At 42.7% G+C, this 48,106-nt stretch carries 53 protein-coding genes; 20 read left to right on the forward strand and 33 right to left on the reverse strand.

The window, feature by feature from the left end:
* Window positions 1–121 precede the first annotated feature (121 nt).
* From hisD to A3774_RS14095, 9 genes are all read right to left on the reverse strand, one after another.
* Complete coding sequence (gene hisD, locus A3774_RS14055) at window positions 122–1,429, reverse strand: histidinol dehydrogenase (protein WP_067868882.1); 1,308 nt, start codon at window positions 1,427–1,429, stop codon at window positions 122–124.
* Window positions 1,426–2,079, reverse strand: coding sequence for an ATP phosphoribosyltransferase (gene hisG / locus A3774_RS14060; RefSeq protein WP_067868884.1), 654 nt, complete (start codon window positions 2,077–2,079; stop codon window positions 1,426–1,428). Before hisG ends, hisD begins: the two co-directional genes overlap by 4 nt.
* A gap of 20 nt (window positions 2,080–2,099) precedes the next feature.
* Window positions 2,100–3,362, reverse strand: a complete 1,263-nt coding sequence (murA, locus tag A3774_RS14065; RefSeq protein ID WP_067868886.1) for a UDP-N-acetylglucosamine 1-carboxyvinyltransferase — start codon at window positions 3,360–3,362, stop codon at window positions 2,100–2,102.
* Window positions 3,363–3,381: 19 nt separating this feature from the next.
* On the reverse strand, window positions 3,382–3,624 hold the full coding sequence (locus A3774_RS14070; protein WP_067868889.1) for a BolA family protein: 243 nt from the start codon (window positions 3,622–3,624) through the stop codon (window positions 3,382–3,384).
* Between the two features lie 114 nt (window positions 3,625–3,738).
* The gene (locus A3774_RS14075) at window positions 3,739–4,029 is read right to left on the reverse strand and encodes an STAS domain-containing protein (RefSeq protein WP_067868891.1); all 291 of its coding nucleotides are present in this window, start codon (window positions 4,027–4,029) and stop codon (window positions 3,739–3,741) included.
* On the reverse strand, window positions 4,029–4,658 hold the full coding sequence (locus A3774_RS14080; protein ID WP_231867996.1) for an MlaC/ttg2D family ABC transporter substrate-binding protein: 630 nt from the start codon (window positions 4,656–4,658) through the stop codon (window positions 4,029–4,031). The genes A3774_RS14075 and A3774_RS14080 overlap by 1 nt, the downstream gene beginning before the upstream one ends.
* Before the next feature lie 28 nt (window positions 4,659–4,686).
* On the reverse strand, window positions 4,687–5,145 hold the full coding sequence (gene mlaD / locus A3774_RS14085; protein ID WP_067868894.1) for an outer membrane lipid asymmetry maintenance protein MlaD: 459 nt from the start codon (window positions 5,143–5,145) through the stop codon (window positions 4,687–4,689).
* 1 nt (window position 5,146) lies between these two features.
* Window positions 5,147–5,926 (reverse strand): lipid asymmetry maintenance ABC transporter permease subunit MlaE, encoded by a 780-nt coding sequence (gene mlaE, locus A3774_RS14090; protein WP_197468072.1) that lies wholly within the window; start codon window positions 5,924–5,926, stop codon window positions 5,147–5,149.
* A complete protein-coding gene (locus tag A3774_RS14095; RefSeq protein ID WP_067868900.1) occupies window positions 5,926–6,738 on the reverse strand; it encodes an ATP-binding cassette domain-containing protein in 813 nt (270 codons plus the stop codon). The genes mlaE and A3774_RS14095 overlap by 1 nt, the downstream gene beginning before the upstream one ends.
* 216 nt (window positions 6,739–6,954) lie before the next feature.
* Between A3774_RS14095 and A3774_RS14100 the strand changes: the two genes are divergently transcribed.
* The 13 genes from A3774_RS14100 to yjgA all read left to right on the forward strand — a co-directional run bounded on the left by A3774_RS14100 (window position 6,955) and on the right by yjgA (window position 16,772).
* Window positions 6,955–7,911 carry a calcium/sodium antiporter gene (locus tag A3774_RS14100; RefSeq protein ID WP_067868903.1) on the forward strand — a complete coding sequence of 319 codons (957 nt, stop codon included), beginning with the start codon at window positions 6,955–6,957 and terminating at the stop codon, window positions 7,909–7,911.
* A 19-nt stretch (window positions 7,912–7,930) separates the two neighbouring features.
* Window positions 7,931–8,902, forward strand: coding sequence for a KpsF/GutQ family sugar-phosphate isomerase (locus tag A3774_RS14105; protein ID WP_067868906.1), 972 nt, complete (start codon window positions 7,931–7,933; stop codon window positions 8,900–8,902).
* On the forward strand, window positions 8,902–9,426 hold the full coding sequence (locus A3774_RS14110; protein ID WP_067868908.1) for a KdsC family phosphatase: 525 nt from the start codon (window positions 8,902–8,904) through the stop codon (window positions 9,424–9,426). The genes A3774_RS14105 and A3774_RS14110 overlap by 1 nt, the downstream gene beginning before the upstream one ends.
* Window positions 9,427–9,999, forward strand: coding sequence for an LPS export ABC transporter periplasmic protein LptC (lptC, locus tag A3774_RS14115; protein WP_067868910.1), 573 nt, complete (start codon window positions 9,427–9,429; stop codon window positions 9,997–9,999).
* Entirely contained in the window at window positions 9,983–10,513 is a 531-nt protein-coding gene (gene lptA, locus A3774_RS14120; protein WP_075107984.1) for a lipopolysaccharide transport periplasmic protein LptA, read from the forward strand. The genes lptC and lptA overlap by 17 nt, the downstream gene beginning before the upstream one ends.
* A 4-nt stretch (window positions 10,514–10,517) precedes the next feature.
* The gene (gene lptB / locus A3774_RS14125) at window positions 10,518–11,243 is read left to right on the forward strand and encodes an LPS export ABC transporter ATP-binding protein (RefSeq protein ID WP_067868921.1); all 726 of its coding nucleotides are present in this window, start codon (window positions 10,518–10,520) and stop codon (window positions 11,241–11,243) included.
* Between the two features lie 56 nt (window positions 11,244–11,299).
* A complete protein-coding gene (locus A3774_RS14130; RefSeq protein WP_067868923.1) occupies window positions 11,300–12,808 on the forward strand; it encodes an RNA polymerase factor sigma-54 in 1,509 nt (502 codons plus the stop codon).
* Between the two features lie 49 nt (window positions 12,809–12,857).
* Entirely contained in the window at window positions 12,858–13,148 is a 291-nt protein-coding gene (gene hpf / locus A3774_RS14135; RefSeq protein ID WP_067868926.1) for a ribosome hibernation-promoting factor, HPF/YfiA family, read from the forward strand.
* A gap of 21 nt (window positions 13,149–13,169) precedes the next feature.
* Window positions 13,170–13,628, forward strand: coding sequence for a PTS IIA-like nitrogen regulatory protein PtsN (gene ptsN / locus A3774_RS14140; RefSeq protein ID WP_067868929.1), 459 nt, complete (start codon window positions 13,170–13,172; stop codon window positions 13,626–13,628).
* Between the two features lie 8 nt (window positions 13,629–13,636).
* Complete coding sequence (gene rapZ / locus A3774_RS14145) at window positions 13,637–14,494, forward strand: RNase adapter RapZ (protein ID WP_067868932.1); 858 nt, start codon at window positions 13,637–13,639, stop codon at window positions 14,492–14,494.
* Window positions 14,495–14,499: 5 nt separating this feature from the next.
* The gene (locus A3774_RS14150; RefSeq protein ID WP_067868936.1) at window positions 14,500–14,769 is read left to right on the forward strand and encodes an HPr family phosphocarrier protein; all 270 of its coding nucleotides are present in this window, start codon (window positions 14,500–14,502) and stop codon (window positions 14,767–14,769) included.
* Window positions 14,770–14,889: 120 nt separating this feature from the next.
* Complete coding sequence (mgtE, locus tag A3774_RS14155) at window positions 14,890–16,239, forward strand: magnesium transporter (protein WP_067868938.1); 1,350 nt, start codon at window positions 14,890–14,892, stop codon at window positions 16,237–16,239.
* Window positions 16,240–16,247: 8 nt separating this feature from the next.
* The gene (gene yjgA / locus A3774_RS14160; protein ID WP_067868950.1) at window positions 16,248–16,772 is read left to right on the forward strand and encodes a ribosome biogenesis factor YjgA; all 525 of its coding nucleotides are present in this window, start codon (window positions 16,248–16,250) and stop codon (window positions 16,770–16,772) included.
* Here yjgA and A3774_RS14165 read toward each other — a convergent pair.
* The 7 genes from A3774_RS14165 to A3774_RS14195 are packed head-to-tail and all read right to left on the reverse strand — an operon-like array spanning window position 16,769 to window position 26,063.
* Complete coding sequence (locus A3774_RS14165; protein WP_067868953.1) at window positions 16,769–17,587, reverse strand: carbon-nitrogen hydrolase family protein; 819 nt, start codon at window positions 17,585–17,587, stop codon at window positions 16,769–16,771. The two genes, yjgA and A3774_RS14165, sit on opposite strands and share 4 nt — an antisense overlap.
* Window positions 17,580–21,479: a YhdP family protein gene (locus A3774_RS14170; RefSeq protein WP_067868956.1), complete on the reverse strand. Its 3,900-nt coding sequence runs from the start codon at window positions 21,477–21,479 to the stop codon at window positions 17,580–17,582. Before A3774_RS14170 ends, A3774_RS14165 begins: the two co-directional genes overlap by 8 nt.
* Before the next feature lie 12 nt (window positions 21,480–21,491).
* Complete coding sequence (gene rng, locus A3774_RS14175; RefSeq protein ID WP_067868959.1) at window positions 21,492–22,961, reverse strand: ribonuclease G; 1,470 nt, start codon at window positions 22,959–22,961, stop codon at window positions 21,492–21,494.
* A gap of 19 nt (window positions 22,962–22,980) precedes the next feature.
* A complete protein-coding gene (locus tag A3774_RS14180; protein ID WP_067868962.1) occupies window positions 22,981–23,556 on the reverse strand; it encodes a Maf family protein in 576 nt (191 codons plus the stop codon).
* Window positions 23,557–23,573: 17 nt separating this feature from the next.
* Window positions 23,574–24,074: a rod shape-determining protein MreD gene (mreD, locus tag A3774_RS14185; protein WP_067868965.1), complete on the reverse strand. Its 501-nt coding sequence runs from the start codon at window positions 24,072–24,074 to the stop codon at window positions 23,574–23,576.
* The gene (gene mreC, locus A3774_RS14190) at window positions 24,071–24,979 is read right to left on the reverse strand and encodes a rod shape-determining protein MreC (RefSeq protein ID WP_269454623.1); all 909 of its coding nucleotides are present in this window, start codon (window positions 24,977–24,979) and stop codon (window positions 24,071–24,073) included. Before mreC ends, mreD begins: the two co-directional genes overlap by 4 nt.
* A 46-nt stretch (window positions 24,980–25,025) precedes the next feature.
* Window positions 25,026–26,063, reverse strand: a complete 1,038-nt coding sequence (locus tag A3774_RS14195; protein WP_067868972.1) for a rod shape-determining protein — start codon at window positions 26,061–26,063, stop codon at window positions 25,026–25,028.
* Window positions 26,064–26,284: 221 nt separating this feature from the next.
* Here A3774_RS14195 and gatC point away from each other — a divergent pair, with 221 nt between their 5' ends.
* From gatC to gatB, 3 genes are read left to right on the forward strand one after another with little or no spacing between them, the layout of a single operon-like run.
* Entirely contained in the window at window positions 26,285–26,572 is a 288-nt protein-coding gene (gatC, locus tag A3774_RS14200; RefSeq protein ID WP_067868975.1) for an Asp-tRNA(Asn)/Glu-tRNA(Gln) amidotransferase subunit GatC, read from the forward strand.
* Between the two features lie 57 nt (window positions 26,573–26,629).
* A complete protein-coding gene (gene gatA / locus A3774_RS14205) occupies window positions 26,630–28,081 on the forward strand; it encodes an Asp-tRNA(Asn)/Glu-tRNA(Gln) amidotransferase subunit GatA (protein ID WP_067868978.1) in 1,452 nt (483 codons plus the stop codon).
* 13 nt (window positions 28,082–28,094) lie between these two features.
* Complete coding sequence (gatB, locus tag A3774_RS14210; RefSeq protein ID WP_067868981.1) at window positions 28,095–29,549, forward strand: Asp-tRNA(Asn)/Glu-tRNA(Gln) amidotransferase subunit GatB; 1,455 nt, start codon at window positions 28,095–28,097, stop codon at window positions 29,547–29,549.
* Window positions 29,550–29,672: 123 nt separating this feature from the next.
* Here gatB and A3774_RS14215 read toward each other — a convergent pair whose 3' ends face one another.
* The gene (locus A3774_RS14215; RefSeq protein ID WP_067868984.1) at window positions 29,673–30,302 is read right to left on the reverse strand and encodes a TorF family putative porin; all 630 of its coding nucleotides are present in this window, start codon (window positions 30,300–30,302) and stop codon (window positions 29,673–29,675) included.
* Window positions 30,303–30,570: 268 nt separating this feature from the next.
* Here A3774_RS14215 and msrA point away from each other — a divergent pair, with 268 nt between their 5' ends.
* From msrA to A3774_RS14230, 3 genes are all read left to right on the forward strand, one after another.
* Window positions 30,571–31,041 (forward strand): peptide-methionine (S)-S-oxide reductase MsrA, encoded by a 471-nt coding sequence (gene msrA, locus A3774_RS14220; protein ID WP_067868988.1) that lies wholly within the window; start codon window positions 30,571–30,573, stop codon window positions 31,039–31,041.
* A 487-nt stretch (window positions 31,042–31,528) separates the two neighbouring features.
* On the forward strand, window positions 31,529–32,296 hold the full coding sequence (locus tag A3774_RS14225; RefSeq protein ID WP_067868991.1) for a class II aldolase/adducin family protein: 768 nt from the start codon (window positions 31,529–31,531) through the stop codon (window positions 32,294–32,296).
* A gap of 56 nt (window positions 32,297–32,352) precedes the next feature.
* A complete protein-coding gene (locus A3774_RS14230) occupies window positions 32,353–33,528 on the forward strand; it encodes a mandelate racemase/muconate lactonizing enzyme family protein (RefSeq protein WP_067868994.1) in 1,176 nt (391 codons plus the stop codon).
* Window positions 33,529–33,597: 69 nt separating this feature from the next.
* On the opposite strand, the gene A3774_RS14235 is transcribed toward A3774_RS14230, so the two are convergent.
* From A3774_RS14235 to rpoE, 14 genes are all read right to left on the reverse strand, one after another.
* The gene (locus A3774_RS14235; protein ID WP_067868997.1) at window positions 33,598–34,443 is read right to left on the reverse strand and encodes an amidohydrolase family protein; all 846 of its coding nucleotides are present in this window, start codon (window positions 34,441–34,443) and stop codon (window positions 33,598–33,600) included.
* Window positions 34,444–34,469: 26 nt separating this feature from the next.
* A complete protein-coding gene (locus tag A3774_RS14240) occupies window positions 34,470–35,210 on the reverse strand; it encodes an SDR family NAD(P)-dependent oxidoreductase (RefSeq protein WP_067869000.1) in 741 nt (246 codons plus the stop codon).
* A gap of 25 nt (window positions 35,211–35,235) precedes the next feature.
* Window positions 35,236–35,613, reverse strand: coding sequence for a holo-ACP synthase (gene acpS, locus A3774_RS14245; protein WP_067869003.1), 378 nt, complete (start codon window positions 35,611–35,613; stop codon window positions 35,236–35,238).
* The gene (pdxJ, locus tag A3774_RS14250) at window positions 35,610–36,383 is read right to left on the reverse strand and encodes a pyridoxine 5'-phosphate synthase (RefSeq protein ID WP_067869006.1); all 774 of its coding nucleotides are present in this window, start codon (window positions 36,381–36,383) and stop codon (window positions 35,610–35,612) included. Before pdxJ ends, acpS begins: the two co-directional genes overlap by 4 nt.
* 10 nt (window positions 36,384–36,393) lie before the next feature.
* On the reverse strand, window positions 36,394–37,089 hold the full coding sequence (gene recO / locus A3774_RS14255) for a DNA repair protein RecO (protein ID WP_067869010.1): 696 nt from the start codon (window positions 37,087–37,089) through the stop codon (window positions 36,394–36,396).
* Between the two features lie 12 nt (window positions 37,090–37,101).
* The gene (gene era, locus A3774_RS14260) at window positions 37,102–38,043 is read right to left on the reverse strand and encodes a GTPase Era (RefSeq protein WP_082792451.1); all 942 of its coding nucleotides are present in this window, start codon (window positions 38,041–38,043) and stop codon (window positions 37,102–37,104) included.
* Window position 38,044: 1 nt separating this feature from the next.
* Entirely contained in the window at window positions 38,045–38,725 is a 681-nt protein-coding gene (rnc, locus tag A3774_RS14265) for a ribonuclease III (protein WP_067869012.1), read from the reverse strand.
* On the reverse strand, window positions 38,722–39,099 hold the full coding sequence (locus A3774_RS14270; RefSeq protein WP_067869015.1) for a DUF4845 domain-containing protein: 378 nt from the start codon (window positions 39,097–39,099) through the stop codon (window positions 38,722–38,724). The genes rnc and A3774_RS14270 overlap by 4 nt, the downstream gene beginning before the upstream one ends.
* A 16-nt stretch (window positions 39,100–39,115) precedes the next feature.
* A complete protein-coding gene (gene lepB, locus A3774_RS14275; RefSeq protein ID WP_067869018.1) occupies window positions 39,116–39,928 on the reverse strand; it encodes a signal peptidase I in 813 nt (270 codons plus the stop codon).
* Window positions 39,929–39,946: 18 nt separating this feature from the next.
* The gene (lepA, locus tag A3774_RS14280) at window positions 39,947–41,746 is read right to left on the reverse strand and encodes a translation elongation factor 4 (protein ID WP_067869021.1); all 1,800 of its coding nucleotides are present in this window, start codon (window positions 41,744–41,746) and stop codon (window positions 39,947–39,949) included.
* A gap of 168 nt (window positions 41,747–41,914) precedes the next feature.
* Window positions 41,915–43,315: a DegQ family serine endoprotease gene (locus A3774_RS14285; RefSeq protein ID WP_067869024.1), complete on the reverse strand. Its 1,401-nt coding sequence runs from the start codon at window positions 43,313–43,315 to the stop codon at window positions 41,915–41,917.
* Between the two features lie 32 nt (window positions 43,316–43,347).
* A complete protein-coding gene (locus A3774_RS14290; RefSeq protein ID WP_067869027.1) occupies window positions 43,348–43,782 on the reverse strand; it encodes a SoxR reducing system RseC family protein in 435 nt (144 codons plus the stop codon).
* On the reverse strand, window positions 43,779–44,609 hold the full coding sequence (locus tag A3774_RS14295) for a MucB/RseB C-terminal domain-containing protein (RefSeq protein WP_067869031.1): 831 nt from the start codon (window positions 44,607–44,609) through the stop codon (window positions 43,779–43,781). The genes A3774_RS14290 and A3774_RS14295 overlap by 4 nt, the downstream gene beginning before the upstream one ends.
* A 33-nt stretch (window positions 44,610–44,642) precedes the next feature.
* Window positions 44,643–45,224, reverse strand: coding sequence for an RNA polymerase sigma factor RpoE (gene rpoE, locus A3774_RS14300; protein ID WP_067869033.1), 582 nt, complete (start codon window positions 45,222–45,224; stop codon window positions 44,643–44,645).
* Window positions 45,225–45,505: 281 nt separating this feature from the next.
* Here rpoE and nadB point away from each other — a divergent pair, with 281 nt between their 5' ends.
* Window positions 45,506–47,101, forward strand: a complete 1,596-nt coding sequence (nadB, locus tag A3774_RS14305) for an L-aspartate oxidase (RefSeq protein WP_067869036.1) — start codon at window positions 45,506–45,508, stop codon at window positions 47,099–47,101.
* A gap of 29 nt (window positions 47,102–47,130) precedes the next feature.
* On the opposite strand, the gene A3774_RS16680 is transcribed toward nadB, so the two are convergent.
* Both A3774_RS16680 and A3774_RS14315 read right to left on the reverse strand, forming a co-directional pair.
* On the reverse strand, window positions 47,131–47,328 hold the full coding sequence (locus tag A3774_RS16680; RefSeq protein WP_156473721.1) for a hypothetical protein: 198 nt from the start codon (window positions 47,326–47,328) through the stop codon (window positions 47,131–47,133).
* A 238-nt stretch (window positions 47,329–47,566) separates the two neighbouring features.
* Window positions 47,567–47,821 (reverse strand): FAD assembly factor SdhE, encoded by a 255-nt coding sequence (locus A3774_RS14315; protein WP_067869042.1) that lies wholly within the window; start codon window positions 47,819–47,821, stop codon window positions 47,567–47,569.
* Between the last annotated feature and the right edge of the window lie 285 nt (window positions 47,822–48,106).

Below are 48,106 nucleotides of genomic sequence, written 5' to 3' on the forward strand. Positions count from 1 at the left end.
TAACTGGTGTGTGGTAACAACAGTTTACCAGTGGATCTCAGGCTTTTTCATTTACCATCCAAAACTATGGGACAGCAGTGGGCATTCGCCTGTTTTTTTTATTTATATAAGAGACAAGCGTTTAATCTTTAATTCGGTACTCAGCAGAACGAGCATGAGCGGTTAAACTTTCACCCCGAGCTAATACCGAAGCAACTTTCCCCATCTCAGACGCCCCATCTTCTGAAAACATAATCAAAGATGAGCGTTTTTGAAAATCGTACACGCCTAAGGGAGAGGAGAAACGCGCAGTGCCTGAAGTTGGTAGTACATGGTTAGGACCTGCACAGTAATCCCCAAGCGCTTCAGCGGTATAACGACCCATAAAAATCGCACCAGCGTGACGCACTTTAGGTAAAAGGCTTTCAGGATCTTCTACCGATAGTTCCAAATGCTCTGGCGCTATCCGGTTGGCAACGTCCATAGCTTCATCTAAATCTTTCACTTTTATAAGCGCTGCACGTAGACGTAACGAGATTTCAATAATCTCTTTACGTTCCATCGTCGGCAACAGCTTATTAATGCTTTGTTCTACAGCATCAATAAAGTCAGCATCAGGCGTCACTAAAATAGGTTGCGCATCCTCATCATGTTCAGCCTGAGAGAATAGATCCATAGCAACCCAGTCGGGATCCGTTTGACCATCACAAACCACAAGGATTTCAGAAGGCCCAGCAATCATATCGATGCCAACAGCACCAAAGACCGCACGTTTAGCTGTAGCAACAAAAATATTTCCTGGACCTACGATTTTATCCACTTGAGGAATCGTATCAGTACCGTAAGCAAGTGCCGCCACAGCCTGCGCCCCACCTATACAGAACACACGATCAACGCCCGCTAAACAAGCCGCAGCCAAAACTAGCTCATTCACCACACCACCAGGTGTCGGCACAACCATGATGATCTCTTCTACACCGGCAACTTTTGCTGGCATCGCATTCATCAGTACAGATGAAGGATAAGCTGCTTTACCACCTGGAACATAAAGCCCCACGCGATCAACAGGTGTAACTTTTTGACCCAGCATAGTGCCATCAGCTTCAGTATACTGCCAAGACTCACCTTTTTGACGTTCATGATAAGTCTGAACTCTTTGCGCTGCCGTTTCTAAAGCTTTACGTTGATCTGCTGGCAATCCATCCAATGCTTTCTGTAAACGCTCAGCGCTCATTTCAAGCTCAGCAATACTGCTAACCGAGGTACCATCAAAGCGGTTGGTATACTCTACAACAGCGCTATCACCTTCAGTACGAACACGATGTAAAATTTCATTTACTATTTGATTAACTTTATCATCAGACACCGCTTCCCAAGCCAACAGCTTGTCCATCTGTTCGTTGAAGTCCGATTGGTTTGAATCTAAACGCTTAATATTTACCTCACTCATTTAGTAACCTCCGCATCACGACGGTTAATAGCATCAGCTAGCTTATCTAAAATGGGTTGAATCTGACGATACTTCATTTTCATAGACGGCTGACCAACGACTAAGCGAGAACTGATATCTGCAATCTCCTCCATTGGCTCTAAACCATTAGCACGAAGCGTATTGCCCGTATCAACAATATCAACAATACGGTCAGCTAACCCCATTAATGGTGCGAGCTCCATAGCGCCGTAAAGCTTGATAATATCTACTTGTGCACCCTGTTTCGCAAAATAATCGCGGGTAACATTAACGAACTTACTAGCTACCTTCATACGACCTTCGACCGGCTGAGCATCTGTCGGACCAGCAACCATCAGTTTACATTTCGATATTTTAAGATCTAAAGGTTCATAGAGACCTGCTGCACCATGTTCAAGCAGTACATCTTTACCTGCAATCCCCATATCTGCACCGCCATACTCAACATAAGTTGGGACATCCGTTGCGCGAATAACAACCAATTTTATGTTCTCATGGTTAGTATCAAAAATGAGTTTACGGCTGCTATGAATATCCTCAGCTGGAACAATGTCAGCTTCTGCCAATAAGGGCAGTGTTTCTTTAAGGATACGTCCTTTAGACAGGGCAATCGTAAGTTGCTGCTTCATAGCTCTATTTATACCTGTATTTAACCTGGTACACGCTTAATACGTGCGCCTAATAACTGTAATTTCTCTTCTATACACTCATAACCACGGTCGATATGGTAGATACGATCAATAATCGTATCGCCATCAGCAACCAGCCCAGCAATCACTAAGCTTGCCGAAGCCCTAAGATCAGTTGCCATCACGGGAGCAGCTTGCAATCTTTCTACCCCTTCAACAATCGCGGTATTGCCATCAATATTGATTTTAGCGCCCATGCGAATCATCTCTTGCATGTGCATAAAACGATTTTCAAAGATAGTTTCTTTTAGAATACTGACGCCTTCAGATACCGCATTCATAGCAGAAAACTGTGCTTGCATATCTGTTGGAAAAGCAGGATACGGCGCTGTTGTAATGTTAATCGCCTTAGGTCTTTGACCTTTCATATCCAGCTCAATCCAATCCTCACCCGTTGTAATATGTGCGCCCGCTTCTTCAAGCTTCTGCAATACCGCATCAAGAATTCGAGGATTCGTGTTTTTAACTTTAACCTTACCGCGCGTAGCTGCCACAGCAGTTAAATACGTTCCGGTCTCTATTCGGTCAGCGACAACAGGAAATTTACAACCATGTAAAGTCGCCACACCATTAACGGTAATGGTGTCGGTCCCATGACCACTGATATCAGCCCCCATCGCGATCAAGCACTCAGCCAGATCAACCACTTCTGGCTCACGAGCTGCATTTTCTATAATACTCTGCCCCTCAGCTAGCGTAGCGGCCATCAGAATATTTTCAGTACCCGTTACTGTGACTGTATCAAAAAAGATACGCGCACCTTTTAAGCGACCATTACTTTTAGCGCGAATATAACCCGCTTCAACAACCACATCCGCGCCCATAGCACGCAAACCTTGGATATGAAGATCCACAGGACGAGAACCTATAGCACAACCACCAGGTAAAGACACTTCAGCCTCACCAAAATGGGCGAGCATTGGGCCTAATACAAGAATAGAGGCCCTCATTGTTTTTACTAGTTCATAAGGCGCAACTAACTGTGTAATCGTATTCGCATCAATCTCAACATTAAGCTTTTCGTCAATAACAAGCTCAACACCCATACGGCGAAGCAACTCAAGCATGGTTGTAATATCATGCAAATGAGGCAGGTTGCAGACAGTTACCGGCTCAGATGCTAGTAGTGTCGCAGCCAAAATTGGCAGTGCCGAGTTTTTTGCTCCAGAGATTTTCACTTCGCCCCTGAGCGGCTCGCCACCGGTGATCATTAATTTATCCATAGTATGTCCAATCGAGGATTTAATTCTGTGTCGCTTTCCACTGCTCTGGTGTGTAAGTCTTAATGCTCAGCGCGTGAATTGTTCCATTCGCAATATATTCGTTCAAGCAAGCATAGACTAACTGCTGACACTTAACAGGCCGTAAACCTTGAAAAAGCTCACCTACCACTGTTACCTGAAAATCGCAGCCTTCACCTGCGGTCGTTACGGTACAATCTTCAAGTTGAGATTCTATAATCTGCTTAACCTGTTCAGCCTGCATTAAAAGCTCCTGATCGAATGCTACAGATAGAAAAAAATAAGGCGGAAATGATACCGGATCATGATAAAAAAGGCGATGCTAAGCATCGCCTTAATTCAATACCTACAAGCTGTCTTAAATAAACTGCTTTTCCAACCCAACAAGCTCAGCAATACCCTTCATTTCTAAAGGAAGATTAATCGCTTTCAATTGGATCTCTCGATCTTGCACATAACGCAAACAGCAAAACCAAAAAGAGAGTGCCGAGCTATCAACAGCGGTTACTTCAGAAAAGTCGATCTCAACAATACCTTTACAACCACTTAAGATATTCTCGGCTTTTTTACGGGCCTGCATAATGACTGGAAATCTAAACTCCCCTTCCAGACTAATCAATTGTTCATTGATCTGCCTAACGTCTGTCATTACGCGCTGTCCTTTCCTGGATCAACCTTGTCTTTCCAGGTAGAGATAACCAATCCTACATCACCCTTATTGCGCTCCATTAAGTCCGCAAATTGGTTTTTAAAGCTCAGGCGAATATTAATAGATCCATCAAGAATAGCATTGACCAGCCTCCAAGCACCCTCTTCTTTCTTCATGTAGTAAACCAAAGAGTACTTTGTACCATCTGCAGAAAACACATCTACAGTGACAATTTGTTTATTGTTATCTGGGCTCTTTTTACGCGGAGGCACCATCTCGTACTTATCTATTTTGAAACCGACTAAAGCTTTTGCGTAAGTTTTCAACAAAGTCGTTTTAAAAACACTAGAAAATTCAATACGCTGTTCTTTTGAAGCACGGCGATAATATTTCCCCATCACCTGCTTCGAAATATAATCAAAATCAACAATCGGAGATAAAACTGTATCAATTTCAGCGACTAGCTGATCCTCTTGCCCCTCTTCGACAAGTTCTTCACGCTCTAATAACTTAAGAACATTCTGAGTCGCGGTCTGAATAACCCCACCCGCTTCATTATACGTATCGACCTCAGCTCGAACGGACATACTCAACAACGCAATAAAAGCAATTGCTAAAAACGTTCTCACTTGGCTCACCATTTGATAGAACATAGCCTTATTCACTCACCTCATTAAATAGGAATTTTCCTATTAGTTCCTCAAGTACCAACGCCGATTGAGTATCCTCAATATAGGCGCCATCTTTAAGATTTTCATCTTCAGCCCCTACTGAAATGCCTATATATTGCTCACCTAATAGGCCCGCAGTCAGAATTGAAGCCGAACTATCTACTGAAAGGAAATCTACATTGCCATGAATATTCATGGCGACACGCGCCATCAACATATCACGATCTAATGTAATATCTGCCACTTCGCCTATTGCCACACCTGACATAGTCACTTTTGCACGCGGCGTTAAACCACCAATATTTTCAAAACGAGCATAGACAGTGTAAGTGTTGTCAGAATTAGACAGGTTTAAACCACTTACGTTCAATGCAAGCCCAACTAAAGCAACGACGCCGGCCAAAACAAAGGCACCTACGCTGATCTCCAAGATCCGCATACGCATATTAAAGCTCTCCAAACATTACAGCAGTAAGAATAAAATCTAGCCCAAGCACCGCCAACGATGCATAGACCACAGTTTTTGTTGTTGCCTGACTAATCCCTTCCGAAGTCGGCATACAATCATAGCCTTGGAACACAGCGATCCAAGTAACAACGAAGCCAAAGACAACGGCCTTTATAAGACCATTCAAGACATCATCATAAAAATCAACTGAGTTCTGCATGTTAGCCCAAAATGAGCCATCATATATACCCAGCCATTCAACACCAACTATCGCACCGCCATAAACACCGACAAGGGCAAATATAGCGGATAAAATAGGTAAGCATACAAACCCTGCCCAAAACCTTGGTGCCACAATCCGTCTTAAGGGATCAACACCAATCATTTCTAAACTTGATAACTGCTCAGTCGCTTTCATTAGGCCAATTTCAGCCGTCAAAGCAGATCCTGCTCGCCCAGCAAACAATAACGCAGTTACAACTGGCGCAAGCTCTCTAACCAAACTCAGCGCAACCATCTGTCCAACCGCTTGCTCAGAGCCATAGTCAACTAAAATTGTATAGCCTTGTAAACCAAGCACCATACCAATAAACAAACCTGATACCACAATAATAATTAGTGATAACACACCCACAAAATAAACTTGTTTCACAAACAGTGGAAACATAATTACCGGCTGGGGCTTAGCGACAAGAGATTGAAACAACATCATCCCTGCTCGGCCAAAAGCGGCTAATTTACTTAGTGCAGCGTGACCTAATAACGCTAATTGATTCATTATCCCTGACCTCTTAACAGATCGGTTTCATAATCACCCGCAGGATAATGAAACGGTACAGGCCCGTCAGGTAATCCATGCATAAACTGTTTAACCTGCGGCGAATCATCTTGACGCAATTCTTCCGGTGTACCTGAAGCGATCACCTTAGAGTCCGCAATAATATGGATGTAATCAGCAATACCTAAAGTTTCCTGAATATCATGGGAAACTATAATACTCGTATGCCCTAAGGAGTTATTTAAACGGCGAATAAGATTAACCAAGACACCCATTGCGATAGGATCCTGACCAGTAAAAGGCTCATCATACATAACAATATCAGGATCGAGTGCGATAGCTCTAGCCAACGCAACTCGACGGGCCATACCACCAGATAGTTCACTAGGCATAAGGTTATGCGCACCCCTTAAGCCAACAGCCTGAAGTTTCATTAATACGATATCGCGAATCATATCATCGCTTAAATCTGTATGGACGCGTATAGGGAATGCAACATTTTCAAATACACTTATATCAGTAAATAAAGCACCACTTTGAAAGAGCATACCCATACGCTCACGTACCGAAAAAAGATCGCTACGGTTGAGTTCTGGAATATTTTCATCATCAACCAATATAGAACCTGTATCAGGTTTCAACTGACCGCCAATTAATCTAAGCAGTGTTGTTTTACCTGTTCCTGACGGCCCCATTATTCCGGTAATTTTGCCACGCGGAATTTTAATATCGACCTCATTATAAATGGATCGATCACCACGAGAAAAACTCAGCTTTTGGATATCGATGACGACATCATCAAATTCGTTCATAAGATTCCGTTATAACTTTGAAAGGAACATTTCTATAGCTCCATTCAGACTTTGTTAACGTCCCTTTATCTAGTGCGTACCCTAAAGGGCTGGCAACTATACCATTTCGTTCTAAAAACGGGAATATTTTCAAACATGATGCTCTGTATTGATTTAAACAAAGATAGCATTCTGTTTTAATACCCCTCTTCAATTCTACTGGAACAACTTCTATCTATGTTATATCCAATTTTGGCACTCATCTCTGGACTTATTCTATTGGTATGGAGTGCAGATAGATTCGTTATAGGGGCCGCCGCCACAGCAAAAAATTTCGGCATGTCCACAATGCTGATTGGCTTAACTATCGTATCTTTTGGCACATCTGCACCCGAAATACTCGTATCTTTTATGGCCTCCACATCTGGGGCAGGCGACCTAGCTATTGGTAATGCACTGGGATCCAACATTGCTAATATTGCATTGGTACTAGGCATCACCGCACTCATCGCACCCTTACCAGTAAAATCGGGCGTACTAAAAAAAGAACTTCCTTTACTTTTAGGGGTGACCATTTTAGCAGGAGTCCTATTATTCGATCTCCATCTAGGACAATTAGATGGCATTATTCTATTAATTGCTTTAGCTGTATGCCTTTATCTTTTCAGTCGTTTCCAGAAAAGCATGCCTAAAGATGCTTTAGTCGAAGAAGAGGAAGAACTTCCATCCTTAGAAAACCGAAAAGCTATTTTTTGGTTAATCGTTGGCTTAGTGATCCTTGCCTGCAGTTCAAAACTATTAGTTTGGGGAGCCAGTGAAATCGCTTACTCTTTGGGTGTAAGCAAATTAGTTGTCGGCCTAACCATTGTAGCTATAGGAACAAGCCTGCCTGAATTAGCAGCCTCGGTGGCGAGCGCGTTAAAGAACCACCACGATATAGCTATAGGCAATATTGTAGGTTCAAATATATTTAACTTAGTAGCCGTTATGGCTATACCTGGGCTTATCGCCCCTATAGGGATGGCCGAGATTGTTTTTCAGCGAGACTATGTTGCAATGCTAGGCTTAACTTTCTTACTTCTAGCCTTCGCATTATGGCAAAAGCCTCCATCCATTAATCGCTTCGAAGGGGCGATTCTGGCCTCTGTCTATGCAGGCTATCTTATCCTGCTATACACTATGACCGTTTCTTAAGATAAAGTTGATCACAAAAATGAGCACACCTGACTTTTTACATTCAGCTAAACGAACTATTACGCTAGAAGCCGCCGCTGTGGCCGATTTACTAAAATATCTCGACCACAATTTTGTTCATGCCTGCCAATTGATGCTTAATTGTACAGGCCGGATCATTGTTACCGGTATGGGAAAGTCAGGTCATATTGGCAAAAAAATCGCAGCGACTTTGGCCAGTACAGGTACTCCCGCATTTTTCGTTCACCCAGGGGAAGCGAGCCACGGCGATTTAGGCATGATCACCGCCGATGACGTGGTAATTGCCCTATCAAACTCGGGTGAAACAGCAGAAGTCATTACAATCATTCCTCTACTCAAAAGAATGAATACACCTTTTATCAGCATAACGGCCAACAAAGAATCCACTTTATCTCAAACCTCTGCTGCTAACCTCCACATCGGCGTAGAGGAGGAAGCCTGCCCCCTTGGCCTTGCACCGACCTCAAGCACAACCGCACAATTAGTACTAGGTGATGCCCTCGCTATAGCACTACTTGAAGCAAAAGGTTTTAGCGCCGAAGATTTTGCATTTTCACACCCAGGCGGGACTCTAGGCAGGCGATTACTCCTTAAAGTTAGCGATATTATGCATTCAGGCGAAGCCACCCCTTGCGTAACCAGCGGAACATTATTAAAAGAAGCGCTTTTAGAAGTAACCCATAAGCGTTTAGGTATGACTGCCGTAGTTGATGACAACAAGCAGCTTATTGGCATATTTACCGATGGTGACTTACGACGCTCGCTTGATGACGATGTAGATCTCCACAAAACCGTCATTGATGATGTAATGACACCAAACGGTACAACAGTAACTGCTGAAATGCTTGCAGCAGAATGCTTACAAATTATGGAAACAAAAAAAATCAATGCACTGATCGTTACCAATGAAACGAATCAGCCTATAGGCGCTCTCAATATGCACGACCTATTAAAAGCGGGAGTTATTTAGTGTCAGAGTCTTCATTGCAGCAATTAAAAAACATCACCCTTGCGGTATTTGATGTCGATGGAATACTTACCAGCGGCCAGCTGCTATTTTTAGCGGACGGCCAAGAAGTCAAACAGTTCAACACCTTAGACGGGTTGGGTATTAAGCTACTAATGCAAGCGGGTATCGAGACCGCCATTATTACCGGCCGGCGCTCGCCCCAAGTTGAATTACGCAGCCAATCCTTAGGTATCAACTACCTTAAACAGGGCCGCGAAGACAAACTGGTTGCTCTCAACGAGATATGGGATAAAACAGCCCACAACGCATCAACCACCGCTTACATAGGTGATGACTTCCCTGATCTTTCAGCCATTATCCAATGCGCCTTTGGTGCGACTGTTCCTAATGGCCACACTTTCGTTAAAAAACACGCAGACTGGTGTACATCCCGTCAGGGTGGCGAAGGCGCTGGACGTGAATTTTGCGAGTATATACTTGAAGCACAAGGGAAATTGGATCAACTCAAACAGATGTATTTATAAATGCTAGATCTCAGCAATAAGATAAGAGTGGCACTCGCCGCTATTATTTTAATACCTGTACTACTTTATTGGGGCTTTGCATCCTCCCCCAATGAAGGCGCACGTACAAACAGTTCGCTGCTAAACGGAATAGATTACTTTGTCGAAGAAGCAACCATCAAAGAGTGGAATAACGAAGGCAAAATTTCAAGAGTGTTAAATACAGCCAAGCTAGAGCATTACCCTAATCTGAGCCTAAGTACACTAGATCATCCTGAGAGTCTTAGTGTTAGAAATGATGGTTCCAAAGTTAAACTTACATCAGACACAGGCACGGTTTTAGATGATAATAATCAAACAAACCTTGCAGGAAATGTCATAGTTAATGATAATCCTGATTCTATATCAGCAACCATACTTAACACTGAGCAACTTACAATCTATCCTGATAAAGATTATGCAGAAACTGATGAGCCCGTTAAGATCACATCACAACAAAGCATACTTGAAGGCGTAGGTATGGATATTGACTTCAATAATCGAGTTCTTAACTTACACTCCAGGGTAGAAGGGACCCATGACAATGCTAAATAAGCTCTATAATCTAGCCTTCATTTTTTTGGCTTTTGCAGTGTCGAATGCTTATGCCCTTCCTGACGACCAAGAACAGCCGATTTACATTACGGCAGATACTGCGCAAATTGATGACAAAACAGGCATCACCACTTACAAAGGCAACGTCATTATTAAACAAGGATCACTCCTCATTGAAGGAGAGCACGTTGATATGTATCGTGGTGAAGATGGAGTTGAAAAACTCATTACCAAAGGAAGTCCTGCACATTTCAGACAACTTCCTAGGAAAGGCGACCCATACAGCGACGCTTGGGGCAAGCACTTACTTTATCAGGTAGATGATCAAAAACTCACTATTACCGAAGAGGCCAAGGTTGTCCAAGCAGAAGACACTTTTACTGGAAACAAGATCGTTTATGATCTAGACAAGTCGATTGTGAACGCATTCGGTGGTGCAAGCAAAGACGAAACTGGTGAACCGGGACGTGTAAATATGGTTATTCAACCTAAAAAGAAAAATAAGGCCAACTAACCCTATGAGCTTATTAGAGGCCAAAAATCTTGCCAAGCGTTACAAAGGCAGGGAAGTTGTCAAGGACGTTTCACTAGAGATCAAAAATGGTGAGATCGTTGGCCTTCTAGGCCCCAACGGTGCAGGAAAAACGACCTGTTTTTACATGATTGTTGGTCTTGTGCAGGCCGATAATGGCGCCGTTAAAATCAAAGGACAAGACATTAGCGCACTACCTATGCACGGCCGTGCTCAACAAGGTATTGGCTACCTTCCCCAAGAAGCATCTATATTTAGAAAACTGTCTGTGAAGGACAATCTACTTGCGATTTTAGAAACAAGAAAAGACTTAGATAAACACGCTGCCCAGTTAAAAATGGAAGAGTTGCTTGAAGAATTCCATATCACACACATAAAAGACAGTATGGGCATGAGTCTTTCTGGTGGAGAACGTAGACGTGTAGAAATTGCACGGGCATTAGCAACCGAACCCGAATTTATTCTATTAGATGAACCTTTTGCAGGTGTTGATCCTATCTCAGTGAATGATATAAAGCAGACCATTCGCCATCTTCAATCAAGGGGCATTGGTATATTAATTACTGATCATAATGTGAGAGAAACCTTAGATATATGCGAAACAGCTTATATTGTTAGTGAAGGTACAATCCTTGCTAACGGCTCACCAGCCGATATTATGGCAAACGAAGCAGTAAGAAATGCTTATCTGGGCGACCAGTTCACACTTTAAGCATATACTTAGCTATAAATGAATTATGTAGTTTCAGGAGTTTGTCCCTTAGTATTATGAAACAAGCGCTTCATCTAAAAATTGGGCAACAGCTCACAATGACCCCACAGCTACAGCAAGCAATTCGCTTACTGCAGTTGTCTACGCTTGATCTTCAGCAAGAGATTCAAGAAGCATTAGAGAGCAATCCTATGCTTGATGTCTCTGAAGACGAGCACGCCTCGGCTTCCGAGACTCAAGAGAGCAATTCACAGGCACCAGAGACAGAACCTGAAGCTACAGCCACCGCGACAGCTGAAGCCGATCTTGACGATAACATTACAACTGAAGATAACTGGAATGAGAAAATACCAGAAGAACTATCAACCGATAGTAACTGGGAAGACACATTCCAATCATCTGGCCCTAATCTAAGCCAAAGCAAGGAAGATTTTGATTCCTTTGAATCTAATGATACTGCAGAAGAAACACTGCAAGACCACCTTCATTGGCAATTAAATCTTACGCCAATGAGTGATATTGATCGTCTTATTGCAACAAACATTATTGATGGCATCAATCCTGATGGTTATTTAACCATCACCCTAGATGAAATTTTAGATCACTTCCATGCGCAAACAGGTGAGCAGTTTGAAGAAGTAGAGCTGGATGAAATTGAAGCCGTTCTTCACCGCATACAGCAGTTTGATCCAGCAGGTATTGCCTGCCGTGACCTCAGCGAGTGCTTAAGCATACAGCTCCAACAGCTACCGCCTGAGACACTCTGGAAAAATGAAGCGATCAAAGTTGCGCAACAATATATAAAACTACTCGGCGCGCACGATTATCGTCAATTGATGAGAAAAACACGCTTAAAAGAGCCTCAACTGCAGCAGGTCATCCAACTGATACAAGGGCTCAATCCTAAACCAGGCGCTTCAATCAGTAGCAGTGCAGCAGAATATGTTATTCCCGATGTGCTTGTGACCAAGCAACAGGGAGAGTGGCGCGTCCACCTCAACCCGGAAGTATCCCCTAAGCTACGTATCAACTCAGGTTACGCAGGTTTAGTGAAACGGGCCGATAATAGCTCCGATAACACCTACCTAAAAAACCACCTACAAGAAGCTCGATGGTTTATTAAAAGTTTACAAAGCCGCAACGAAACCCTATTAAAAGTGTCTAACGAGATAGTAAAACGACAAATCGGCTTTCTTGAACATGGCGAAGAAGGCATGAAGCCAATGGTGCTTCATGACATTGCTGAAGCAGTGGAAATGCATGAGTCCACTATATCTCGAGTGACTACACAAAAGTTCATGCACACACACCGTGGAATATTTGAACTAAAATACTTCTTCTCGAGTCATGTAAGTACAGCAACAGGGGGTGCAGCGTCCTCAACCGCTATTAGAGCGCTTATCAAAAAAATGGTTGCCGCTGAAAACAACGCGAAACCATTAAGCGACAACAAAATTGCGCAATTTCTTGATGAACAAGGCTTTAAAGTGGCTAGACGTACAATTGCGAAATATCGTGAAGCGATGGGAATTCCACCATCGAATGAAAGAAAACGTTTAGTTTAATAAAAGAGTGGCAAGAGTAGTATGTCACTGCAATAAATAGGAGAAACCTATGCAGATCAACATTACTGGACACCATGTAGAATTAACTGAATCAATGAATAATTACGTGCTCTCGAAACTACAAAAAATTGAGCGTCATTTTGATAACATCACCAATGTGCAAGTCACACTCAGCGTAGAAAAGCAACGTCAGAAAGCTGAGGCGGAGATGCACTTAGCAGGTGCCCAGCTCTTTGCTACACATGAACACGAAGATATGTACGCTGCAATTGACGGCCTTACTGACAAGCTAGATAGGCAAGTCATTAAGCATAAAGAAAAAACTAAAACTCACAAATAACTGGTCTGTACCCAAAAAATTATGTTGCTTCATGAACTATTAACCCCCTCAAGCGTCCTTTGTGGCCTTGAGGGTGGTAGTAAAAAGCGAATTCTGGAAAATGCTGCTGAAATAATATCGGAACAACATCCCGATATGAGCTCATCATCAGTATTTAACGGACTTCATTCGCGCGAAAAGCTTGGTAGTACAGGAATAGGCGACGGGATTGCCATTCCACATTGCAGGCTGGCAGAATGTACTGAAGCTAAAGGCTATCTAGTAAAACTAGACACACCTATAGATTTTGATGCTATTGATGGAAAACCCGTAGACCTTCTATTTATTTTGATTGTTCCTGAAGACTCAACATCTGAGCACTTAGCTACACTAGCCTCAGTTGCAGAGCTCTTTAGCCAAGAAGAAGCCAGAACAAAACTAAGGGAAAGCCAAGACAGCCATTCTCTATATGAGACATTATGTGAATTGAGTGCTGCCTAGGAGTTAAAATGAAGCTTGTTGTGATTAGTGGTCGTTCCGGCTCAGGAAAAAGTACAGCATTACAAGCTTTAGAAGATATTGGTTTTTACTGTATAGACAATTTACCAGCTCTTTTGCTACCCGACCTTGTCCAACAAATGAGTAGTGATCCTAGTCACCCTGAACAGATAGCAGTCAGTATTGATGCGCGTAATTTGCTCAGTAACTTAGCCAAATTTCCAGATATCTTAAATCAACTTCGCCAAGATCATTGGGCTGAATATGAAGTTATTTTTTTAGATTCATCGGAAGCAACCCTCCTCAAACGCTATAGTTCAACCCGACGTAAGCACCCCCTTTCAGATACCCATAAGAATCTACAACAATCAATTAAGTCAGAGCTAAAGCTTTTAGAGCCTATCGCAAGCCTAGCCGATATTCGAATAGATACTACGCGCCTATCCCTGTATGAACTTCGAGATACAGTCAAACTGCGGGTTGCCAATCGCAAAGCCCAAACATTATCGGTCCAATTCGAATCGTTTGGTTTTAAACATGGCGTCCCCTTAGATGTAGACTTTGTCTATGATGTACGCGCACTACCCAATCCTCACTGGGTTCCTGATCTACGTAAGTATACCGGTCAAGAGAAACCGGTTCAGGACTTCTTAGAGGAATCACAGGAAGTTCGAGAGATGATAGAAGATATAACCAGCTTCCTTGAACGTTGGCTTCCCCGATTTTCAGAAAATAACCGTAGTTATATTACGATTGGTGTTGGCTGCACAGGTGGGCAACACCGATCTGTTTATATTAGCGAACGTCTAGCTTCTCATTTCTCTCAACATATGGATAATGTCCATGTTCGTCATCGTGAATTGAGCTAACTATCATGCAAGAAAAAGAACTACTCATTATTAATAAACTTGGTTTACATGCGCGAGCAGCCGCTAAGCTTATCGGTGTAACATCACGCTTTTCATCCGAAGTTTTAATGGAGAAAGACGGACGCGCTGTAGATGGTAAGAGTATTATGTCTGTAATGATGCTAGCAGCAAGTAAAGGCACAACGTTGACCGTTAAGGTGACAGGAAGTGACGAAGAGACTGCAATATCCGCCATTGAAGAACTGATCAATAACAGATTCGATGAGGAAGAATAAGGCTCTCTCGATTAATTTTTAGGCTTATCCCTTCAGCTTCCGTTATAATCAAAGGATTACATTCTATTTACTCTTCTACTGAAAAAAGAAGACCTAGCAAAGTCCATAAGCGATAAAACCATGGCCGCTGAAGAAACAAAATCACATTTTGATAAGCTTAACGATGCCTTAGATAGTGGTGAGTTTCGTCAAATTCGCTTCACCTTAAATAAGACTTTGCGACCAACCGAAGTTGCCCGCTTAATTGAGAAATCACCTCCCAAAGAGCGTCAGATCCTTTGGAACTTAATCTCACATGATTTAGAAGCCGTAGTACTCCAGCATTTAAACGACGATATCCAAGCGGATATCTTAAGTCGCATGAATACTGAAGAGGTACTAGCACTTACCGAATCTCTTGATTCTGATGATATGGTAGATGTGCTACAACAGCTACCTAATAGGGTAATGAAAGAAACCCTGCGCATCATGGACAAACAAAATCTGTGTAGGGTTGAAAAGCTGCTCTCTTATCCGGAGGATACTGCCGGCGGCTTAATGAATACAGATACAACAACTATTCGTCCAGATATTAGCGTCGAAACAACCTTACGTTATATTCGTCGCCACGATGAAATCCCCGAAATGACGGATAGCCTCATTGTTGTCAGCCGAAAAGACTCATATATAGGCCTACTACCCTTAACCAAACTATTAGTATCCGATCCCTCAATCAATATTCGAGAGATCATGAACACCGATATAAAAGCGATCAATGCCCAAATGCCCGACGACCAAGTGGCGGCTTTGTTCGAAGAACATGATCTAGTATCAGCCCCTGTTGTTGATGACAATGGCAAACTGGTTGGTCGTATTACGATTGATGATGTGGTCGATGTTATCCGAGAAGATGCCGATCATTCATTAATGAGCATGGCAGGCTTAGACGAAGATGAAGATACCTTCGCCCCAGTTATGAAAACCACACGGCGTCGTGCAGTTTGGCTAGGTATCAATTTACTCACTGCATTTATCGCTTCAGCAGTAATTGGTTTATTTGAACAGACTATTGACAAAGTTGTTGCCCTCGCCGTACTTATGCCCATTGTTGCCTCCATGGGCGGTATTGCTGGCTCACAAACCTTGACGCTTGTTATCCGTGGTCAAGCATTAGGGCATGTAGAACGATCAAATGCTCGATGGCTACTTAACAGAGAGGTCATTGTAGGTATATTAAATGGCCTACTTTGGGCTGCTGTCATTGCTGTAGTCGCGACAGTATGGTTCCAAGATATAAATCTCGGCATCATCATCGCTCTGGCAATTATCATTAATTTAGTTGTAGGTGCTATCTCTGGCACCTTACTACCTATAGTGTTGAAATCTATGGGCATAGATCCCGCCTTAGCCGGAAGTGTCCTGTTAACAACCATAACCGATGTGGTAGGCTTCTTTGCCTTTTTAGGTTTAGCCACCATTTTTTATGCCTGAGAAAACTCATGAGCGATAACGCAATATTTTCATCCTCTCATCTAAACGACCAAGATGAAGAGTTAAGCAAAACAGAAGCAAAACGCCAAATGCATGCCCTGCAAGCATTAGGGGCACGCCTGACAAAGCTTAATAAAGAACAACTTGAAAAGATGAAGTTAGATGAACGCTTACATCTAGCCATTGAAGAGTTTCATCGTATTAAGTCAAATGGTGCTCAGAAAAGGCATCTACAATATATCGGTAAAATAATGCGCACAGAAGATACCGATAAGATTGAACATGATTTAGGCCTATATGAAGCAGGCCAACAAGCACACACTCAAACTTTTCATAAACTGGAACGCTGGAGAGATCGCCTTATTACTGAAGGCAATAGTGCGCTTCAAGAGTATATAAATGAAAACCCAAGCGCCGACGTACAGCATTTACGTCAACTGATTCGTAACGCAAAAAAAGAGTTAGAATTACAAAAGCCACCAGCAGCAGCCAGAAAGCTTTTTAAATACCTACGTGAAGTGGCTGGCGCTTAAAAACCGGCCGTTTTTCTATGTTGCATAACTGGCATCGCCTCTCGTCGCTTATGCAGCATAGGCAAATTGATATCGGCTAGCACAATCCCCTTTCCTGCACGTTCCCGCAAAGCTAAAACTTCGCCCCAAGGATCAACAATCATACTATGCCCCCAGCTAGAGCGCGTTTCTGAGTGCTTACCACCTTGATTCGCTGCAAGTACATAACATTGGGTTTCAATCCCTCGGGCTCGTAGCAAAACCTCCCAGTGCGCCTCACCGGTCACATAGGTAAATGCCGAGGGTACAACAAGTATCTCTGCACCTAAGCCTCGCAGTTTTTGATAATGCTCAGGGAAACGAAGGTCATAACAGATAGACAACCCTATTTTTCCAAACGGACTATCAACCACAACAAGTTGATCTCCGGCTTCGATGAAATCAGACTCGCGATAACTACTATGCCGATCCTCCACATCTACATCAAAGAGATGTATTTTATCGTAGCGACCGACTTGAACCCCTAACTCATTAAACACCAAACAACTGGCATAGACCTTATCGCCCGAACGCGATAATAGAGGTACGCTGCCTGCGATAATCCACAAATTATGTTTTTTTGCTAGGCTAGCAATTGTCTTCTGTATATTGCCACTACTCACCTCCTCTCGCGCTAAAGAGACAAGGGCTTTGGAATCTAACAACGCAAAATTTTCAGGAAGGAGTAAAAGTTTAGCTGATGCGGACGCCGCTTCTTCAGCTAGCTGCGCGACTGTTGCCAAATTATCGGCTAACACCTCCCCCGACACCATCTGAGCTACAGCTACTTTAACCATGATCATTATCCATTACTGATGGATTTTTTTTATTTGCAGGTTTAGTCGTTTTGCCATCATCAATCACAATTGAAGGATCGCCCCAATCACCGGACAAATGGTATTTTACGGTAGTAAACTTAGCTAAAGGGTCGCCAACAAGCTTATCAAACAAAAATACAGCACCAGCAACTTGAGGCGCACCTAGCAAAACACTCACTAATGGAATATTACCCGTTACCGGCAAAGCCACCTCTATATCTTTATCCACTGTTTCATTGACTAAGTTTAAACTACCTTGCATCACCATATTGGCCGAAGGTCCCGTCATAACAAAAGGTGACGAAGTATGAGCTATGCCTTGCTTGATCTTATAGCTGGCTTTCATTTCATCAAAAGCAACACCACTTTCAACTAGATCGGTAAAATCCAATCTTAACCGACGCCCCAAAGATTGAAGGTTTAATATGCCGAACACACGTAAAATATTACCCGACTTGCCGACATCCAAAATACGCCCTTGCTTGGCTGTAAATTGTAATTCGCCATTTGCGTCTGCTATATCAAACGCCCAAGGTGCATGATTCCAAGATAGCTGAAGATAGGAATCTAAACTTTTTGTCTCAATCGCTTTCACATCAAGCGCCTTAAGCAGCTGACTAAAATTACTGCTATTGAGTTTAAGCGTAAGATCAGAAACCTCGTTATCGCCCGTAACCCAGCGCAGCCCTCCACGCACCTCGGCCCCATGTATATCAGCTTGGATATCTTCAAGTCGAATATCATTTTCATAAGGTCTTAATTTAAAAGACCAATTACCTAATGGCTTGCTGCCAATAAACAGCTTTTTGATATTAAAATCCACCGAAGGGATCGATGCAGGATCTATATCAACAGATTCAGGAAGGGCCTCATCTTCAACTTCAGCATCCGACTCATCACGTTTTAGTCTTAGCTCTGCCAACTCTACTTTATAAGAACTGCCTTCATTATTAGGCAACCACAATCCACCTGTAAGCTCCTTGCTTTGAGCGCGCAGCATCCAACCTAAAGGTTCAGGCTTCAAAGAGAAAGAAAGATTATTGAGATCAAAACCTCCCGCACTGAAGCGGGATAACGATAGCTCTACTTGCTTAAGTTTACTCCCCGCTAAATTACTAGACTGAGCCCCGCTTTTTCCCGCAACCCCATTAAAGCCTAAACCCGATAAAAACCCATCGAGCTGAGCATAGTCAAGATCAGCAAGAGCTCCATCAACCCAAATACCAGACTCTTCCGGTATCTCTGGCTTTGCTCCTCCTAAACTAAACCTAGCACGCTCAAGTCCTTTATCATTATCAATCAGCACGCCTCTTAACTGGTTCGCTAAATTCAAACGTACAACACTACGATCATCCGCATAAGTAAGACCAAGGTCACTGACCACAGTTAACGGCATAGTTTGTGATTTAGTTTTGCTTAATGGCGGAAATGCATTGATCTGCGTTCCCTTTAAATCGCTCTTGATAACCAATTGATTACAAACTTTGCCGGGGCAAAGATCCAAACGAGCATTGTATTTAAGTGGTCCCTGCAATAATGATAAGAAATCAGATTCAAGCCAATTTGCTAGATAGTCAGAGTTAACACTACCATCAATACTCACTTCAGTTTTGTTAACTTTATTCGAAATCAAACGTGAGGATATATTAGCGGTAACTGGCTGCTCAAATAGCTCCGCTTTTAATACGTCAGACGAAAGGCCGATACTATAATCATAATTAATAACGCCATTTATTTTACTGAAACTGATCTTATCTTTTACCGATTGGAAGCGACCTTGTTTAATCTCCGATTTCACAAAAACCTGCGGCTCAGATTTACCTGCTAAAGGTAAATTTAGATTAACTAAAGTACTTATAGGTCCGGAAAGGGCCCAATCACTAAAATCATCGCCTATCTCTGTTCTTAAATCACTTTCAGTTAATAGACGTTGTAAATCTATAGCATCGCCGTCGACAGATCCTGCAACAAATAACTTGTCTGAAGATTGAGGTAGATGAATCCATGCAAAATTTAAAGCAGAATCATAAATACTGCCACCGGCAGCCTCAGCCACCAGCTCACCATTACGGAAATAGATAAAACCATCCGCTTGTTTTATCGCAGGCCAGCCAGGCTGGTATTCAAAGGAGGCATCAGCTAAATCAAAGAACAACTGAACTGTCGGTAGCTGATAATCTGGCAACCGGGCACGGGTAACACCATTTAAGACGAAACCAGCTCGTTTAATCTCTCCTTGTTGAATCGCTTTAACTAGCCACTCATAAGTTTCAAGTCCAACCTCTTTAGGCGGAATATAATACTTTGCCTGTAAGCCATCAGCGCCTTGCAAACCTATCTGTAAATTAAGCAAAGGCTGCTCATCTCGATCAAAAGGAAGATAAAGACTAAAGCGTCCTGCCGCTGTTAACTTATCATTAGCTAAATTCAAAAGCTGGGAAGCAACCACTATTCCTTTGTCTTCAAAGCGCCAACCAATAACTCCTTCTGCATCATTATAATCCCACGCCTGCTCAAACAAGGTGGGATAATGCATTAAGAAGTCACTGCTTGCTAAGTGAATCTCACCTCCAGCTCGATTAACCATCAACAAGCCATTAATCCCTTTTATTTCAGGGACATCAGTCCAAGCATTAATACCAACATTCTCGAGGTCAGCCGCTAGTTCAAAATCTTGCAACTTAGCAAAGGAGGGCCAAGAAACCAAAATATTTTTAACTGTACCAACGGGAGAAAGACCAGAAAAAGCAGACTGTACCTCTTCAGGAAGAAACGGCCTTTTAAGTAAAAAATCAAATGTAGAAGCCAGCTCTATTTTATCAACCATTAAGCTCCGCGGTTTAACAAGGTAGCCTTCGCGCTCAAAATCTAAACTAATCTTGGGTATCTCAATACCACTGTTCTCACTATCAACTTGAAAGTCAGTAATTTGTAACTGATAGCCACGATCTCGACGATTTAATGCCGTCTGTACAGTAAACTGCTCTAAAGCATAATCTTGGTATTTAAAATCCTGAATTAATGTTCTACCGGTGAGGTAGGTTAAGCGGCCACGATAAGACTGCCCCCATACTTCTTGGGCCCCATTCAAACTATCTAGTTGAATATCGACAAGTTTAAGCCAAGGATTAAGCAGTTGCTCATCTACACCCTCAAACTTAAGATAAAAATTGACCGCTTTTTTTGAGGGATTTCCTTCAGCTTCAGCAAGAAATTTAAGCGCTGCTTGTCCTGAGGTGGAAACCAAATCAGCATCAACTTTCAACTGGTGAAGTACACCATCATGCTGAAGGCTAAGTTGGATTGGTGCGACTGATACCGCATCACCATGCTTAGGTTGCATTACAATACGGGTATCGCTCATGTTAATGGAGCTTTGCTGTAATAAAAAAGCGAGAAAACCAGAATGAGGCAGTTCAATTTTAGTAAGGTCCGTCCCATCATTTTTCTCACTACCCGCTGCATTTTGCTCTCCAACAGCGACCTCTTGAGAAAGGTCATATCTCAAAGTCATACTCTTGAGATCAAGCTGTGAAAATATAAGAGTAAAAGCACGAATTGACGCTGCAGGATCAAACTTCACATCCCCACGTAACAGCACAAAAGATAACTCCGGCTGATCTGCAAGCTTATCTACTGACAAACCATCTATAGAAACAACAGGTTGCCATCCATCCCACCGACCTTGCAGATCCGCTATATGAACTTTTGCATTCAGCTGAGAAGAAAGAAAAGCTTCTACGTCTTGACGGTAAAGACTTAGATCATCAACCAATACTTTTAATACAATACTTGCACAAGCTAAAAGCGCGCACAAAAAAGCCAGCAGCCAATAAATAAACCACATAACCGAATGAGCATGACGTTTCACTATCTACACCTACTATCGTAAAACAACATCAAAACTTTCCGCGTTATACATAGGCTCAACTTGAAAACGAATGGTTTTACTAATAAATGATTCAAGCTCCGCCACATGGTTTGAAGCATCATCTAACAGATAATCTACAACCGCTTGCGCGGCCAAAACCAAATAGCTATCGGTATCATAAGCTCGGTGCTGTCTTAAAATTTCACGAAAAATCTCATAACAAACGGTTTCTGGAGTCTTAATTGACCCCCGCCCTTGGCACTCAATACACACATCGCATAGAACCTGTTCAAGACTTTCTCTAGTCCGCTTACGTGTCATTTCAACAAGTCCTAAATCTGACACACCTGTCAGCTTACATTTTGCATGATCCTTCTCTAAAACCCGCTCTAAGGTTCTTAAAACTTGGCGCTGGTGATCTGAGTCTTCCATATCAATAAAATCGATAATGATAATACCACCCAGATTACGTAACCGCAGCTGACGACCAATTGCTGTTGCCGCTTCCAAGTTTGTCTTGAAAATAGTCTCTTCTAGGTTTCTATGCCCAACAAAAGCTCCGGTATTAATATCAACCGTTGTCATCGCTTCTGTCTGATCAAAAATCAAGTACCCTCCTGACTTAAGTTCCACTTTCCGACCAAGTGCTTTTTGAATCTCTTCTTCAACATTGAACAGATCAAAGATAGGCCGTTCACCCGGATAATATTCTAATTTACCTGCAACCTCCGGCACGAGAGCATTAACAAAGTCCTGAGCCTTCTGAAAGGTTTCTCGCGAGTCGATACGAATTTTTTCGAGACCACCGTGAGCCATATCGCGCAAAGCTCGCATATTAAGAGGAAGGTCCTCATAAATCACGCTAGGGGCTTTTGCGGATTTGATTTTAACTTTGATGGAATCCCACAAACGGCGTAAAAACTGTATATCCTCAGCCAGTTCTGCCTCAGCTGCGCCTTCAGCAACAGTACGAAGAATAAAACCTGTCGGCTCTTCAGCCTCATCGGTCTCTGATAAGGTTTGAACTATACTGCGCAACCGATCACGCTCTTCGACATCTTCAATACGCTGAGAAATCCCTATATGCTCATTTCCTGGCATACAAACCAAATATCTAGACGGCAAAGATAAGTGAGTTGTTAATCGTGCGCCTTTAGTCCCAATAGGGTCTTTAGTAACCTGCACAATCAATGCTTGCCCTTCACGTAACATCATCGCAATTGATGCATTACTTTTTTCTTCGGGCGTCACATTCTGAGCTAAAACTTCTTCAACATGAATAAATGCAGCGCGCTCCAATCCAATATCAACAAAGGCAGCCTGCATTCCAGGAAGTACTCTAACCACCTTCCCCTGATAAATATTGCCCACGATACCGCGGCGGTGAACTCGTTCGATGTAGACCTCTTGAGGCATACCGTTTTCAATCACAGCAACTCGGGTTTCCATTGGTGTGAAGTTGATTAAAATCTCTTCGCCCATGACTGTTCCTTAAATATCTTTATGTATGCCAGATTTCTACGTCTGCCAGCTTCAACAATTCTGCCGTTTCAGATAAAGGCAAACCGACAACAGCGGAATAACTACCCTCAATACTGTCAACAAATACGGCACCTAAACCTTGAACCCCATATGCGCCTGCTTTATCTGCTGGCTCCCCAGTTTCCCAATACCGATCACACTCTTCTCGAGAAAGTGTTCTAAATTTCACATGAGTTGTGACCACACAACTATAGATTTGTTCTCTACACACTACAGCAACGGCAGTGATAACCTGATGAGTCCTACCCGATAGACTCATCAATATATTAACAGCATCCGTTTTATTTTGCGGCTTACCGATAATCTTACCCTCTAAAACAACCGTCGTATCCGCACCTAATACAACCCGCGGCTGCTCAACCTTATCGTGTCCAGCCTGCGCTTTCGCTAATGCGACTCTTTTTACATAAGGTACAGGTTGCTCATCAGGTATAACATCTTCACAAATATCAACAGGACTAACGTCAAACTGCACACCAATCTGCGCCAACAACTCTTTTCGTCTTGGGGAAGCAGAAGCAAGTACTAGTTTCACTTTAAAGCCTCAAATATTTATTTAATCCGGAATAGACGACGAATGCCACGTAAAACCACAAACAACCATGGCCATAATACAGCACTAATAAGACAAGGAAGGAGGAAAATCAGGTTATCACCCGTATATCCAGTGAAAGCCTGCATCCAATGAAATAATAACTGATTGATACCTACTAACACCATAACCATGAGTGCTTGCTGCACAACTGGAAACATCCGCAAACGCTGGTGTAATAGCAGTGTCAAAAAGGCGATGATCGTTAACGAAAGAGCATTTAATCCAAGCACACTCCCCTTAATCACATCAAGAAAAAGGCCTAGAAAAAAAGCGACACCCATTCCCACGCGATGCGGAAGAGCCATCACCCAATAGATCAATATCATAGCGACCCATTCTGGACGAGCCCATTCAAGGTAATAAGGTAACGGAATTTGACTGAGCATCAAACCCACAAGAAAAGTGGCTAATATAATCAATCCGCCACCGCCGCTAGGAGCTGGAGCACCAGAATTCACCGCTCCTCCTCTGAGGCTGTAACTGGATCTTCTGGCTGTGTATCAGCTGACACAATGGGAACCTCTGGCATACTAACCAACAGCAGATGTCGAGATTTATCCAGTAGCGCTGTTGGCTTAATGCGTACCCGAGCAAACTGTTGACCCGGATCACGTATAACTTTAGAAACTATAGCCACAGGGTAACCTCTAGGAAAGCGTCCTCCGAGGCCCGAAGTAATCACTAAATCATTTTCTTGGATATCCGCGGTATCGGGCACATGGTCCAATTCCAATTCATCGAGATCCCCTTTACCTATAGCTATAGTCCGAAATCCATTACGATTAATCTCAACGGGTAAAGCATGCCTTGCATCAGTGATCAGCATAACTCGACTAGTATAGTAAGAGATTTCAGTGACTTGACCCATTACACCACCTGCATCGAGAATTGGCTGGCCCAGCACTACATGATCTTCACTACCGCGATTAATAATCACTTGATGCTGGAATGGGTCTGGATTGACACCAATAAGCTCAACAAGCTGAACCTCTTCATCAACTCGATGACTACCTTTAAGCAACTCACGCAATCTATTATTTTCAAACCATAGTGCATCATTTTGCTGAACTTTACGTTCAAGCAACAAAGCTTCAGACTTAAGCTTGGCGTTTTCTTTTACCAGCAAACTCCTATCAACCACAATGTCTGAAACCTCACCAGCAAACCGGCTAGGTACATCAATTACCCATTGTAACGGAGTCAACAAGAGAGAGAGATAGGCGCGACTTTCTCTTACTTTTGCGGAATAGAGATCCGCAGCCATAAGCACAAAAGCAATAATAATAAGGAGAAGGAAGCGGCGACCAGAAGACCGTCCGCGAAATATCGATTTAATAACCCACCTCCTGGCGAGCTCTCGCACATAGGAGGCGGGATATAAAAACTAAAACACTGACATCTGGCATAAGTTAATCATGACTTACCAGCTCAAAACCATGCTTATCAAGCATCTCTAATGCACGACCGCCCCCACGCGCTACACAAGTAAGAGGATCTTCTGCAACAATCACCGGCAAACCAGTTTCTTCACTAATAAGACGATCAATGTTTCGCAACAAGGCACCACCACCCGTTAACACAATACCGCGTTCAGCAATATCTGATGCCAATTCAGGAGGACACTGTTCCAAGGCACTTTTCACTGCCTGAACAATCGCAGACAAAGGCTCTTGCAAGGCTTCTAATATTTCGTTGCTATTCAAGGTAAAACTACGAGGAATACCTTCAGCGAGATTACGTCCACGCACATCAATCTCATGCATCTCTGTAGATGGATAAGCTGTACCAATCTCTTGCTTAATGCGTTCAGCCGTTGAATCGCCAATTAAACTGCCGTAATTTCTGCGCACATAAGTAACAATATACTCATCAAAACGGTCTCCGCCCAAACGGACAGAATCTGCATAAACAATCCCGTTCAACGAGATCACTGCAATCTCAGTGGTACCGCCACCTATATCGACCACCATAGAGCCACTCGCTTCATCCACCGGCAAACCGGCTCCAATAGCTGCAGCCATAGGCTCATCAATCAAATAAACTTCGCGCGCACCCGCACCCATCGCCGATTCTTTAATAGCACGACGTTCCACTTGTGTAGATTTACATGGAACGCATACAAGCACCCGCGGGCTAGGTGTAAGGAAGTTGGTATCATGAACTTTACTAATAAAATATTGCAGCATTTTCTCTGTAACATGAAAATCTGCAATAACACCATCTTTCATTGGACGGATGGCTGTAATAGAGCCAGGAGTTCGGCCTAACATTCGCTTCGCGTCTGCACCAACCGCAGCGACGGATTTCTGATTACCCGTCTGCCGTATCGCAACAACAGAAGGCTCATCCAGAACAATATCCTTGTCACGAACATAAATCAGTGTATTTGCTGTGCCTAGGTCTATAGACAAATCACTGGAAAAAAGACCACGAATTTTCTTTAACATGTAAAGGGAGTCCTAAGAAATCCTGCAGGTATAGCCGCTATATCCTGAAAACACGTAACTCTAACAATGGCACGCGTTTTGAGCAAGGCGTAAATAAGTAAATCTACCGAAATAACTTACTTATTTATCCTTCAGGATACAGCACCAATATGATAACGTATGCCTTTATTTTTTTCCTTTGTTATTTTCATTGATAACACCTCAAAAAGTGAGAGTAGATTATGTCTCTGGACCGCACTGATGTGGACAAAATCGCCCATCTGGCGCGACTTCAAATTGAAGAACAAGACGCTCCTGAATACGCGCAAAATTTGTCAAATATTTTAGATCTGGTTAACCAGATGCAAGCCGTTGATACAACGGATGTGTTACCTATGGCTCATCCTCTTGACGCAGCACAACGTCTTCGTAGTGATAATGTCACCGAAGATAATCAGCGTGAACTTCTACAATCAGTCGCTCCCGCCGTTGAAAACGGCCTATTCCTCGTTCCAAAAGTGATTGAGTAAAGCGGTAATTAGCAACCACTTCACCCATCAGGAATACATTTAAAGGATAAGAAGTCCATGTTTGACAAAACACTCGCCGAATTAGCAATAGGGCTAAAAACCGGCCAATTCAGCAGCGTTGAGCTGACTCAAGCCTATCTTGCACGCATCAAGGCTGAAGATGATAAATACAATAGCTTTATCACGGTTACAGATGAACTTGCACTAGAACAAGCCGCTAAGGCAGATGCCGCCATTGCGGCAGGCAATGCTGGCACCTTTACTGGCTTACCTATCGCCCACAAAGATATCTTTTGCACTCAAGGCGTTCGTACCAGTTGCGCATCAAAAATGCTTGATAACTTTGTTTCACCTTATAACGCAACAATCGTCGATAAGTTTAACCAAGCGGGTGCCGTAACTTTAGGTAAAACAAATATGGATGAGTTCGCCATGGGCTCATCCAATGAAAGTAGCTTTTATGGTCCATGCAGCAATCCATGGAATACTGATTATGTACCTGGTGGCTCATCCGGCGGATCGGCAGCAGCAGTATCGGCCCAACTAACACCCGCAGCGACTGGCTCAGACACTGGTGGTTCCATTCGCCAACCAGCAGCTCTATGTGGCATTACAGGCCTAAAGCCAACCTATGGCCGCGTTTCACGTTACGGCATGATCGCCTTTGCATCCTCATTGGACCAAGGCGGCCCAATGACCAAAACGGCTGAAGATGCAGCCATCATGTTAAATGTGATGGCAGGGTTTGATCAGCGCGATTCCACGTCAGCAGATCGTGACGTACCCGATTACACAGCAGAACTCAACAAACCACTTGAGGGCCTGCGTATCGGCCTGCCTAAAGAGTTCTTCAGCGGCGATATCAACGCAGATATTGCAGCACAGACTCAAGCGGCCATCAAAGAGTTTGAAACACTAGGCGCAACCGTTAAAGAGGTTAGCCTACCTAATACAGCACTCTCTATTCCCGCTTATTATATTATTGCGCCAGCAGAAGCCTCCTCAAACCTATCTCGCTTTGACGGTGTACGTTACGGCTATCGCTGCGAAAACCCTACGGATTTGGAAGACTTATATAAGCGATCACGAGGCGAAGGCTTTGGCCCTGAAGTAAAACGCAGAATATTGGTGGGCGCTTACGCCCTATCTGAAGGCTTTTATGATGCGTATTACAATAAAGCCCAGCAGATTCGCCGCCTTATTCGGGATGATTTCAGCAAGGTGCTAAGTGAAGTCGATGTCATTATGGGCCCAACAACACCTCACCCGGCCTTTAAGATAGGCGAAAAATCATCTGATCCTGTCGCAATGTACATGGAAGATATTTTCACCCTCTCTCTCAACCTAGCAGGCCTTCCGGGCATGTCTATCCCGTGCGGCACCATTGATGGTCTACCCACTGGGTTACAAATTATTGGCGACTACTTTGCCGAACAAAAACTATTAAATGTTGCTCACCAGTTCCAACTAGCAACTGATTGGCATAAACAGTCACCACAAGGCATCTGAGGGGTTAATTATCATGGAATGGGAAGCAGTAATCGGGCTAGAGATTCACGCCCAACTAGCTACAAAATCCAAAATTTTTTCCGGTGCCAGCACAGCGTTTGGCGCCGAACCTAATACACAAGCGTGCGCAGTAGACCTAGCGCTACCTGGCACACTCCCTGTATTTAATGAAGAAGCATTAAGAATGGCCGTAAAGTTTGGCCTCGCCGTTGATGCCGAGATTGGACGAAAATCTGTCTTTGATCGTAAAAACTACTTTTATCCAGACCTACCAAAAGGCTATCAAACCAGCCAACTTTTTCACCCTATTGTTGGTATTGGCCATATTGATATCACGTTAGAAGATGGCACAACAAAGCGTATTGGCGTAACACGCGCCCACTTAGAGGAAGATGCAGGTAAATCTCTACATGATGAGTTCCCAGGCATGACAGGCATAGACCTCAACCGCGCCGGCACACCACTACTTGAGATTGTATCTGAACCTGACATGCGCAGCGCTGAAGAAGCGGTAGCTTATGTACGCAAAATTCACTCTCTGGTCACTAGTCTCGGCATCTGTGATGGCAACATGTCTGAAGGTTCATTCCGTTGCGACTGTAACGTTTCCGTTCGTCCTAAAGGCCAAGAAGAATACGGTACACGTACTGAGACAAAAAACATCAACTCATTCCGCTTTATTGAAAAAGCCATTGTGGGTGAGATCGAACGTCAAATAGACCTTATTGAAGATGGTGGCCGCGTAATACAAGCAACACGCCTGTACGATGCAGACAAAAATGAAACCCGCTCGATGCGCTCAAAAGAGGAAGCTAACGATTACAGATACTTCCCCTGCCCTGACCTTTTGCCAATCGTCATTGATGATGAGTACATCGAGAACATACGCAACACATTACCTGAGTTACCTGATGCGCGAAAAGCTCGCTTTACTGAGGAATACAAACTCAGCGAATACGATGCAATGGTACTGTCTGCCGATCATAATATGGCGACGTACTTCGAGATTATCGTTGAAACAGCTAAGGATGCGAAGCTTGCAGCTAACTGGGTGATGGGTGAACTATCTAAACTACTTAATCAGCATGATCTGGATATCACCAACAGCCCAGTTAACGCAGAGCAGCTAGGTGGATTACTACTACGTATTAAAGACGACACTATTTCAGGAAAAATAGCTAAACAAGTATTTGAAGTGATGTGGTCTGAAGGCGGTAACGCTGATGAGATCATCGAATCCAAAGGCTTAAAACAAGTTACCGACAGCGGCGCTATCGAACAGATTGTCGATGAAGTCATCGCCAACAATTCGCCACAAGTGGAGCAATACGTTAACGCTGAACCTGATAAACGCGGCAAGATGATAGGCTTCTTTATGGGGCAAGTCATGAAAGCGTCTCAAGGCAAAGCAAACCCAGGTCAAGTCCAAGGTATTCTTAAGCAAAAGCTCGACGCACTGGTAAGCTAACACTTTAACCATCACAAAAAAACCGCGCTTATCGCGGTTTTTTTAGCGTTAAAAATCAGATAAAAAAAGCCCGTCAAATGACGGGCTTAATACTAGTATGTAACATCAAACAAGGAGCAAAACTTAGAAGTCGAAAGTTTTGCTAATGTAGAAATTGATAGTGTCTTTGCTACCGATTGTGCTATCAGGATCGATATAAGCAACACCCATATCTAGACCTTCATAAGTAGTACCGTAACCGATTTCCCAATAGTCGCCATCGTAATCATCGCCAAATGAACCGTATGTAAGGTAAGCACCTTCATATTCACCTGTAAGGGCTAGGAACGTGTAATCTAGCTCAGGCGTACCACCAGAAGTGTCTTCAGTACCAACAGTATATTCTAAGCTTACAGGACCATAACCAACATTAAAGTTGATTTCATGGAAATCAGTAGCGCCACCTTCTGTATATAGGTAACCAGCATAGCCAACGTAGTAGGAGAAATCTTCTACTTCACCAGCATAACCGCCGTAAACATCAATCTCTTGCTCGCCATTGTTCAATGAAGCAGCCCAAGTACCTACAGAGATACCATTACCTGCATCATAATCCAAGCCACCCATCATGCTTGCGCCACTCACGCCCTGATCAGTACCACGGAAGTAGTAATCACTCATTGCACCGATGTTAGCAGACAATCCTGCTTCAGCCATAACAGAAGCAGACAATAGACCTGCAGCGATCAAGGTTTTTGTAGTTGATTTCATCATTAATTTCCCCCTAGGATAAAATGAAATTCTTTAAACTACACCCTATAAAGCACAGCACATGCCAATAAAATAATTTATATTAAAATCAATAAGTTAATTAACGTAAATCTCTATAAAACCAAATAAAATAGATCAAACACGCTACTGGCGCACCAAAAAGGCACACACCATTTGTTGCATCGCACCAAATGTGAACTTTTTGTTACTAAAAGAACTCATACAGATTACAGTATTAAAACGGCTTAGCCATAAACGAAGGAAATAGGATATGAATATTGCAACATTTGCAGCGGGCTGCTTTTGGGGAATAGAACTCCACTTTTCAAAGCTCCCAGGTGTTACCGGCACAGCAGTCGGCTATATGGGTGGCCATAACTCAAATCCAAGCTATCAAGATGTCTGTACTGGAGATACCAACCATGCAGAGGTAGTTCAAGTAACCTTTGATAAACAAGAAACAAGTTATGAAGAACTATTAAATGCATTCTGGGCAGCACATAACCCAACCACCTTGAATCGCCAAGGTCCCGATATTGGCACACAATACCGTTCCGCAATTTTTTATCATAATGAAGCGCAAAAAACATTCGCGGAATTAAGCAAAGAGAAACTTGATAATAGCGGTTTATTACCCTCAAAAATCGTTACAGAAATAGTGCCTGTTGAAACTTTCTGGCCCGCAGAGGAATACCACCAAAAATACTTAGAGAAACGAGGCATGGGTGGATGTGGAATTTAAAAACACCCTTCTAACCTATCTTCCATCGGCTTATCAATACCATAAAGGCGCTCGCTGGAGCGCCAAAATTTAGGTACTTATTTCAGAACAACACACTTCAAACAATGTAGAGAGAACCCCTAAAACAGAGCTTTAACTACTCTACACCCAGTATCATCCATACCAACCACAACAGAGGCTACCTTATGCTAGGCATGGAACTTAATTCAAAACAACTAGAAACATTAAGCCAAGTAAACTCGCACCGGCTAACGCAATTAACGGAAATTCTATTCTTGATTTAAAAGTACGCGTGTTCACACTTACCTCCGTTCGAATAATAACAATGAGAACCATTATCATTAAAAACCCAGTAAATGTAAATAGTTCTTATTACCAAATAAATAATTTTATTCCTCATCAATACCTCCAAAAATCTCTGTATAATTCCCTTTTTGAATATTTTAAAAACTGAATAGCTCGGCATAAATAGCCTTTAGGGGGCACCATGTGTGAAGCACCTACATTAGACCTTAAAAACACTGTATCTCCAGAAGAATGGGAAACTCGGATAAATTTAGCAGCATGCTACCGTTTGGTAGAAAATTTGGGCTGGGGAGATCTAATTTATACCCACATTTCTGCAAAAGTGCCCAATACTGGGCACTATTTGGTCAACGCTTTCGGCCTGAGCTTTGACGAGGTTACTGCTTCCAATCTCGTTAAAGTCAATTTAGATGGTAAAATTCTGGATGAGACCCCTTTTGATATAAACCCTGCAGGTTTTACTATCCATAGCGCTGTCCATGAGGCCCGTGATGATGCTCACTGCGTAATTCATCTCCACACGAATGAAACAATTGCAGTAGCAACACTTAAAGAAGGACTCCTTCCTCTTTCTCAATATGCTTGCTTTTCCCTCTCCTCTTTAGGCCATCATGGTTATGAAGGTCTTGCGGTAGATCATGCAGAGAGAAGGCGTTTACAGAGTGATATAGGAACACATAACCACTTATTACTCCCTAACCACGGCGCACTGACTCTTGGCCCCACTGTCGGTGATGCGTTTATGCGTATGTATGATCTTCAGCGTGCTTGTGAAATCCAATTGATGATACAAGCAACAGGTGCAGAGGCCATTCCTATTGCTCCTGAAATCGTTGAAGGTATATATAAACAGGCTAACGTTGTGCATTCAGGCTCAACTGGCGGACAAAAATCTTGGCCTGCCATGTTGCGTAAAGCCTACAGACTTGACCCAACTTTTGCCTCTTAACATCGCTATATAATTCAGATAACAAGCTCCCTAGATTTGTTATAAAAGGTTAAATAATGAAAATTAATCGCGTAGAAATTTTTGATATCCACTGTCCAGACCGTCCCGTATGGAACCCCGTTTTTATTCGCATTCATACAGATGAAGGCATTAGTGGCGTAGGTGAAGCTGGTTTAGCCTATGACCTTGGTCATAGCGCTGCAGCACATATGATCAAAGAGTTTGCAGAAGAGATGCTCATTGGTAGGGATCCATTTCAAACAGAAGACCTATGGAATTTAATGCTACGCGGTAGTTTTTGGGGCTTAGGTGGTGGCCCTATTATTTATTCTGCTATGAGCGCAATAGATACCGCACTCTGGGATATTAAAGGTAAGACATTAGGCGTGCCCGTCTACCAGTTACTAGGTGGGAAAGTTAACGATAAGCTTCGTACTTATGCCAGCCAGTTGCAGTTTGATTGGGATGCAGATTTCGCACGTTTAACCGACCCAGAGGATTACGCAAAAGCAGCAGAAAAAGCGTTAGCTGAGGGTTATGATGCGGTGAAAGTTGATCCGATCATGTACGATGCTAAAGGGGAAACCCATTTTGATCGTACTAAACTGTTTAGCAATCAAGATATGAAAATGTTCCGCGAGCGGCTTATGGCTATTCGTGATGTGATGGGAGACGATGGCGATATTATTTTTGAATGCCATAGCCTTCCTGGTGCATCCACGGCAATTCAATTAGGTGAGATCGTTGAAGAAGCCCGTTGTATGTATTTTGAAGAGCCGGTTAACTACCTTAATTCAGAACTGCATAAACGGGTAGCTGATAAAGTTAATGTACCTATTGCCGGTGGTGAGCGTCTCTATAATCGCTGGGGTGTACGCCCATACTTAGAAGATCAAAGCTTAGATGTACTGCAACCTGATATAGGTCTATGCGGCGGGTTTACAGAAACGAAAAAGGTATGCGACTATGCTGATGTATATGATGTCCGTATCCAAGCCCATGTATGCGGCGGCCCTGTAGCAACCGCTGCCTCGTTACATCTGGAAACAGCCATTCCAAACTTCTTAATTCATGAACATCACACATATGCTATTAAGAAATGGAACCGAGAGCTGTGTATTCAAGATCCTCAACCCGTTGATGGTTTCTTCCAAGTATCTGAAGCCCCCGGTATAGGGATTGAGCTAAATGATGAGATTGTTATGCGCTCACCAAGAATGGAAATAAAATAGGCTATATATTTCCTATAGAAAAAAGGCTCATAGGGTTTCTCTTATGAGCCTTTTTAAAACAAATAGATCTCAATCAAATCCATATATACGTTTCGCATTTTCATAAACAAGCTTCTCCTTTTCAAGATCTTCCCATGACATCTCATCTAAATACCGAGACCATAGTTCCGAATAGCTACATGAAAATTCTGATACAGGGAAATTACTAGCCAGCATCACTCGGTTCAAATCAAATTGTCGAATAACAAACCTTATCAGGGGCTCAATTGCTTCTGACGTCCAATCCACATTCAGCATCTCCCACCCTGAACATTTGATATAGCATCTAGGCTGGCGTGCTAATAGAGTAACCGAGTCCATCCAACTTTCTGATAGTTGATCTGATGATCCACAATGATTGATAACAACCTTAAGCTTAGGAACAGAGCATAAAACCTGATTTAAATGCTTAACTGCAGAGCGATCAGTTAATGGAAGTTGAGCTTCAAAGAGCAGACCTTTTTCAGAAATAAGGGATAAATGCTTAACTACACGCTCATTATTTAAAATCGCTTCAGCATGTTCATCAAGAATATGACGTATACCTACAAGTGATTTGAATTGCGCTAATCGATCTAATTGGGCGGGGAAGTGATTGGATGTTAAATCAGCAAAGGCCACGCTTTTAAAAGGTAGCTGGCAATGCTGCTCTAGCCATTCCAACTCACGCCAAGGTGATGCATTATCAAAACCGGCCTCTATATGCACAAAACCGGCAAGCTCCATTACTTGTCGACTAGCGAGATCTGATTCAAAAAAACTACGTCTAATTTTTTCTTTAAAAGGCCACTGAGGCTGATGATCAGCCTGCAGCCAGTCATAATCGCCCTGCTGTAAATCGATAAGGTGAATGTGGGGATCTATCACTCTACTCATAAAACACACTAAGCCTGATGAATATATTATTGTGCGGTATAACCACCATCAATAACCTGAGCACTACCAGTAATAAACTTAGCCTCATCGCTCCCTAAAAAAGCGATTAATGATGCCACCTCTTCTGGTTGACCGATTCTACCTAAAGGTTGAAGCCCTGCCTCTTCTGCATGAATAGCTGCTTTATTGGCTCCCGTACGCTTACAATAGCGATCTATTGCCTGATGGTATAAAGGAGTCTCAATAGTGCCTGGACACACTATATTCGCTCTAATCCCATAAGCGGCATAATCCAATGCGGTTGTTTTCGCCATCGAAGCTAAAGCCGCTTTGCTCATGTTATAAACAAATGAGTTTTTCTTACCCACTAGCGACTGATCAGAACCAACCAAAACAATTGAGCCTGATTGCTGCGTTTTCATAATAGGCAATACGGCTTTGAGTAGATAAAAAGCACCTTTCACATTGATGCTCATTACGCGCTCAAACTCGGCATCTGAGGTATTTTCAATAGAAGCGGACAAATGTATCCCAGCATTAGACACAAGCACGTCAATGCGGCCTATACTCTCTTTAATCTGCTGAATAGCGCAATCTATTTGCTGCTTATCTGAAACATCGCATTGGATATAAACAGACTGATCCTCGGCTAAAGTAGTTGGCTTCAAATCAAGATTCACAACAGAATAACCTTGGTCTAAAAACTTACTAACAACCGCTCGCCCAATACCGAAAGAACCGCCAGTTATCACACAGACTCTACTCATTTAGCTATTCCTATATACAGTCAAGTTAGCTACTTTCCGCCACAACAAATGCAACAATATAGTCTTTTTCGTCACTGTAACTAAGTTGAATATTTCCTGCATTTAAGCTGGCAGCTCGTTCAGCTGCTCCTAAAGTTAAAACGACTAAAGGGCGCCCCAAACTATTTTTTGTGATTTCGATATGCTTCCAACTCACTCCTCGCCCTATTCCAGTACCTAGCGCCTTTGTCACTGCTTCTTTTGCAGCAAAGCGTTTAGCTAAAAACAGAGCGGGGTCGTTGGCTTCGGTACAAAGATCAAGCTCGTGAGAAGTCAGAATTCTCTCTGCTAGTTTGGGTGTTCTTGCCCAAGCTTTTCGCAAACGGCTAATTTGAAGAATATCTGTACCAATACCGACGATCATTTTTTCAGCGCATCTCTTAATGGCTGAATACGCGCTTGCGTTTGTAGCATCTGCTGTTTCATCTCAAACACCGCGTCTTTAAGGCCAACAAACAAAGCCCGAGCGATAATACCATGCCCAATATTAAGCTCATTCATCTCTGGAATTTCGGCGATCTGCTCAACATTATGGTAGTTCAAACCATGCCCAGCATTTACAATTAGGCCTTTTTGATACGCATAAGCAGCCGCATCCTTAATTCGTCTTAATTCCGCCGCCTGTTCTAACGAATGTTCCGCATCAGCATAAGCACCTGTATGTAATTCAATCACCGGTGCTCCACAACGGATTGTCGCATCTATCTGCTCAGGAGCCGGGTCGATAAATAAAGACACTTCGATACCCACCGCACTTAAACGACGACAGGCATCTTTAATTCGAGATTCCTGCCCCGCTACGTCCAAACCACCTTCAGTCGTCAGCTCTTCACGTTTTTCAGGCACAAGACAACAATGGGCAGGCTGGACTTTTTCTGCGATACCGATCATTTCATCAGTCACGGCCATTTCAAAATTCATCCGTGTCTGTAGCGTATCTTTTAACAGAAAAACATCGCGATCCTGAATATGGCGACGATCTTCACGAAGATGAATAGTAATACCATCAGCGCCGGCCTCTTCTGCTAATGCAGCGGCCTGAACCGTATCCGGATAACGGGTCCCTCTTGCTTGGCGAATCGTTGCAACATGATCAATATTTACACCTAACAAAAGACGGGACGGCTCTATCACCTTGTGCTCCTTACATTTTTTGAAACAGTTCACGACTGCGTAAAGGTTTATAACCAAGTACTCGATCTATGAGCGCGCGCATAAGGCGTTTCGATGCTCGTCGCACTTGGGGATTTTCATAATTATCATCTAAAATTGCGTTTAACTGCCAGCCATAAAAACAGAAAGGCTTACGTTTGTCACTTATATCACGACTACTTAAAATGGAAAATCCATGTTCAGGATCCAATAGGTAGATCTGCTCATCCTGTTGATTGCCTAACTCTGGAAGGTAACCTAACTCATCTAACAAGCGATGCTCAAAAGTACGCAAAGCACCTTCTATATCTTTACCCGATACAAGCTCATTAAGTACATACTGATAATAGACATAAAGCTGGGGGTGAGGATCAAAAGGCTGGAGTGTTCGCGAGAGCAGTTCGTTAACATACAAACCACATAATAAAGCATCACCGTTAAGAAACATCATCGCGGCGACGGGCTCTGCCTGGGTAATGGTTTTTAACTCATTCCGTCCTCGCCAGCCTATTTGTATAGGTACAAAAGGCTGAACGCTAGCCCGAAATTTAGATTTAGGGCGACGCGCGCCTTGAACAACAGCGGGGATTTTCCCATATTCCAAAGTAAAAAAGTCAACAATGAGACTGGTATCTCGATAAGGGCGGCCATGAAGCACATAAGCCGCCTGCTGATCTGTTTGACTCATACTGTATGCAAATTAGCTATTATCGTAACCTAAACTACGCAAGGCTCGTTCATCATCAGCCCAACCTCGGCGAACTTTTACCCAAAGATTAAGCATAACTTTACAATCAAACATACGTTCCATATCTAAACGCGAATCACGACCAACGGTTTTAATTCGTGAACCTTTATCGCCAATCACTATACGTTTTTGACCATCTCGCTCAACAAGAATTAATGCACTTACGTGAAGAACACCGTTTTGAGCATACTTAAACTCTTCTATCTCAACGGTTGTGCCATAAGGGATCTCATCACCTAAGTTACGCATCAACTTCTCCCGGACCATCTCTGACACCATAAAGCGTGAGCTTTTATCTGTTACTTGGTCTTCAGGAAAGTGGTGCATCCCTTTTGGCATATGTTTAGCAATCAATTCTTCTAACTGCTCAACATTATGACCATCTTTTGCCGATAAAGGCACCATCTCTGCAAAATCCATACGTCCGGCATGAGACTGCATTTGAGGGAGCAAGGAAGCTTTATCTTTTAATTGATCAATTTTATTAACTGCTAAAATAACCGGGCAGCGAACATGTTTCACTTTATCTAAAACAAGCTGATCTTCTTCAGTCCAAGCCGTACGATCAACAATAAAGACCACAAGGTCCACATCACGCAAAGCATCCGAAGCCGCTTTATTCATATAGCGGTTAAGCGCTTTTTTACCTTCATCTTTATGTAAACCTGGCGTATCAACATAGACAATCTGTAGATCGCCCTCTGTCTTAATCCCCATAATTTGATGACGTGTAGTTTGTGGTTTACGGGAAGTGATACTCAACTTCTGACCCAGTATATGGTTCATGAGCGTTGATTTCCCTACATTAGGGCGACCTACAATCGCTACAAAGCCACAACGCTGATCAGGGTTATCAGATCGCTCATCTAACAGGTGCATTAAATCTTCAGCCATTTTACTTTTCCACCTGCAAGAGAATGAGTGCATTTTTAGCTGCTTCTTGTTCCGCCTGACGACGGCTACTACCTACACCTTTAGCAGCTTGCTTTAGGCCATCAACACTACATTGAATATAAAATGTTTGTGCATGGGCCTCACCTTCCACGTTAATTAATTCGTATTCGGGTAATGATAAACGACGCGATTGCAGAAACTCCTGTAATTGCGTTTTTGAGTCTTTCATAGACTCGTTCAGATCAAGTTTGTTTAACCGTTCTTTAAACCAAGACAAGACAAAACCACGTGCAGTTTCCATATCTGTATCAAGGTAAATAGCACCAATAATCGCTTCAACGGCATCCGCTAAAATTGAGTCGCGGCGATAACCACCACTTTTAAGCTCACCACTACCCAAACGAAGGTAGTCGCCTAAATTTAACTCGCGCGCAACTTCAGATAAGGTAACGCCTTTGACCATACGAGCACGCAGACGGCTTAATTCGCCCTCTTTGGCCTTAGGAAAGCGTTTAAAAAGATCATCAGCTATAACAAAATTGAGTATGGAATCGCCTAGAAACTCTAAACGCTCATTATTCTTTTTGCCGCAGCTTCGATGAGTCAATGCTAATTCAAACAATGACTCATCGGCAAAGCTATGGCCTATACGACGGGATAATTCAGATGCTGGTTTTATCAAGGTGCTATTGCTTCATATTGCTTTTCAAATTTAACCATTGCGTCAACGTTATAAAACATTGGAACACGTATTTCATAATCGAGGACAAAACGAATCACGCCCTCTTTTTTAGTAATGATCAAGGAATCTTTATGGGGTAACTTCACTTGATTGATACGAAACTTTTTACCAATATCTAACTTCAAACTACTCATACTTTTTGTCAATTCATCCCTATCAGTACTTACCTGAGTCAATACTGAATCGATCGTATTATACTCCAGATAAGCTGGATACAGCTTAAATGCGACAGAAAAGAAAAAGCCTGCGACTAATAAGACAATCAAAATTGAGAAAAATGATGCGCCGGTTTGTTGCTTACGAGTAGGTTTCATTCCATTCTCCATTCCATTACTCAATCACACGAACATCGCCAAATTTTGGCCAGCTCAAGAAAGTCGGCCAATGCATCCATACAGCAAATGCCTTACCAACTAGTAAGTCCTCAGATACAAAACCCCAGTAACGACTATCGTTACTATTATCACGGTTGTCACCCATCATAAAATAATGGTTGTCAGGTACTGTCCATTGCATATTTTGAGACGGTCGCGCCAAGTCTTTATTAATCTGATGCTTAACACCGCTTAGATTTTCTTCTAAGAGCTGCTGTACCGGACGATTCGGCGGCAGCTGAGCCAATAGTTTTTGAGGTTGCGCTTCCCCATTAATAAAGATCATTTTATCCTGATAACGGATAACATCACCCGGCAAACCAACCACTCGCTTAATATAATTAATCGACGGATTCTCCGGGTATTTAAATACAATCACATCACCACGCTCAGGCTCATTGATCTCCACAATCTTAGTATTCAATACAGGCAAACGTAACCCATAATGAAATTTATTAACTAAGATAAAATCACCTATTTTTAAGGTTGGCAACATTGAGCCTGATGGAATTTGAAAAGGCTCAACCAGAAAAGAACGCAGCACCAACACAATAAGTAACACAGGGAACATCGATCTACCTGTGTCCACCCAACCTGACTCACGCTCAATTTCAGCTTTAACCGATTCTGAAAGCTCACCATCCACTTGATTAGCTGCTGCACTCAGTTTAGCTTCACGTTTAGGCTTAAGTGATACTTTATCGTAAAACCACACAAGCCCTGATATAAACGTCAGTGCTACAAGTATTAGTGCAAAATCAAAATCCATCTATACTGCCCTTAAAAATTAACTATCTACTTTTAGTACGGCTAAGAAAGCATCCTGAGGTATCTCTACATTACCTACCTGCTTCATGCGTTTTTTACCTGCTTTCTGTTTCGCTAGCAATTTTTTCTTACGACTCACATCACCACCGTAACATTTCGCTAACACGTTTTTACGTAATGCTTTTACCGTTGTTCGTGCGATAATTTTACCACCCAATGCCGCCTGAATAGCAACATCAAACATCTGGCGCGGAATAACTTCCTTCATTTTTTCACAAAGCTGGCGGCCTTTATACTGAGCATTATCTCGATGCAAAATAAGAGCTAATGCATCCACCTTATCGCCATTAATCAGGATATCCATACGAACCAGCTGGGCCGGCTCAAAACGGACAAAGTTATATTCAAGCGATGCATATCCACGGCTAACCGACTTTAAGCGGTCAAAGAAGTCTAAAACCACTTCAGCCATGGGCAGTTCATAAGAGATCTGAACCTGATTACCTACATAGTTCATCTCTTTTTGAACGCCGCGCTTTTCAACACAAAGACCTATCACTTGCCCTAGATAATCTTGCGGCACAAGGATATTCGCTTCCACTATAGGCTCGCGCATTTCATTGATAGACCCTGGATCTGGTAGCTTGGACGGGCTGTCGATTTTAACAACATCACCGTTATTCATTTCAAGCTCATAAATTACCGTAGGTGCGGTGGTAATTAGATCAAGATTATACTCCCGCTCTAAGCGCTCTTGAATAATCTCCATATGGAGCATACCAAGAAAACCACAACGGAAACCAAAACCAAGGGCATCTGATGTTTCAGGCTCAAAGAACAACGAAGCATCATTCAATGTAAGCTTATCAAGTGCTTCACGAAAATCTTGATAGTCATCAGAGCTTGTTGGAAACAAGCCGGAGTAGACCTGAGGTTGAACCTTCTGGAAACCAGGTAGCATATCAACTTCAGGTGTTTTCTGATGGGTTAATGTATCACCCACAGGAGCCCCATGAATATCTTTAACACCGGCGACAACAAAACCTACTTCCCCAGCCTTAAGCACGCCAGTTTCTTTCCGTTTTGGCGTAAAAATACCTACAGATTCAGCTTGATAACTCTGCCCTGTAGATTTAACTAAGATCTTATCTTTCTTACTTAATGTTCCCTGTTTAACACGTACTAAGGAAACAACGCCTAAATAATTATCAAACCATGAATCTATAATTAAGGCTTGAAGTGGTGCATCTACATCACCTTGCGGTGAAGGGACATCTCGCACAAGATGCTCTAGTACATCAAGCACCCCTAAGCCACTTTTTGCTGAGCAGGTCACGGCTTCTGTCGCATCAATACCAATAACTTCTTCAATCTCCATACGAACCCTTTCAGGCTCCGCTTGAGGCAGATCGATTTTATTCAGAACAGGCACAACTTCTAACCCTTGTTCTATCGCCGTATAACAGTTAGCGACAGATTGGGCTTCAACACCTTGTGCAGCATCAACAACTAACAAAGCCCCTTCACAAGCCGCAAGGGAACGTGACACTTCGTATGAAAAGTCAACATGCCCAGGCGTATCGATAAAGTTAAGCTGATATGTTTGCCCATCTTTAGCAGTGTAATCCAAAGTCACACTCTGAGCCTTAATGGTAATACCACGCTCACGCTCGATATCCATTGAATCGAGCACTTGCGCCTCCATTTCACGTTCACTAAGGCCACCGCACATCTGGATAAAGCGGTCAGCTAAAGTCGACTTACCATGGTCAATATGGGCAATAATTGAAAAATTTCGGATATGTTCTAGGCTGCTCACTTGATGGCTACCATTACTATTAACTCGCTGGAAAGGCGCAAGTTTACAGTATTTGCTCTATATGAGCCACGAAAAATAGAGTGCATCTTTTTCAATATTTTTTATGATTTTTTTCACCTACAAAAAATAAAATAAAGGGGTTAAAACCCCCCTTTATTTTTAACCTTTTCACTCTACTCTTAAAGGAATAAACATTGGACTACCTCTACGCACAATCCGCATAGGTAAGGAACGATTGACAGGAAGAGAGCTTGCAATCCGATTAAAGTCGGCAACAGAACCAACCTGCTCGCCGTTTAACATAGTAATCACATCACCAACCATTAAACCAGAATTAGAGCCAGCCCCTGGCATAACGCGACGCACAACAACGCCAGCACTCACTTGCCATTTTTCTCGTCTCTGCTCATCTAATTCTACTACATCAACATTCAGGCGATTTAATGTATCTGCGTTATATTTATCCTGCCCTGCACCTGCTAGCTGGTTTTGATTCGGTAAAACACCAATCTTCACATTGATTGTTTGCTTTCTTCCAGCGCGCATTACTTCTACTTTGGCTCTAACACCTGGTTTAACTTGCCCTACATAATGAGGGAGATCAGACGACAGCGTTACATCTAATCCTTCAAAACTTAAAATCACATCACCCGCTTGCAAACCAGCTTCATCGGCGGGACTATCAGGCAAAACCTTCGCAACCAATGCGCCTGCGGGTTTATCTAATCCAAAAGATTCCGCTAAGTCCCTATTTACTTCTTGAATAATAACGCCCAACCATCCACGCGTAACATAACCATTGGCTTTCAACTGATCGGCAACATTCATAGCCACATCAATGGGAATAGCAAATGACAACCCCATGAAGCCACCAGAGCGCGTGTATATCTGCGAATTAATACCGACAACCTCACCATCAAGATTAAATAAAGGCCCACCGGAATTACCTGGGTTAATCGCTACATCAGTCTGAATAAAAGGAACGTATGTCTCGTTCGCCAAGGCACGTTCTTTCGCACTAACAATGCCGGCCGTAACACTATGATCAAATCCGAAAGGCGATCCTATAGCCAGTACCCACTCACCTACTTCAAGATCTTTAGATTTACCTAATTCAACGGTTGGCAGGTTATGAGCATCGATTTTAAGCAATGCCACATCAGAGCGTTTATCCGAGCCAATCACTTCAGCTTCTAACTCACGCCTATCAGCAAGTCGAACAATGACTTTATCTGCATCAGCGACAACATGATGATTGGTAAGCAAATAACCATCTTCAGAGATAATAAAACCGGAACCTAAAGATTGAGGGGCTTGGTGCTTTGGCCTCTCTCCTTGCTCAAACTCCGGCATTCTAAAAAAATGCTTAAAAATTTCGGGAATCTCTTCTCCATTAGGACCAACTAAAGAGTAGCCTTTAGAACTATCAGCTTTCTGGATTGTACTAATATTTACAACCGCGGGAGAAGCTTCTTTCACAAGAGATTTAAAGTCAGGAAGGTTGGCAGCTGAGACCGAATGTGCGAACACAATAAAAAAAGAAAAAATGAATTTAGATAAATATTTCATATCAAAATCACCTATAACTATCAGAAATAAAATTAAATTACTTTCATTAACGTAGGCTGGTACTTATACGAACGGAATAGAGAATAGCTTCCAAAACGAACAAGCAAGAAGCCTACTAACAAAGAGGAAAAAGATATTAAAATCATCCAGCCTTCGGAAAACGCCAAGGCATCAGAAATAACCGCTCCCGCAAAAAGACCAATAAGCGGTATAAGGTACATAAAGACAGTAGCCTTAAGAAAGGCACCCTCTTCAATTCCGATCAGCACATCATCATCGGTAATAACAGATAAGTTGTCTGGATTATTCACTCGAAAAATAAAACGTTTACCCTGACCTACTGATGCTAACAACTTCTGACCGCAACCATTTTTAGCTGCACAACTCGCACACGCACTTTGCTTGACTGTCTCAACCCATACACCTTGCGAGTTAACATCAACGACTTTCCCGTTTTCTTGAATCATTTTTTCACTACTGAAGACGCAATTCTTTCAGCGATCATCAAAGGGACATCACCAACAACGGTAACAAATTGATCGCCAATTCTTTTACCTACTGCAACCATATTTCCAGACTGGGCAACCCCTTCTGAAACTGATTGATGTCCATAGTTTTCAACACAAACACTAAACGTATTACGTCCGTTACTAAAAATTTGCACTTCCGCGTGAGGCATTACATCACTACGTAACCCACTAAAACCGTCTGGAAGCCATGAAGCCTGCCAATTCGGTTTTTGTTTTTTCAGCATATGCTCATGCTGTTCAATATAACGATCTATACCTTGAGGTAAGCGGATAATTTCAGGCTGCTGACTCTCAACTTCGATATTAGAACGGTTGCCAAACTGCGCTCGAACAATATCATTAGAAAGCGTACCCGCTGGAAGAGAATAGCTCGGACGGTTATCTGCAATAGTCGACTCTACAGGCTGAGAAAGGTTCTGCGCCCCAAGAATAACCATCGCCGTTACTGATGCCGCAGCGGCCATACTTGCTACTGGTTTCCAAAGAAAATGAGATTTACTCACCGCTTTTTCTGAATCAGTAGATCCATCTTCCAAATGAAACTCAGGCTCAGATTCCAAAGCAGACATAACACTGGAACTTATATCTACAGCGATTCCATTACCATCTTCGCTACGTATAGCAGACCGAATTAAATGGTAACGCTGCCAAGTTTCTGCAAGCTCAGGTTCGCTCTCAATCCGCGCTAATGTACGGCGGAGTTCAAAATCAGTTACTTCACCATCCATAAGTGCAGAAACAGACTCAATAGATCGATCAGTCATAATTGTGTACCTCAAATTTCATCATTTCTGCAATCAACTTGCCATTAAAGGCATAATTTCTTTATCTAATGTTTCCCGCGCCCTGAAAATCCTAGACCTTACCGTCCCAACGGGACAATCCATAACGCGCGCAATCTCATCATAACTCATACCCTCAAACTCTCTCAGGGTAAGCGCCATTCTTAAATCTTCTGGTAATCGATTCAACGTACGCTTAATCACTAAGTCCAACTCATCTTTATAAAGTTCATTTTCAGGCGTCGCTATGTCTTTCAATTGATGATCACCCTCAAAAAACTGCGCATCGTCAACATCAACGTCTATAGGTTTACGACCGCGTGAAACCAGATGGTTTTTAGCCGTATTAATGGCTATACGGTACAACCACGTATAAAACGCACTATCACCGCGAAAATTTGGAAGTGCTCGATATGCCTTAATAAAGGTTTCTTGGGCTACATCTTGAGCTTCATGGAAGTCATATACATAACGACCAATTAACGCAATAATCTTGTGTTGGTACTTTTTAACCAAAAGATCAAACGCTGTTTTGTCACCTGCTTTAACGCGTTCGACAAGTTTTTGATCAACTACTGTTTGGCTCTCATTTGACACTCGATATTCCTTAGATTCTTTCCATGAGACTCATTACTATAAGCATAGAGGCTAAAGCAGCCAAAGTATCTCTTTTGCTTCTACTATATTCAACTCTCATCAAGAGTGTCGGGACAACTACTATGAGCTTAGAAATAAGATGAAGTTCCCTCAACACGTAAAAAAATGCTAAATTGCGCATTAAAAGTTCTAACAATTACCATAAAACACTATCCTCTACAGAATTTCTGTCAGTAAAATAGCCCGACAGCAATTTCTACTTTCATATAAAGAGCAACCAAATGACACAACACCACCACTACGACGCTTTAATTATTGGTAGCGGAGCCGCAGGCCTAAGTATGGCGTTACACCTCGCTGAAAACGCGCGCGTGGCGGTTCTTAGCAAGCGAAAACTAAAAAGTGGATCAACTTGGTTAGCTCAAGGTGGTATTGCCGCAGTCTTAGATACAACCGACAGCACACAAGCTCATATAGAAGATACGATGACAGCAGGAGGACAATTAAGCCGCCCTTCCGCCGTTGAATTTACGGTATCCCATGGCAAAGAGAGTATTGACTGGTTAATTCAACAAGGCGTTGCCTTCACACAAGAGAGTGATGATTACCATCTAACAAAAGAGGGTGGCCACTCCCATCGAAGAATTATTCATTCTGCCGATGCAACAGGCAAAGCACTACAAAGCACACTGATAGATCGTGCAAAAGCATCGCCGAATATAGACCTCTTTGAAGATCACATCGCAGTTGACCTTATTACCCGCCGCAAGCTCAGTCTGGCACACAACCGTTGCGTCGGAGCTTATATATTGAATGGAAAAACAGGCCACGTAGAAGTATTTCAAGCACCCCATGTGGTTTTAGCAACGGGAGGTGCTTCTAAAGCCTACCTTTATACAAGCAATTCAGATGGCGCAACTGGGGATGGTATTGCCATGGCTTGGCGTGCGGGCTGTCGGGTGGGAAATATGGAATTTAATCAATTCCACCCTACCTGCCTTTACCACCCCCAGGCAAAATCCTTTTTAATTACAGAAGCCGTTCGCGGTGAGGGTGGAAAATTATTACTACCTGATGGCGAACAGTTCATGCAGAAATTTGATAAGCGTGGTGAATTAGCGCCTCGAGACATTGTCGCTCGCGCTATAGATCATGAAATGAAACGCTTAGGTTGTGATTGTTTATTTCTAGATATATCTCACAAACCCGAATCGTTTATACGCGGGCACTTCCCGACCATCTATAAACGGTGCTTAAAGCTAGGTATTGATATCACTAAAGAACCTATCCCTGTCGTGCCCGCTGCCCACTATACCTGTGGAGGCATTGTTACCGACGAAAAAGGACGAACCGACATCCCTGGCCTCTATGCTATAGGCGAAACCTCATTCACGGGTTTACATGGCGCGAACCGGCTAGCCAGCAATTCATTACTTGAGTGCCTAGTCTATGCAAAATCAGCATCAGAGGAAGTTTACAGCTCCTTGGTAGCACCTCTCGATAAATCATTAATCCCTGCATGGGATGAAAGCCAAGTAACTGATTCTGATGAGGATGTGATTATCTCCCACAACTGGGATGAAATACGACGTTTTATGTGGGATTACGTGGGTATTGTGCGTACTACAAAGCGCCTACAACGGGCAAAGCATCGTATTGACCTTTTACACCATGAGATCAGCGAATATTACAGTAACTACAAAATCAGCAATGACCTTTTAGAATTACGCAATTTAGCCGTAGTGGCAGATTTGATAATACGCTCTGCTATGCTCCGTCACGAAAGCCGCGGGCTACATTATACTCTCGATTACCCAGAACTAGGCGCAGAGCCCATAGATACCATCCTGACCCCTATTAACTTTTCTTGGAACTAAATCAAAGATAAAGCGAAGCAACGCCACTGTTATTGAACAGCTTCGCCATTAGACTTTACCGAACAGTGTAAAGCCAACACTCTTAGACGACGAAATTCTTGAGGTGTGCAAGCATCCCAGAACACTATAACGGGAATAGGAAATAGACGTTCTTCAACTTTACATTGTAAACATACAACAATGGGTAAAACAGACGCCTGTTTTAGCTCCACAACATCCAAGCGCACACCATCTCTCTGGAAAAGCTGGATACAACCTCCTTCAGCTGACCAGGCTATAGAGGCGATCGAAGACGAGTCTCTACATAGCCTATTATAAATAAAATAAGCAAAACTCATTATTACAAACAAAGAAAAGAGAGATTTATGAAACGTAGGGATAAGCGAAACAAAAATAGAGTACAGCGCAATAAAATACACCCCACTACAAAGATAGAGTAGAGTGCGAGATTGTCTTATATATAGATTACTTAGGTTGAACACGCTCTAATATAATCCTCACAATCCGTTGCAAATCTAAATCATCAGGTACCGCCCGCTCCATAAGCCAAACAAAAAGATCCTGATCTTCACAAGCCAGCAATTTCACAAAGCGATCTTGATCATCCTTTTCAAGATCCGCAAAAGCTTCTTCTACAAATGGAACAAATAACACATCAAGTTCCAGCATGCCCCTACGACTCTGCCACCTTAAACGACGGATATCTTCTTCTGTATACATAACACCCACTATAGCTGACAATAATTTTATACTAGAAATACTGACTAGCGATAACTCTAATTATGAAGGTAAGCACAAAAAAAAAGAAGTCGAATACAACAACATTATTCAGATTAAAAGTACTTACCTTATATACACTAGAACTCTATGCATCTAAGCCTCTTACTTCCTACACTCCAAGCCCCAGACGCAAAAAACCCCGGCTACATAGTAACCGGGGTTTCTCTAAATAAATGCTTGGCGATGACCTACTCTCACATGAGGAAACCCCACACTACCATCGGC

The organism is Neptuniibacter marinus (genome assembly GCF_001597725.1).
Taxonomy (GTDB): domain Bacteria; phylum Pseudomonadota; class Gammaproteobacteria; order Pseudomonadales; family Balneatricaceae; genus Neptuniibacter; species Neptuniibacter marinus.

Excerpts from the sequence above, each read along its gene's own strand:
- lptC (WP_067868910.1), top strand. The coding sequence starts at position 9,427 with ATGCTAGATCTCAGCAATAAGATAAGAGTGGCACTCGCCGCTATTATT.
- ptsN (WP_067868929.1), top strand. The coding sequence starts at position 13,170 with ATGTTGCTTCATGAACTATTAACCCCCTCAAGCGTCCTTTGTGGCCTT.
- A3774_RS14215 (WP_067868984.1), bottom strand. The coding sequence starts at position 30,302 with ATGATGAAATCAACTACAAAAACCTTGATCGCTGCAGGTCTATTGTCT.
- A3774_RS14130 (WP_067868923.1), top strand. The coding sequence starts at position 11,300 with ATGAAACAAGCGCTTCATCTAAAAATTGGGCAACAGCTCACAATGACC.
- gatB (WP_067868981.1), top strand. The coding sequence starts at position 28,095 with ATGGAATGGGAAGCAGTAATCGGGCTAGAGATTCACGCCCAACTAGCT.
- yjgA (WP_067868950.1), top strand. The coding sequence starts at position 16,248 with ATGAGCGATAACGCAATATTTTCATCCTCTCATCTAAACGACCAAGAT.
- gatA (WP_067868978.1), top strand. The coding sequence starts at position 26,630 with ATGTTTGACAAAACACTCGCCGAATTAGCAATAGGGCTAAAAACCGGC.
- mgtE (WP_067868938.1), top strand. The coding sequence starts at position 14,890 with ATGGCCGCTGAAGAAACAAAATCACATTTTGATAAGCTTAACGATGCC.
- A3774_RS14270 (WP_067869015.1), bottom strand. The coding sequence starts at position 39,099 with ATGAAACCTACTCGTAAGCAACAAACCGGCGCATCATTTTTCTCAATT.
- nadB (WP_067869036.1), top strand. The coding sequence starts at position 45,506 with ATGACACAACACCACCACTACGACGCTTTAATTATTGGTAGCGGAGCC.
- hisG (WP_067868884.1), bottom strand. The coding sequence starts at position 2,079 with ATGAAGCAGCAACTTACGATTGCCCTGTCTAAAGGACGTATCCTTAAA.
- msrA (WP_067868988.1), top strand. The coding sequence starts at position 30,571 with ATGAATATTGCAACATTTGCAGCGGGCTGCTTTTGGGGAATAGAACTC.
- rng (WP_067868959.1), bottom strand. The coding sequence starts at position 22,961 with ATGGGCGAAGAGATTTTAATCAACTTCACACCAATGGAAACCCGAGTT.
- lepB (WP_067869018.1), bottom strand. The coding sequence starts at position 39,928 with ATGGATTTTGATTTTGCACTAATACTTGTAGCACTGACGTTTATATCA.
- mlaD (WP_067868894.1), bottom strand. The coding sequence starts at position 5,145 with ATGCGTATGCGGATCTTGGAGATCAGCGTAGGTGCCTTTGTTTTGGCC.
- recO (WP_067869010.1), bottom strand. The coding sequence starts at position 37,089 with ATGAGTCAAACAGATCAGCAGGCGGCTTATGTGCTTCATGGCCGCCCT.
- A3774_RS14100 (WP_067868903.1), top strand. The coding sequence starts at position 6,955 with ATGTTATATCCAATTTTGGCACTCATCTCTGGACTTATTCTATTGGTA.
- A3774_RS14285 (WP_067869024.1), bottom strand. The coding sequence starts at position 43,315 with ATGAAATATTTATCTAAATTCATTTTTTCTTTTTTTATTGTGTTCGCA.
- murA (WP_067868886.1), bottom strand. The coding sequence starts at position 3,362 with ATGGATAAATTAATGATCACCGGTGGCGAGCCGCTCAGGGGCGAAGTG.
- A3774_RS14235 (WP_067868997.1), bottom strand. The coding sequence starts at position 34,443 with ATGAGTAGAGTGATAGATCCCCACATTCACCTTATCGATTTACAGCAG.
- acpS (WP_067869003.1), bottom strand. The coding sequence starts at position 35,613 with ATGATCGTCGGTATTGGTACAGATATTCTTCAAATTAGCCGTTTGCGA.
- A3774_RS14095 (WP_067868900.1), bottom strand. The coding sequence starts at position 6,738 with ATGAACGAATTTGATGATGTCGTCATCGATATCCAAAAGCTGAGTTTT.
- A3774_RS14290 (WP_067869027.1), bottom strand. The coding sequence starts at position 43,782 with ATGATTCAAGAAAACGGGAAAGTCGTTGATGTTAACTCGCAAGGTGTA.
- A3774_RS14225 (WP_067868991.1), top strand. The coding sequence starts at position 31,529 with ATGTGTGAAGCACCTACATTAGACCTTAAAAACACTGTATCTCCAGAA.
- hpf (WP_067868926.1), top strand. The coding sequence starts at position 12,858 with ATGCAGATCAACATTACTGGACACCATGTAGAATTAACTGAATCAATG.
- A3774_RS14165 (WP_067868953.1), bottom strand. The coding sequence starts at position 17,587 with ATGGTTAAAGTAGCTGTAGCTCAGATGGTGTCGGGGGAGGTGTTAGCC.
- hisD (WP_067868882.1), bottom strand. The coding sequence starts at position 1,429 with ATGAGTGAGGTAAATATTAAGCGTTTAGATTCAAACCAATCGGACTTC.
- A3774_RS14150 (WP_067868936.1), top strand. The coding sequence starts at position 14,500 with ATGCAAGAAAAAGAACTACTCATTATTAATAAACTTGGTTTACATGCG.
- A3774_RS14240 (WP_067869000.1), bottom strand. The coding sequence starts at position 35,210 with ATGAGTAGAGTCTGTGTGATAACTGGCGGTTCTTTCGGTATTGGGCGA.
- lptB (WP_067868921.1), top strand. The coding sequence starts at position 10,518 with ATGAGCTTATTAGAGGCCAAAAATCTTGCCAAGCGTTACAAAGGCAGG.
- A3774_RS14070 (WP_067868889.1), bottom strand. The coding sequence starts at position 3,624 with ATGCAGGCTGAACAGGTTAAGCAGATTATAGAATCTCAACTTGAAGAT.
- A3774_RS14195 (WP_067868972.1), bottom strand. The coding sequence starts at position 26,063 with ATGTTAAAGAAAATTCGTGGTCTTTTTTCCAGTGATTTGTCTATAGAC.
- A3774_RS14230 (WP_067868994.1), top strand. The coding sequence starts at position 32,353 with ATGAAAATTAATCGCGTAGAAATTTTTGATATCCACTGTCCAGACCGT.
- gatC (WP_067868975.1), top strand. The coding sequence starts at position 26,285 with ATGTCTCTGGACCGCACTGATGTGGACAAAATCGCCCATCTGGCGCGA.
- A3774_RS14295 (WP_067869031.1), bottom strand. The coding sequence starts at position 44,609 with ATGACTGATCGATCTATTGAGTCTGTTTCTGCACTTATGGATGGTGAA.
- mlaE (WP_197468072.1), bottom strand. The coding sequence starts at position 5,926 with ATGAATCAATTAGCGTTATTAGGTCACGCTGCACTAAGTAAATTAGCC.
- A3774_RS14315 (WP_067869042.1), bottom strand. The coding sequence starts at position 47,821 with ATGTATACAGAAGAAGATATCCGTCGTTTAAGGTGGCAGAGTCGTAGG.
- era (WP_082792451.1), bottom strand. The coding sequence starts at position 38,043 with ATGGCTGAAGATTTAATGCACCTGTTAGATGAGCGATCTGATAACCCT.
- A3774_RS14105 (WP_067868906.1), top strand. The coding sequence starts at position 7,931 with ATGAGCACACCTGACTTTTTACATTCAGCTAAACGAACTATTACGCTA.
- lptA (WP_075107984.1), top strand. The coding sequence starts at position 9,983 with ATGACAATGCTAAATAAGCTCTATAATCTAGCCTTCATTTTTTTGGCT.
- A3774_RS14075 (WP_067868891.1), bottom strand. The coding sequence starts at position 4,029 with ATGACAGACGTTAGGCAGATCAATGAACAATTGATTAGTCTGGAAGGG.
- rapZ (WP_067868932.1), top strand. The coding sequence starts at position 13,637 with ATGAAGCTTGTTGTGATTAGTGGTCGTTCCGGCTCAGGAAAAAGTACA.